General features: G+C 71.7%; 53 protein-coding genes and 5 tRNA genes (1 of these 58 cut by a window edge). 16 read left to right on the top strand and 42 right to left on the bottom strand.

Annotated elements, in window-relative coordinates; translation table 11 throughout:
- Window positions 1–154, bottom strand: the 5' portion of a protein-coding gene (locus ACZ45Z_RS14305; RefSeq protein WP_468361437.1) for an acylphosphatase. The gene continues 128 nt to the left of window position 1, outside the view; 154 of the gene's 282 nt are visible here — the first part of the coding sequence; the start codon lies at window positions 152–154; its stop codon lies off the left edge, out of view.
- 133 nt (window positions 155–287) lie between these two features.
- On the opposite strand from ACZ45Z_RS14305, the gene ACZ45Z_RS14300 reads away from it, so the two are divergent.
- Window positions 288–1,214, top strand: coding sequence for a CAP domain-containing protein (locus ACZ45Z_RS14300; protein WP_468361435.1), 927 nt, complete (start codon window positions 288–290; stop codon window positions 1,212–1,214).
- Between the two features lie 44 nt (window positions 1,215–1,258).
- Here the strand turns inward: ACZ45Z_RS14300 and ACZ45Z_RS14295 are convergent, their stop codons facing one another.
- The 10 genes from ACZ45Z_RS14295 to ACZ45Z_RS14250 all read right to left on the bottom strand — a co-directional run bounded on the left by ACZ45Z_RS14295 (window position 1,259) and on the right by ACZ45Z_RS14250 (window position 12,091).
- On the bottom strand, window positions 1,259–1,483 hold the full coding sequence (locus ACZ45Z_RS14295) for a hypothetical protein (RefSeq protein WP_468361432.1): 225 nt from the start codon (window positions 1,481–1,483) through the stop codon (window positions 1,259–1,261).
- A 215-nt stretch (window positions 1,484–1,698) separates the two neighbouring features.
- The gene (mutM, locus tag ACZ45Z_RS14290) at window positions 1,699–2,661 is read right to left on the bottom strand and encodes a bifunctional DNA-formamidopyrimidine glycosylase/DNA-(apurinic or apyrimidinic site) lyase (protein ID WP_468361429.1); all 963 of its coding nucleotides are present in this window, start codon (window positions 2,659–2,661) and stop codon (window positions 1,699–1,701) included.
- Window positions 2,662–2,742: 81 nt separating this feature from the next.
- Window positions 2,743–3,642 carry a ribonuclease III gene (rnc, locus tag ACZ45Z_RS14285; RefSeq protein WP_468361426.1) on the bottom strand — a complete coding sequence of 300 codons (900 nt, stop codon included), beginning with the start codon at window positions 3,640–3,642 and terminating at the stop codon, window positions 2,743–2,745.
- Between the two features lie 7 nt (window positions 3,643–3,649).
- Complete coding sequence (gene rpmF, locus ACZ45Z_RS14280) at window positions 3,650–3,823, bottom strand: 50S ribosomal protein L32 (RefSeq protein ID WP_007493396.1); 174 nt, start codon at window positions 3,821–3,823, stop codon at window positions 3,650–3,652.
- 2 nt (window positions 3,824–3,825) lie between these two features.
- A complete protein-coding gene (locus ACZ45Z_RS14275; protein ID WP_468361423.1) occupies window positions 3,826–4,419 on the bottom strand; it encodes a YceD family protein in 594 nt (197 codons plus the stop codon).
- A gap of 207 nt (window positions 4,420–4,626) precedes the next feature.
- Window positions 4,627–5,793, bottom strand: coding sequence for an ATP synthase F0 subunit B (locus ACZ45Z_RS14270; protein ID WP_468361420.1), 1,167 nt, complete (start codon window positions 5,791–5,793; stop codon window positions 4,627–4,629).
- Window positions 5,794–5,921: 128 nt separating this feature from the next.
- Window positions 5,922–6,404 carry a pantetheine-phosphate adenylyltransferase gene (coaD, locus tag ACZ45Z_RS14265; RefSeq protein WP_468361652.1) on the bottom strand — a complete coding sequence of 161 codons (483 nt, stop codon included), beginning with the start codon at window positions 6,402–6,404 and terminating at the stop codon, window positions 5,922–5,924.
- A gap of 26 nt (window positions 6,405–6,430) precedes the next feature.
- Window positions 6,431–7,030, bottom strand: a complete 600-nt coding sequence (rsmD, locus tag ACZ45Z_RS14260) for a 16S rRNA (guanine(966)-N(2))-methyltransferase RsmD (RefSeq protein ID WP_468361417.1) — start codon at window positions 7,028–7,030, stop codon at window positions 6,431–6,433.
- Between the two features lie 183 nt (window positions 7,031–7,213).
- Window positions 7,214–10,351, bottom strand: a complete 3,138-nt coding sequence (locus tag ACZ45Z_RS14255) for a helicase-related protein (RefSeq protein WP_468361414.1) — start codon at window positions 10,349–10,351, stop codon at window positions 7,214–7,216.
- A 75-nt stretch (window positions 10,352–10,426) separates the two neighbouring features.
- On the bottom strand, window positions 10,427–12,091 hold the full coding sequence (locus ACZ45Z_RS14250) for a DAK2 domain-containing protein (RefSeq protein WP_468361649.1): 1,665 nt from the start codon (window positions 12,089–12,091) through the stop codon (window positions 10,427–10,429).
- A gap of 229 nt (window positions 12,092–12,320) precedes the next feature.
- Here ACZ45Z_RS14250 and rpmB point away from each other — a divergent pair, with 229 nt between their 5' ends.
- Window positions 12,321–12,506, top strand: a complete 186-nt coding sequence (gene rpmB / locus ACZ45Z_RS14245; protein WP_018087178.1) for a 50S ribosomal protein L28 — start codon at window positions 12,321–12,323, stop codon at window positions 12,504–12,506.
- A gap of 134 nt (window positions 12,507–12,640) precedes the next feature.
- Here rpmB and thiD read toward each other — a convergent pair whose 3' ends face one another.
- On the bottom strand, window positions 12,641–13,459 hold the full coding sequence (thiD, locus tag ACZ45Z_RS14240) for a bifunctional hydroxymethylpyrimidine kinase/phosphomethylpyrimidine kinase (protein ID WP_468361409.1): 819 nt from the start codon (window positions 13,457–13,459) through the stop codon (window positions 12,641–12,643).
- A gap of 9 nt (window positions 13,460–13,468) precedes the next feature.
- Complete coding sequence (locus tag ACZ45Z_RS14235) at window positions 13,469–14,437, bottom strand: thiamine-phosphate kinase (RefSeq protein WP_468361407.1); 969 nt, start codon at window positions 14,435–14,437, stop codon at window positions 13,469–13,471.
- A 158-nt stretch (window positions 14,438–14,595) separates the two neighbouring features.
- Here ACZ45Z_RS14235 and ACZ45Z_RS14230 point away from each other — a divergent pair, with 158 nt between their 5' ends.
- The gene (locus tag ACZ45Z_RS14230) at window positions 14,596–14,829 is read left to right on the top strand and encodes an Lrp/AsnC ligand binding domain-containing protein (RefSeq protein WP_468361404.1); all 234 of its coding nucleotides are present in this window, start codon (window positions 14,596–14,598) and stop codon (window positions 14,827–14,829) included.
- 23 nt (window positions 14,830–14,852) lie between these two features.
- Window positions 14,853–15,329 carry a DUF3515 domain-containing protein gene (locus tag ACZ45Z_RS14225; RefSeq protein WP_468361647.1) on the top strand — a complete coding sequence of 159 codons (477 nt, stop codon included), beginning with the start codon at window positions 14,853–14,855 and terminating at the stop codon, window positions 15,327–15,329.
- Between the two features lie 48 nt (window positions 15,330–15,377).
- Here the strand turns inward: ACZ45Z_RS14225 and ACZ45Z_RS14220 are convergent, their stop codons facing one another.
- From ACZ45Z_RS14220 to ACZ45Z_RS14210, 3 genes are all read right to left on the bottom strand, one after another.
- Window positions 15,378–16,529 carry a D-alanine--D-alanine ligase family protein gene (locus ACZ45Z_RS14220; protein ID WP_468361401.1) on the bottom strand — a complete coding sequence of 384 codons (1,152 nt, stop codon included), beginning with the start codon at window positions 16,527–16,529 and terminating at the stop codon, window positions 15,378–15,380.
- Between the two features lie 105 nt (window positions 16,530–16,634).
- Window positions 16,635–17,636: an NAD(P)H-dependent glycerol-3-phosphate dehydrogenase gene (locus tag ACZ45Z_RS14215; RefSeq protein ID WP_468361398.1), complete on the bottom strand. Its 1,002-nt coding sequence runs from the start codon at window positions 17,634–17,636 to the stop codon at window positions 16,635–16,637.
- Window positions 17,633–18,505 carry a lysophospholipid acyltransferase family protein gene (locus tag ACZ45Z_RS14210; RefSeq protein ID WP_468361395.1) on the bottom strand — a complete coding sequence of 291 codons (873 nt, stop codon included), beginning with the start codon at window positions 18,503–18,505 and terminating at the stop codon, window positions 17,633–17,635. The genes ACZ45Z_RS14215 and ACZ45Z_RS14210 overlap by 4 nt, the downstream gene beginning before the upstream one ends.
- A 131-nt stretch (window positions 18,506–18,636) precedes the next feature.
- Between ACZ45Z_RS14210 and cofC the strand changes: the two genes are divergently transcribed.
- Window positions 18,637–19,371: a 2-phospho-L-lactate guanylyltransferase gene (gene cofC, locus ACZ45Z_RS14205; protein ID WP_468361392.1), complete on the top strand. Its 735-nt coding sequence runs from the start codon at window positions 18,637–18,639 to the stop codon at window positions 19,369–19,371.
- Here the strand turns inward: cofC and ACZ45Z_RS14200 are convergent.
- From ACZ45Z_RS14200 to leuC, 5 genes are all read right to left on the bottom strand, one after another.
- Window positions 19,352–19,555, bottom strand: coding sequence for a hypothetical protein (locus tag ACZ45Z_RS14200; protein ID WP_468361390.1), 204 nt, complete (start codon window positions 19,553–19,555; stop codon window positions 19,352–19,354). The two genes, cofC and ACZ45Z_RS14200, sit on opposite strands and share 20 nt — an antisense overlap.
- A 158-nt stretch (window positions 19,556–19,713) precedes the next feature.
- Window positions 19,714–20,379, bottom strand: coding sequence for an HU family DNA-binding protein (locus tag ACZ45Z_RS14195; protein ID WP_468361387.1), 666 nt, complete (start codon window positions 20,377–20,379; stop codon window positions 19,714–19,716).
- A 125-nt stretch (window positions 20,380–20,504) separates the two neighbouring features.
- Window positions 20,505–20,750, bottom strand: a complete 246-nt coding sequence (locus tag ACZ45Z_RS14190; protein WP_468361384.1) for an SCO5555 family protein — start codon at window positions 20,748–20,750, stop codon at window positions 20,505–20,507.
- 135 nt (window positions 20,751–20,885) lie between these two features.
- A complete protein-coding gene (gene leuD / locus ACZ45Z_RS14185) occupies window positions 20,886–21,479 on the bottom strand; it encodes a 3-isopropylmalate dehydratase small subunit (RefSeq protein ID WP_468361381.1) in 594 nt (197 codons plus the stop codon).
- A 5-nt stretch (window positions 21,480–21,484) separates the two neighbouring features.
- On the bottom strand, window positions 21,485–22,915 hold the full coding sequence (leuC, locus tag ACZ45Z_RS14180; RefSeq protein ID WP_468361377.1) for a 3-isopropylmalate dehydratase large subunit: 1,431 nt from the start codon (window positions 22,913–22,915) through the stop codon (window positions 21,485–21,487).
- A gap of 173 nt (window positions 22,916–23,088) precedes the next feature.
- Between leuC and ndgR the strand changes: the two genes are divergently transcribed.
- Window positions 23,089–23,805, top strand: a complete 717-nt coding sequence (gene ndgR, locus ACZ45Z_RS14175) for an IclR family transcriptional regulator NdgR (protein ID WP_468361374.1) — start codon at window positions 23,089–23,091, stop codon at window positions 23,803–23,805.
- Window positions 23,806–23,890: 85 nt separating this feature from the next.
- Here the strand turns inward: ndgR and ACZ45Z_RS14170 are convergent, their stop codons facing one another.
- Window positions 23,891–24,370 carry a DUF4188 domain-containing protein gene (locus tag ACZ45Z_RS14170; protein WP_468361371.1) on the bottom strand — a complete coding sequence of 160 codons (480 nt, stop codon included), beginning with the start codon at window positions 24,368–24,370 and terminating at the stop codon, window positions 23,891–23,893.
- Between the two features lie 76 nt (window positions 24,371–24,446).
- Here ACZ45Z_RS14170 and ACZ45Z_RS14165 point away from each other — a divergent pair, with 76 nt between their 5' ends.
- Window positions 24,447–25,088 (top strand): MerR family transcriptional regulator, encoded by a 642-nt coding sequence (locus ACZ45Z_RS14165; protein WP_468361368.1) that lies wholly within the window; start codon window positions 24,447–24,449, stop codon window positions 25,086–25,088.
- 71 nt (window positions 25,089–25,159) lie between these two features.
- Here the strand turns inward: ACZ45Z_RS14165 and ACZ45Z_RS14160 are convergent.
- From ACZ45Z_RS14160 to ACZ45Z_RS14115, 10 genes are all read right to left on the bottom strand, one after another.
- Window positions 25,160–25,232 (bottom strand) — tRNA-Glu (locus tag ACZ45Z_RS14160).
- A gap of 42 nt (window positions 25,233–25,274) precedes the next feature.
- Window positions 25,275–25,346: transfer RNA gene (locus ACZ45Z_RS14155), tRNA-Gln, on the bottom strand.
- 16 nt (window positions 25,347–25,362) lie between these two features.
- Window positions 25,363–25,435 (bottom strand) — tRNA-Glu (locus tag ACZ45Z_RS14150).
- Window positions 25,436–25,525: 90 nt separating this feature from the next.
- Window positions 25,526–25,598 (bottom strand) — tRNA-Glu (locus ACZ45Z_RS14145).
- A 65-nt stretch (window positions 25,599–25,663) separates the two neighbouring features.
- A tRNA-Gln gene (locus ACZ45Z_RS14140) sits at window positions 25,664–25,735 on the bottom strand.
- 88 nt (window positions 25,736–25,823) lie between these two features.
- Window positions 25,824–26,549: an HAD family hydrolase gene (locus ACZ45Z_RS14135; protein ID WP_468361365.1), complete on the bottom strand. Its 726-nt coding sequence runs from the start codon at window positions 26,547–26,549 to the stop codon at window positions 25,824–25,826.
- 6 nt (window positions 26,550–26,555) lie between these two features.
- Window positions 26,556–27,140: a Uma2 family endonuclease gene (locus ACZ45Z_RS14130; protein WP_468361361.1), complete on the bottom strand. Its 585-nt coding sequence runs from the start codon at window positions 27,138–27,140 to the stop codon at window positions 26,556–26,558.
- 120 nt (window positions 27,141–27,260) lie between these two features.
- Window positions 27,261–28,751, bottom strand: a complete 1,491-nt coding sequence (gene gltX, locus ACZ45Z_RS14125) for a glutamate--tRNA ligase (protein WP_468361358.1) — start codon at window positions 28,749–28,751, stop codon at window positions 27,261–27,263.
- Window positions 28,744–29,505 carry a fumarylacetoacetate hydrolase family protein gene (locus ACZ45Z_RS14120; RefSeq protein ID WP_468361355.1) on the bottom strand — a complete coding sequence of 254 codons (762 nt, stop codon included), beginning with the start codon at window positions 29,503–29,505 and terminating at the stop codon, window positions 28,744–28,746. The genes gltX and ACZ45Z_RS14120 overlap by 8 nt, the downstream gene beginning before the upstream one ends.
- An 82-nt stretch (window positions 29,506–29,587) precedes the next feature.
- Entirely contained in the window at window positions 29,588–29,794 is a 207-nt protein-coding gene (locus ACZ45Z_RS14115; protein WP_468361644.1) for a hypothetical protein, read from the bottom strand.
- Between the two features lie 633 nt (window positions 29,795–30,427).
- On the opposite strand from ACZ45Z_RS14115, the gene ACZ45Z_RS14110 reads away from it, so the two are divergent.
- From ACZ45Z_RS14110 to ACZ45Z_RS14075, 8 genes are all read left to right on the top strand, one after another.
- Complete coding sequence (locus ACZ45Z_RS14110; RefSeq protein ID WP_468361352.1) at window positions 30,428–34,063, top strand: sensor histidine kinase; 3,636 nt, start codon at window positions 30,428–30,430, stop codon at window positions 34,061–34,063.
- A gap of 9 nt (window positions 34,064–34,072) precedes the next feature.
- Window positions 34,073–34,486 carry a roadblock/LC7 domain-containing protein gene (locus ACZ45Z_RS14105; protein WP_468361641.1) on the top strand — a complete coding sequence of 138 codons (414 nt, stop codon included), beginning with the start codon at window positions 34,073–34,075 and terminating at the stop codon, window positions 34,484–34,486.
- A gap of 103 nt (window positions 34,487–34,589) precedes the next feature.
- Window positions 34,590–35,000, top strand: coding sequence for a DUF742 domain-containing protein (locus ACZ45Z_RS14100; protein ID WP_468361349.1), 411 nt, complete (start codon window positions 34,590–34,592; stop codon window positions 34,998–35,000).
- Window positions 34,981–35,571: a GTP-binding protein gene (locus ACZ45Z_RS14095; protein WP_468361346.1), complete on the top strand. Its 591-nt coding sequence runs from the start codon at window positions 34,981–34,983 to the stop codon at window positions 35,569–35,571. Before ACZ45Z_RS14100 ends, ACZ45Z_RS14095 begins: the two co-directional genes overlap by 20 nt.
- Before the next feature lie 400 nt (window positions 35,572–35,971).
- On the top strand, window positions 35,972–39,082 hold the full coding sequence (locus tag ACZ45Z_RS14090; protein ID WP_468361343.1) for a nitrate- and nitrite sensing domain-containing protein: 3,111 nt from the start codon (window positions 35,972–35,974) through the stop codon (window positions 39,080–39,082).
- A gap of 10 nt (window positions 39,083–39,092) precedes the next feature.
- Complete coding sequence (locus ACZ45Z_RS14085; RefSeq protein ID WP_136742879.1) at window positions 39,093–39,506, top strand: roadblock/LC7 domain-containing protein; 414 nt, start codon at window positions 39,093–39,095, stop codon at window positions 39,504–39,506.
- 82 nt (window positions 39,507–39,588) lie between these two features.
- Window positions 39,589–40,212, top strand: a complete 624-nt coding sequence (locus ACZ45Z_RS14080) for a DUF742 domain-containing protein (RefSeq protein WP_468361340.1) — start codon at window positions 39,589–39,591, stop codon at window positions 40,210–40,212.
- Entirely contained in the window at window positions 40,193–40,771 is a 579-nt protein-coding gene (locus tag ACZ45Z_RS14075; RefSeq protein WP_073447656.1) for a GTP-binding protein, read from the top strand. Before ACZ45Z_RS14080 ends, ACZ45Z_RS14075 begins: the two co-directional genes overlap by 20 nt.
- 109 nt (window positions 40,772–40,880) lie before the next feature.
- Here ACZ45Z_RS14075 and ACZ45Z_RS14070 read toward each other — a convergent pair whose 3' ends face one another.
- From ACZ45Z_RS14070 to ureA, 10 genes are all read right to left on the bottom strand, one after another.
- On the bottom strand, window positions 40,881–41,531 hold the full coding sequence (locus ACZ45Z_RS14070) for a DUF4360 domain-containing protein (RefSeq protein ID WP_468361336.1): 651 nt from the start codon (window positions 41,529–41,531) through the stop codon (window positions 40,881–40,883).
- A 210-nt stretch (window positions 41,532–41,741) separates the two neighbouring features.
- Window positions 41,742–41,963 (bottom strand): acyl-CoA carboxylase epsilon subunit, encoded by a 222-nt coding sequence (locus ACZ45Z_RS14065; protein ID WP_468361333.1) that lies wholly within the window; start codon window positions 41,961–41,963, stop codon window positions 41,742–41,744.
- Window positions 41,964–42,020: 57 nt separating this feature from the next.
- On the bottom strand, window positions 42,021–43,604 hold the full coding sequence (locus tag ACZ45Z_RS14060; protein WP_468361330.1) for an acyl-CoA carboxylase subunit beta: 1,584 nt from the start codon (window positions 43,602–43,604) through the stop codon (window positions 42,021–42,023).
- A 261-nt stretch (window positions 43,605–43,865) separates the two neighbouring features.
- Window positions 43,866–46,316 carry a polysaccharide lyase 8 family protein gene (locus ACZ45Z_RS14055; RefSeq protein WP_468361638.1) on the bottom strand — a complete coding sequence of 817 codons (2,451 nt, stop codon included), beginning with the start codon at window positions 46,314–46,316 and terminating at the stop codon, window positions 43,866–43,868.
- Window positions 46,317–46,473: 157 nt separating this feature from the next.
- Window positions 46,474–48,114 (bottom strand): citramalate synthase, encoded by a 1,641-nt coding sequence (gene cimA / locus ACZ45Z_RS14050; RefSeq protein WP_468361327.1) that lies wholly within the window; start codon window positions 48,112–48,114, stop codon window positions 46,474–46,476.
- A gap of 421 nt (window positions 48,115–48,535) precedes the next feature.
- Window positions 48,536–49,897, bottom strand: coding sequence for an MFS transporter (locus ACZ45Z_RS14045; RefSeq protein ID WP_468361324.1), 1,362 nt, complete (start codon window positions 49,895–49,897; stop codon window positions 48,536–48,538).
- 132 nt (window positions 49,898–50,029) lie between these two features.
- Entirely contained in the window at window positions 50,030–50,647 is a 618-nt protein-coding gene (locus ACZ45Z_RS14040; RefSeq protein ID WP_468361321.1) for a TetR/AcrR family transcriptional regulator, read from the bottom strand.
- A 33-nt stretch (window positions 50,648–50,680) separates the two neighbouring features.
- Complete coding sequence (locus ACZ45Z_RS14035) at window positions 50,681–51,721, bottom strand: agmatine deiminase family protein (RefSeq protein ID WP_468361318.1); 1,041 nt, start codon at window positions 51,719–51,721, stop codon at window positions 50,681–50,683.
- 142 nt (window positions 51,722–51,863) lie between these two features.
- A complete protein-coding gene (locus ACZ45Z_RS14030; RefSeq protein ID WP_468361315.1) occupies window positions 51,864–53,558 on the bottom strand; it encodes an urease subunit alpha in 1,695 nt (564 codons plus the stop codon).
- On the bottom strand, window positions 53,555–54,271 hold the full coding sequence (gene ureA / locus ACZ45Z_RS14025; RefSeq protein ID WP_468361312.1) for an urease subunit gamma: 717 nt from the start codon (window positions 54,269–54,271) through the stop codon (window positions 53,555–53,557). The genes ACZ45Z_RS14030 and ureA overlap by 4 nt, the downstream gene beginning before the upstream one ends.
- A gap of 243 nt (window positions 54,272–54,514) precedes the next feature.
- Between ureA and ACZ45Z_RS14020 the strand changes: the two genes are divergently transcribed.
- Complete coding sequence (locus ACZ45Z_RS14020; protein ID WP_468361309.1) at window positions 54,515–55,996, top strand: cytosine permease; 1,482 nt, start codon at window positions 54,515–54,517, stop codon at window positions 55,994–55,996.
- Window positions 55,997–56,176 lie beyond the last annotated feature (180 nt).

Raw genomic sequence — 56,176 nt, 5'->3', positions numbered from 1 at the left:
CCTCGGCGACCACCTGTACGCGGCCGTCGCCGAGATTGAGGGCGAATCCGGCGAGTTCACCGACGCGCAGGGCGTTGGCACGGGTGAACCAGCGGAACCCGACTCCTTGGACCTGGCCGCGCACCCACGCGGTCATCCGGACCTCTTCGCTCATGCGTGCACGTTAACCGGCCAATCATTCGGCGGGCACTTCGGCCCCTCACGGCATGGCGTACAGTCCCCCGTCAGCGAAACTTAACCCTTATGGGTGAGTCATGTTGTCGCTGTGGACGGAAGGAAGACAGCGGATGGGCCGCCATCGTCGCTCAGCTCCCCAAGCGCCCGCCTCGCCGGGTACGCCGCCCCTTGACGCGCCGGCCGGCTCCACGCTCGCGCAGGTCCCCGTACGGCACCGCGGTCACCGTGCGGCACGCGGCGGCCGGATGGCGCCGGTACGCACCGGTCTGCTCGGCGCCTCCGCGGCCATGGCGATGGGAGCGGTGGCGGTCGCGTCGGGGCTGATACCCGGCGGCGGCCAGTTCGAGGTGGACGCGAGCGGCGAGCGCGGCGAGCGGATACGCGCCGACTCACTTCCGGACACCGGGCCCCTGGGCGGGCGTTCCGCGACACCGGCCGACCGGGGCGCCGGCGCGGCCAGCCGCGGCGGCGAACGCTCCGCGGCCCCGGGCAGCAGCCGCCCCACGTCCGCGGCGTCCCCCTCCGCCTCCCCCACGCCCGAGCGTCCCGCCCCCTCCACCGCCCCGAAGACCTCCGCACGGCCCTCCAAGAGCCCCGCGCGCACGGCGCCCTCGGCCCCGGAGCGCTCCGCCACCCCGTCGACGGCCGCCCCGGCCACCGGGTCGTCCGCCGCGGCGCGGGTGCTGTCGCTGGTCAACCAGGAACGCGCGCAGGCCGGCTGCTCGCCGGTGACGGCGGACCGGGAACTGGACACGCTGGCCCAGCGGTTCAGCGAGGACATGGCCGCGCGCGACTTCTTCGACCACACCGATCCCGACGGCGACACCCCCTGGGACCGGGCCCGCCAGGCGGGCATCACCGACCTGGGCGGCGAGAACATCGCCCGCGGCCAGGCCGACGCCCAGGCCGTGATGGACACCTGGATGGACAGCCCCGGCCACCGCGCCAACATCCTCAACTGCGACTACAAGACCCTCGGCGTGGGCGTGCACTTCGGCGAGGGCGGCCCGTGGTGGACCCAGGACTTCGGCTTTTGAGCCTCCGGGCTTCGGCGCCCTCGGCTTCCGCGGGGCGTCATCGCTCAGGGCCGGTGCTGGTCGAGCGGCCAGCCGCGCTTCTCCGACAGGCGCGAGACCCGGCCCGCCAGGTCCTCGGGCACCTCCACGCCCATCCGCCGGGCGGCGCCCAGGCGGTGCCTGACGTGCCCGAGGATCCAGTCCAACTGCTCATCGCTGCGCGACCCGAAGTCCTGGAGCGCGTCCTCCATCAGCCGCTGCCGGTCGATTTTCTCGCCGCCGTCTGTCATGGGCGCTGAACTTACCCGGGTGCCGTCGGCCGCGTACATCCACTGAGCCCAGGAGTTATCGGACCGCTACCTGGCGTGGCGGCGCGCGGGCGGCTCGGCGTCCGGGAGGAGCCCTCGGGCCGCCGGATGTGTCACCGGCCCAGCACTCCGTCGTACTCGACCGCGCCCGTCAGCCCCGGACGGGCCGGGGTCGCCGGTCGGGGCGGGGAGCGCGCTCAGACGAGTCGGGTCGGCCGGGGCGGGCGCTGGCAGCGCGGGCAGAAGTAGCTGGAGCGGTTCATCCAGGGGCGGCGGCGGATAGGGGTGGCGCAGCGGCGGCAGGGTTCGTCCTCGCGGCCGTAGGCGTCCAGGGAGCGCTCGAAGTAGCCGGATTCGCCGTTGACGTTGACGTAGAGGCTGTCGAAGCTGGTGCCGCCGACGGCGAGGGCGGCGTTCATGACGTCCCGTATGTGGCCGAGCAGTTCGGCGGTGCGGGGGCGGGTGAAGGTGGCGGTCGGCCGGTCGTAGTGCAGCCGGGAGCGCCACAGCGCCTCGTCGGCGTAGATGTTGCCGACGCCGCTGATCAGCGACTGGTCGAGCAGGGCCCGCTTGATGGTGGTGCGGCGGCGGCGCAGCGCGTCGTGGAAGGCGGCGTCGTCGAAGGCCGGGTCGAGCGGGTCGCGGGCGATGTGCGCGATGACGTCGGGGAGGTGGTCGGGGTCGCCGGGCACGGTGTCGTGCAGGGAGAGGCCGCCGAAGGTCCGCTGGTCGACGAAGCGCAGTTCGGTGTCGACGGCCGCCGCGTCCGCGGGCGGGGGCTCGGCGGTGAAGCGGATCCGGATACGCAGGTGCTTCTCGTCGGGGGCGTCCTGGGGCTGGACCAGGAGCTGGCCGCTCATGCCGAGGTGGGCGAGGATCGCCAGGCCGTGGGTGACGGACGGCGTGATCATCGGGGGGATGCCCTCGGCCGCGGTCTGCGCGGCCGGGCCGCCGCCGGTCACCGGCAGCCAGAGGTACTTGCCGCGACGGCGGGCCGCACCGAGCCGCAGGCCCCCGAGCCGGGCGGCGAAGTCGGCCGCGCCGGCGGTGTGCCGGCGGATCGCGCGCGGGTGGAGGACCTCGACGGTGTCGATCGTGCGGCCGCTGACCCACCGCTGGAGTCCGCGGCGTACGACCTCGACCTCGGGCAGCTCGGGCAAGACGGCTCCTGGGGAGGACGGGGAAAGACTTCTGACCCTGTCCGGGCGGCGGGGCCGTCCGGACAGGGTCAGAAGAGGGATTCAGTGCGCCGACGGCGTGGTGTCGTCGGATGCCGGAGCCGGAGCGGCGACCTCGGTCCCGTCCACGGGGGGCGCGCCCTCGCCGGACGCCACCTCCGTGGCCGTGGCCGCGGCCTTGGCCGCTTCGTCCGCCGCGGCGCGAATCGCACGCCACGCGGACTCCGCCGCCTGCTGCTCGGCTTCCTTCTTGCTGCGGCCGGTGCCGGTGCCGTACGAGACACCACCGACGCGGGCAGCAGCAGTAAAGGTCTTCTCATGGTCGGGGCCGGTCTCGCTGACCAGGTACTCCGGGACGCCGAGACCTTCGGTCGCGGTGAGTTCCTGGAGGCTGGTCTTCCAGTCCAGGCCGGCGCCCAGGCTGGAGGACTTCTCGATGAGCGGGTCGAAGAGCCGGTGAACCAGCTCGCCGGCCGCGTCGAGGCCCTGGTCGAGGTAGACCGCGCCGATCACCGCTTCCAGGGTGTCGGCGAGGATCGATGCCTTGTCCCGGCCGCCCGTGCCCTCTTCGCCCCGGCCGAGGCGGATGAAGGCGCCGAGGTCGAGGCCGCGGCCCACCTCGGCAAGCGCACGCGAGTTGACCACCGCGGCCCGCAGTTTGGCCAGTTGGCCTTCCGGCAGGTCGGGGTGGATGCGATACAGCGTGTCGGTGACCACCAGGCCGAGCACCGAATCCCCGAGGAATTCGAGCCGCTCGTTGGTGGGCAGACCGCCGTTCTCGTACGCGTACGAACGGTGCGTCAGCGCACGCACCAGAAGGGCGGACTCGAGCTTGTACCCGAGCCGCCCTTCCAGAAGCGTGTGGGACGAGGCTGTGTCCGCCGGTGTCGGTTCATCCGCGCGCTTGCGGGGAGACGAGTTGGCGTCTTCGGCCTTCTTGAGGCTGGACACAGTGCCTGTCACCAGCCGCTCAGACCTCGAGGACCTGGCGCTTGTTGTAGGTGCCGCAGCTCGGGCACGCGATGTGCTGCAGCTTCGGCTCGTGGCAGCGCTCGCACGCCACCAGGGTGGGGACCGCAGCCTTCCACTGCGACCGGCGGTGGCGCGTGTTGCTGCGCGACATCTTCCGCTTCGGAACAGCCACGGCTACTTCTCCTGAGGTTCATCCCCGCTGACGCGGGGTGCGTTGTCCTTCTCGCCGTCCTGGTCGGAGCCGGCGAGTCCCTGCAGTGCCGCCCAACGGATGTCGACGGCGTCGTGATGGTGGTCCGGGTCGTCCGCGAGCCGCACTCCGCACTGGGAGCACAGACCGGGGCAGTCGTCCTGGCACACCGGCTGCAGCGGCAGTGCGAGCACCACCGCGTCCCGCAGCACGGGTTCGAGGTCGAACATGTCGTCCTCGAGGAAGAGGGTGTCCTCCTCGTCCTCGGCGTCGTCGCCGGATTCCGCGGGGCGGGTCCGGGCGTCGGCGTCGGGGTAGGAGAACATCTCCTGGAAGTCCGCGTCGAGCTCTCGCTCCAGCGGCTCCAGACACCTTACGCACTCCCCCTTCACGGTTGCACGGCCGGTGCCTGTGACAAGCACCCCGTCCATGACCGATTCCAGGCGGAGGTCGAGCGTGATCGGCGCGCCCTCGGGCACTCCGATGACCTCGTTGCCGAGATCCCGGGGGGCCTCGACAGTGCGGGAGAGCCGCTTGAGCGTGCCGGGACGACGACCCAGCTCGCGTGTATCGAACACGAGCGGGGAACGGTGGTCTAGGCGGGCGTTGATGGCTTCCTGCTTTCTCCTGCGGTACCGAGCCACCGCACGCCGTCGGACGGCGAGCGGGCAGCAATGATCGCGGACGTATACGAAGTCATGCCGAAGGCACACACGCGACCGAAGAGCCAGGATACTGGACGGGCCCCGTTAGGCCCAATCCGCCGCCGGGGCCGCCCGGGGTGCCTACTGACGGCCCTCTTCGTACTGCCGGAGCTGGTCCAGGTTGATCATGCTGGTGTCGAAGAGGCTGGTCTCGTCCAGCGCGCCGGGCTGGGCGGCGCCGGCCTGGGGCGCGTGCTGGGGCTGCTGGGGCACCTCCTGCTGGAGATAGCCCGTGTTCGGGTCGTAGCCCTGCTGCTGGGCCTGCTGCTGCCAGTCGTAGCCGTACGGATCGGGCTGGGCGTACTGCGCCTGCTGGGGCTGCTGGTAGCCGTAGACGTCCTGCTGCTGATAGCCCGGGTCCTGGTAGTAGCCCTGCTGGGGCTGGTACTCGGGCTGAAGCGGCTGCTGGTGGTCCTGCGGCTGCTGGTAGTGCTGATCGTCAGGCTGCTGGTGGTGCTGCTGGTGATCTTGGAACTGGGGTTGCGCCTGGGGCGGCTGCTGGGGCTGCTCGGTGCCGATGCCCGCCAGGCCGGCGAGATACTCGGCGTCGGCCTGCGGCGCTTGGGCCTGCGGGTCGTCCTGGGCCGCCAGGTGGGCGCCCAGCTCATCGATCGCCCGTGCGCCCTGGAGCTTGTCCCGGCCCCGGCCGACTGCTTCGAGGGTCTTGGTCAGCACGGCCTGGAACGCGCCGAACTTGGCGTCCACATAGGCGTCGGCGCGCTGCCGGAGGGTCTCGGGGTCGGCGCTGCGCTCGGGGACCTCGGTGCCGTCCTCTTCCGGGTACCCCTGTCCGCCCGGGCCCGGGTCGCGGCCGAGCAGCTTCTCGCGGCCCCGGTCGACGGATCCGATGGTCTTGGTGAGGACGACCTCGAAGTTGGCGAGCTTGCTGTCGACGTAGTCGTCGGCCTCGGCGCGGATCTCCTCGGCCTCCCGGCGGGCCTCCGCCAGGATCCGGTCCGCCTCCTCCTGGGACTGCCGGGCCACCTCGGTGTCGGAGATCAGCGAACCGCGCTGGGCGTGCGCGGACTCGATGATCCGCTCCGCCTCGGCGCGCGCCTCCTCGACCATCCGCTCCCGCCCGCCGATCAGCTCCTGCGCCTGCGCGAGGGAGCCGGGCAGTGCCGCGCGCACCTCTTCGAGCATGGCGAGCAGCTCTGCGCGGTTGACCACGCAGGAGGCCGACATGGGCATGGACCGGGCGCTGCCGACGGTCTCGACGATGTCGTCGAGCTTCTTCTGCACGTCCACCTTGGACTCGCCACTCTCTGAGGGGATGAAACGACGGAACGGGACGACTGTACGGCCACGAGCCCCCCTGCCGACACCTGCTGATGTCCCGTCAGGACAGCACCGGGCTCAGCGCCCCGCGTGGCGCGTCACCGCTTCTCCCGCAGCCGCTCGGTGAGCGCTTCGAGGACGAACGGCGGGACCAGGTGGGAGACGTCGCCGCCCCAGGCGGCGACCTCCTTGACGAGGCTGGAGGAGAGGAAGCTGTAGGTGGGGTTGGTGGGGACGAAGAGGGTCTCCACCCCGGAGAGCCCGTTGTTCATCTGGGCCATCTGGAGTTCGTAGTCGAAGTCGCTGACGGCGCGCAGTCCCTTGACGATGGCGGGGATGTCGCGCTGCTTGCAGAAGTCGACGAGCAGGCCGTGGAAGGACTCGACCTCGACGTTGCCGTACTCGGCGGTGGCCCGGCGGATGAGGTCGATGCGCTCCTCGACCGTGAACAGCCCCTGCTTGGACTGGTTGATCATCACGGCGACGTGAACGACGTCGTACAGCTTGGAGGCACGGGCGATGATGTCCAGGTGCCCGTTGGTGATGGGGTCGAATGACCCCGGACAGACGGCGCGGCGCAACTCGGTTTCCTCGCTCTCCGATCCGGTCATGACACGCTTGCTGACGTCGATTCGGCAGACGTCGAGGCGGCGCGACCGTACCAAAGCGTGGCCTCGCCGTAGCGGCGGGCCTTGATCGCCTCGAATCCGTCCGGCCATGGGAAAGCGCCGCCTCTGGTGCTGCGCTCCACGGTGACGAGTGCGCCGTCCGCAAGCCAGCCCTGACCACGGAGTGTGAGCAGGATCTCGCGGAGATCGGCGTCGGTGACGGCGTACGGCGGGTCGAGGAAGACGGTGTCGTACGGATCGCCCGGGGCCGGTGTCGCGGCGGTGTGTTCGGCCTTGCCGGTGCGTACCTCGGCGCCGGGCAGGCCGACCGCGCGGATGTTGTCGGCGATGGTGCGGGCGGCGCGGGCGTCGGCCTCGACGAGCAGGACGTGCGCGGCGCCACGGGAGAGGGCCTCCAGGCCGACCGCGCCCGAGCCGCCGTACAGGTCGAGCACGCGGGCGCCGGCCAGCGGCCCGTCGAGGGACTCCCAGGTGGAGAAGAGGCCCTCGCGCGCCCGGTCGGAGGTCGGGCGGGTGCCGGTGCCCGGTGGTACGGCCAGGCGGCGGCCGCCGGCGGTCCCGGCGATCACGCGGGTCATGGGCCCGTCCTTACGTGGTGCGTGGTCGGTGAGTGGTGCGGAGGCGGGCTCCGCACTCCCACGATATGGCGTCGGCCACCGGCCGGCGTCCGGGTGGGCCGTCCGACGCCCGCGCGGGGCGGTGAGCGATCTCACGCCGGGCCGGCGCCCGCTCCTCCCGTCCCGTCTCGCGCGGCGCCCCGCTCAGCCCTTGTCGAGGTACTGCTCGCGTTCTTCGTCCAGGAGGGCGGACAGCGCGGTCCGCAGTTCCGGGTAGCCGGCCAGCTCGGGATCGGCGGCGACGAGGGCGGTGGCCTCCTCGCGGGCGGCCGCGATCACCTCCTCGTCCTCGATGACCGTGAGCATCCGCAGCGAGGAGCGGACGCCGGACTGCGCCTGCCCCAGGACGTCGCCCTCGCGGCGCTGTTCGAGGTCGATGCGGGAGAGTTCGAAGCCGTCGAGGGTGCCGGCCACGGCGGCGAGCCGGGCGCGGGCCGGGCTCGCCTCGGGCATCTCGCTCACCAGCAGGCACAGGCCGGGCGCCGCGCCGCGGCCCACCCGGCCGCGCAGTTGGTGGAGCTGCGAGACGCCGAAGCGGTCCGCGTCCATGATCACCATCGCGGTGGCGTTGGGGACGTTGACGCCCACCTCGATCACGGTGGTGGCGACGAGCACGTCCAACGCGCCGGCGGCGAACCGGCGCATCACCTCGTCCTTGTCGTCGGGGGCCATCCGGCCGTGCAGCACGGCCACCCGCAGGCCGTCGAGGGGGCCCTCGGCGAGCTGGTCGGCGATGTCGAGGACCGCGAGCGGCGGCCGCTTCTCCTCGGCGTCCTCCGGCGAAACGGCCTTGTCCGGCGCGCCCTTGGCGCCCTTCCTGCCCGCCTTGGGCGCGTCCTCCTCGTCGCCGATCCGGGGGCAGACGACGTACGCCTGGTGGCCGGCCGCCACCTCTTCGCGGACCCGCTCCCAGGCCCGGGCGAGGAAGTGCGGCTTGTCCTTGGCGGGGACCACGTGGCTGGCGATCGGCGAGCGTCCGGCGGGGAGTTGGTCCAGGACGGAGGTCTCCAGATCGCCGAAGACGGTCATCGCGACCGTGCGCGGAATGGGTGTCGCCGTCATCACCAGCAGGTGCGGCGGCTGCTTGCCCTTGCCGCGCAGGGCGTCGCGCTGCTCGACGCCGAAGCGGTGCTGTTCGTCGACCACGACCAGGCCCAGGTCGTGGAAGCGCACCTTGTCCTCGATCAGGGCGTGGGTGCCGATGACGATGCCGGCCTCGCCGGTGACCAGGTCCAAGAGGGCCTGGCGGCGGGCCGCGGCGCCCATGGAGCCGGTCAGCAGCACCACCTTGGTGCCCTGATCGGCGCCGCCGAGCATCCCTCCCTGGGCCAATTCGCCCATCATCTCCGTGATCGAGCGGTGGTGTTGCTGGGCGAGGACCTCGGTCGGGGCGAGCATCGCGGCCTGGCCGCCGGAGTCCACCACGCCGAGCATCGCGCGCAGGGCGACCATGGTGTTGTGCGTGACGGTGAAGTGGTCGGTGACGTAGGCGTGGCCGGGGTGGGCGACGCTGATGCACTGGACGGGTTTGCGGCCGGCGTACTCCACGGCGCGCACCGCGCGCCGGAAGCGGGAGCGCGCGGCGGCTCGTACGTCCGGCGCGGTCGTCACGTCCGCGGCGGGTGCGGCGGGCTCCGTGCGGAAGGGCGAGCGGTCGTCCGGCAGCGCCAGGTGGACGTCCCACGTCCGCGGCGCGTGCGCGCCGGGCCGCAGTTGTGCGCATCCGCCCAGGGAGCGCACCAGCCAGGCGAGGTCGCCGGCCAGCGGGGCCGGCGCCGCGGGGAACACCGCGGCCTGCTCCGTCGCCACGCCGCCCGCGTCCATCAGTCCGCGCACCAGGGCCAGGCGGTCCTTGAGGGGCGCGTCGCGGTAGGCGTCCGGCACCCTTCCCTCGCGCAGCGCGCGGGCCGTGGCCTGGTCGAGTCCTTCGGGAGCGGGGCTCTGGGGGCCGGCGCCGGGCTGTGCGCCGGCCCCCAGGGAGCGTCCCAGCCGGTACGGGTCGAGCGGCCGGTGTCCGCCGCCGTCGAGGTCCACCGGGACGGCCGGGGCGATGAACCACCGCGGCCGGCCGTCGTCCAGGAGGCCGGCGCGCAGCTCGCGCGTCGTCAGCACCCGCGTGGTGTCCGGCGCTGCGTCGGCCGCCTCGACGATCCACAGGTGTTCGTCGTCGCACTCCACGGCGCTGCCGTCGGACAGGACGAGGCGCCAGACCTCCCGCTCGCCCTGCGGGAACACGCCGTCCACGACGGCGAGCTCGCCGGTGGGCACCACCACTTCCGTGCCGACGGTCATCTCCCCCATGGGCCGAAAGCCCCGCGGGGTGAGCACCAGCGCGTCCAGCGGCTGGGCCTTGCCGGAGCCGACCTCGCCCTGGAGGAGGCGGTGCATCGGGTGGTCGGTGGCCAGGTCGTCGAAGATTTCCCGGCTGACCTTGCGCTGGCCTTCGGTGAGGGTGAAGGGAAGCTTCGCGTCGAAGGCGTCGAGGATGCCGCCGTCCGTCAATTTCCTCGGTACGGCGGGGAGTTGGGTGTCGGCGAGGCGGCGGCGGGCGAGCGCCACCTGGAGGACGAACGCCTCGTCCCACTTCAGGCGGGCCCGCGCGTCGGCGATGTCGGCCTTGGTGCGCGGCCGGTGGATTTTCTGGAGCGCCTCGGGGAGCGGGACGAGGTCGCGCCCTTCGCGCAGGGCGTCGGGCAGCGGATCGAGGGCGTCCGGTGCGCTGGGCAGCACCGCGTCGACCGCCTTGGCGATCTTCCATGAGGCCATCTGCTGGCAGGCCGGATAGATCGGCATGAGCCGGTGGGCGAACGCGTCGACCGCTCCGGCGGCGCCGTCGGCCGCACCGCCGTCGCCCGCGCCGTCACCGTCGCGGTCGAGGAGTTCGTATTCGGGGTGGGCGAGCTGGAGTTTGCGGTTGAAGACCGAGACCTTTCCGGCGAACATCGCGCGCCGGCCCGGCAGGAGGTCCTTGTGCGGCTTGTGGATGCCCTTGCCGAAGAACACCAACTGCAGGCGGCCGCTGCCGTCGGTGAGCGTCACCTCCAGGCGCTGTCCCCGGCCGCCGTTGAATCTCAGCACCCGGGCGTCGGCGACCTGGGCGACGACGGTGACGTGTTCGTCCAGCGGCAGGTCGGCCAGGCGGGTCAGCTCACCGCGCTCGGCGTACCGCCGGGGGTAGTGGTGCAGCAGGTCGCCGACCGTGTGCAGACCGAGATGCTCGGCCAGCACCTTCGCGGTGGTGCCACCGAGGATCTTCTTCAGGGGTTCGTCGAGCGCTGCCACGCCCCTATTGCACACCACGGCTCTGACAACGGGCCACCAGCGGCGCCGGTGCGCGCCGGGGTGCGGGCGCCGGGCCTATTCGACGCCGATGAGCAGCGGCGCCGCGTGCTGCCCGCCTTCGTAGACCACGGTGTCCACGGCGAGATGCCGCTCGCGCACATGGCGCTCCAGCCGCTCGCCGAGCGCCTCGGGCACGTCCGCGCCGAGCACGAGGGTGACCATCTCCCCGCCTGCGGAGAGCATCCGGTCCAGGACCGTGATCGCGGTCGGGAGCAGCTCGGCGCCGATCACCGCGACATCGCCGTCGATCATGCCGAGGACGTCGCCGGCCTGGCAGACCCCGGCCATCGTCCAGGACTGCCGTTCCGCGACGGCCAGCTCGGCGTAGCGGGTGGCGCCGGCGGCCGAGGTCATGGCGACCACGTCCTCGTCGAAGCTGCGGCCCGGTTCGTGGACGGCGAGCGCCGCGATGCCCTGGACGGCGGAGCGGGTGGGGATGAGGGCGACGCGTACGCCCTCGGCGCGGGCCTCTTCGGCCGCGGCGGCGGCGGTGTGCCGCAGCGCGGGGTCGTTGGGCAGCAGCATCACCTCGCGGGCGCGGGCCTGCCGGATGGCCTGGACGAGTTCGCCGCTGGCGGGCGGCTCCCCGGGGCGTACGGACACCGCGGTCGCGCCCGCCTCGGCGCACAGTCCGGCCAGTCCCTCGCCCGGCACGACCGCGACGACGGCCCGCGCCGCGAGGACGGGCTCCTTGGCCCGGCCGGCGCCACCGAAGTGGGTGATGCGGAGGCGGTAGGGCCGGCCGGCCTCGATGCCCGCCTCCACGGCGGCCCCGGCGTCGTCGACGTGGACGTGGACGTTCCACAGGCCGTCCCCGCCGACCACGACGAGGGAGTCGCCGAGTGCGTCGAGCCGGGTCCGCAGGCGTGCGACTGCGGCGTCGCCGGCTTCGAGGAGGTAGATCACCTCGAAGGCGGGGCCCTCGCCGGCCGGCCGGCCGCTGTCGTCCTCGCCGGGGCCGGTGACGTCGCAGCCGGCCGCTTCGGGGAGCGGGGCGTCGGCGCGTACGGCGACGGGTGGCGCGGCCGCCTCCCCCGACAGGGCGTCGGCGAGGGCGCCCAGCACCGCGACCAGTCCGCAGCCGCCGGCGTCCACGACCCCGGCCCGGCCGAGGACGGCGAGCTGGCCGGGGGTGGCCTTGAGGGCGGTGCGGGCCCCTTCGTGGGCGGCGCGGGCGATCGCCGCGGTGTCGCCGCCGGCGTGTTCGGCGGCGTCGGCGGCGGCGGTCGCCACGGTCAGGACGGTGCCCTCCACGGGGTGCGCGACGGCCTCGTAGGTGGAGGCGGCGGCTCTGCGCAGCGCTTTGCGCAGGGCTTCGGGTGAGCTGCCGCTGTCCTGGTCGCCCGGCGCCTCCGGGGACGCGAGGACTTCGGTCATGCCGCGCAGGAGCTGGGCGAGGATGGTGCCGGAGTTGCCGCGGGCCCCGATCAGGGCGCCGTGCGCCATGGCGCCGATGGCGTCGGCGAGGCGCGGGGCGGTGCCGGTGGAGGCGTGTCCGTCGAAGGCGGCCTCGACCGCGCGGGCGGCGGATTCCAGCGTGAGGTAGAGGTTGGTGCCGGTGTCGCCGTCGGCCACGGGGTAGACGTTGATCGCGTCGATCCGCTCGCGGTCGCGGCCGAGGGCGTCCAGGGCCAGCCCGCACCAGGCGCGTACCGCGGCGGCGTCGAGCGGGTACGGCACGTCGTCCTCCTGGGTCACGGGATGCACCGCACAGTAGCCGCGGCCGGACGGTGCGGCCGGGGCGGGGGCCGGGGCCCGTGGTAGTTTCGTTCTACGGGAGCGGTCGTTGTATGCTGCTCCGGTTGCCCGATGGAAATCGGGCCATTCCTCTCCTGGCAAGCCGGTCGGTCAATGCACTCGGCTCGTCGGGATTTCACCGTAAGTGCATCTGAAGTCTTTGGAGTGACCCGTGGCTGCCAACTGCGACGTCTGTGGCAAGGGGCCGGGCTTCGGCAAGAGTGTCTCGCACTCGCATCGCCGTACCAACCGTCGTTGGAACCCCAACATCCAGACGGTGCGTGCAGTGATCGGGCGCACGCCGAAGCGGCTGAACGCCTGCACCTCGTGCATCAAGGCCGGCAAGGTCTCGCGCTGACGTCTTAGCCGTAGCGCAGCCCAGCCGGTTGCTTGGAAAGCCGGTCCACCGCGAGGTGGGCCGGCTTTCGCCATTCCCGGGGCAGCCGCGCCTTCCCGGTCAGCCGCCCCCCTGTCAGCCGCCTGCCCGCCCGGTCAGTCCCGGCCGCGCCAGCGCCAGCCGTGGTCGACGGGGCCGATGCCCGCGCCCAGCCGGAAACCGGCCGCGAGGGCGCCGGTGACGTAGTCCTTGGCGGCGGCCGCCGCGAGCGGGACGGTGTCGCCCTGGGCGAGCCGGGCGGCGAGGGCGCTGGCCAGGGTGCAGCCGGTGCCGTGCGTGTGCCGGTTGTCGTGGCGCGGGGCGCGCAGCCAGTGTTCCTCGGTGCCGTCGGTGAGCAGGTCGACGGCGCTGTCGCCGTCGGCGCTCGCGGCGGCCGGGAGGTGGCCGCCCTTGATGAGCGCCCAGCGCGGCCCGAATTCCAGGATCGCGGCGGCCGCCCGCCGCATATCGGCCTCTTCGGTGACGCGTACGCCGGTGAGCTGGACGACCTCGTCCAGGTTGGGCGTGGCGACCGTCGCCGTCGGCAGCAGCTTGGTGCGGACGGCGTCCAGGGCGGTGTCGGCGAGCAGCGCGTCGCCGTGCTTGGAGACGCCGACGGGGTCCACGACGACCGGTACGCGCAGCGCGGCGAGCAGTTCCGCGACGGTTTCGACCAGTTCGGCCGAGGCGAGCATCCCGGTCTTCACCGCCTGGACGCCGATGTCGTCCACGACGCTGCGGAACTGGGCCCGGACCGCTTCGGCCGGCAGCTCCCACGCTCCTTGCACACCGAGCGAGTTCTGCGCGGTGACGGCGGTCAGGACGCTCATGCCGTGGGTGCCCAGCGCCAGCATCGTCTTGAGATCGGCCTGGATGCCCGCGCCACCGCCGGAGTCGGAGCCGGCGACGGTCAGGACGCGTGGAGGTGTGCGCATGGGCCGAATCTACTCGGCGTCGCCGTTGTCCCCGAAGTGGTCCCAGCCGGCCTTCGCCCACGGGGCGCCGTCCACCGTCACCTGGGGCAGCGCCGAGGGGTTGAGCACCTCGCCGATGACCTTCCACCGGGCGGGCAGCTTCACGTCGGGCGGGAAGGTGGCCACGATCGCGTGGTCCTCGCCGCCGTTGAGCACCCACTGCATCGGGTCCACGCCGACGGCCGTGCCGATGTCGGACATCTGCGAGGGGATGTCGATCGCGGCGGACCGCAGGTCGATCCGGACCTTGCTGGCGTCGGCGATGTGGCCGAGGTCGGCGACCAGTCCGTCGCTGACGTCCGTCATGGCGGTGGCGCCGAGTCCGGCGGCCGCCGGGCCCGCGTGGTAGGGCGGTTCGGGGCGGCGGTGCGCCTCCACGAAGGCGCGCGGCGAGCGGAAGCCGCGGGAGAGGACGGCGTGGCCGGCGGCGGACCAGCCCAGCCAGCCGGTCACCGCGACGACGTCGCCGGGCTGGGCGCCGGAGCGGGTGACCGGCTCCTGGTTGCGCAGGTCGCCGAGTGCGGTGATGGCGACGGTGATGGTGTCGCCGCGCACGACGTCGCCGCCGACCACCGCGGCGCCGGCCACCTGGCACTCGTCGCGCAGTCCGTCCATCAGCTCGGTCGCCCAGGTGGCGGGGAGTTCCGCGGGGACGACCAGGCCGAGGAGGATGGCGGTGGGGACCGCGCCCATCGCCGCGATGTCGGCGAGGTTCTGCGCGGCGGCCTTGCGGCCGACGTCATAGGCGGTGGACCAGTCGCGTCGGAAGTGCCGGCCTTCGAGGAGGATGTCGGTGCTGGCGACGACCCTCCGGTCGGGCGCGGTGACCACCGCGGCGTCGTCGCCCGGCCCGATCCGTACGGCCGGGGTGGTGGTGAGCCGGGAGGTCAGTTCCCTGATCAGCCCGAATTCCCCCAACTCGCCCACGGTGCCCTTCATGCTGTTGCCCTTCCCCTGCGTACGGACGGTCCGTACTTGGCTGACGACTGCGCCGCACTTGCCGTGTTCACCGCGCGGGTCTCCCCGCTCCGCGCGGTGACGCGGTACCGTGGCGTCCCTTCTTCCCACATGATCCTCGTAGCCGCCGTGGAGGTCCCGTGGTACAGGCGTACATCCTGATCCAGACCGAGGTCGGCAAGGCATCCGCGGTAGCGGAAGTGATCTCGCAGATCCACGGTGTGCTGCAGGCCGAGGACGTCACCGGTCCCTATGACGTCATCGTGCGCGCACAGGCGGACACCGTCGACGAACTGGGTCGCATGGTGGTCGCCAAGGTGCAGCAGGTGGACGGGATCACCCGCACCCTTACCTGCCCGGTGGTCCATATCTAGCTCCCCGTATGCTCGGCCGCGTGATGATCTCCGTTCACCGCCGGCACCTGGCCCTGGCCGCGCTCACCGTGCTGTTCGGCGCGGTGAGCTGTTCTTCGCCGGACGTCGCGGTGCCCGCTCCCGAGGGGCGGGCGGCGCGGTTCTGCCGCGCTCTGCACAAGGAGTTGCCGCGGACGGTGGACGGGCTGGAGCGGGGTACCGCCGAGCCTGTCTCCGACTTCACTGCCATCTGGGGCGATCCTGCCGTGCGATTGCGGTGCGGTGTGCCGAAGCCCGACGTGCTGACGTACGGGAGTGAACATTACAACCCCCACACGGAAGCCGCGGAAGTCAACGGCGTCCGGTGGCTCTTCGAGAAGCAGGAGGACGGCTACCGTTTCACGACGGTCCTGCGGAAGACCTACGTCGAGGTGACCGTTCCGGCCGATTACGCCCCCGAGGTCGATGTGCTCACCGACCTGGCGGACGCCGTGAAGAAGACGATTCCGGCGGGGGTCTAGGCGCGGCCGGCACCGCTTTCGGATGCCGACCGCGTGCGGACCCGGGCCCTAGCGCAGGCCCGTCGGGCGGCGCAGCGCCGCCTGGATGAGCCGGTCGATCAGCTCCGGGTAGTTCACGCCGCTTTCCTGCCACATCCGCGGGTACATCGAGATGGGCGTGAAGCCGGGCAGGGTGTTGATCTCGTTGATCACGAACTCGCCGTTGTCCTGGAGGAAGAAGTCCGCGCGGACCAGGCCCTCGCAGGAGGCCGCGTCGAAGGCCGCGACGGCCAGTTCCCGGACCTTCGCGGTCTGCTCGGCGGTCAGCGGCGCCGGCACGATCCCGGCGGCGGAGTCGATGTACTTCGCCTCGAAGTCGTAGAAGTCGTGCGCGGTGACCGGCGGGATCTCGGCCGGGACGCTGGCGCGCGGGCCGTCCTCGAACTCCAGCACGCCGCACTCGATCTCGCGGCCGCGCAGCAGCGACTCCACCAGGATCTTGGGGTCGTGCCGGCGGGCCTCCTCGATGGCCTCGTCCAGGCCGGAGAGGTCGTCGACCTTGGTGATGCCCATGGAGGAGCCGGCGCGGGCGGGCTTGACGAAGAGCGGCCAGCCGTGTTCGGCGGCGAAGTCGACGATCTTCTTGCGGGCGGCGGCGCCCTTGGCCCCCTCCGGGCCGGCCTCCCACTCGCGGGGGCGGATGACCTCGTACGGGCCGACCGGCAGCCCGAAGGAGGTGAACACCCGCTTCATGTAGTCCTTGTCCTGGCCGACGGCGGAGGCGAGCACGCCCGAGCCGACGTAGGGCACTCCGGACAGCTCCAGCAGGCCCTGGAGGGTGCCGTCCTCGCCGTAGGGGCCGTGCAGCACGGGGAAGACGACGTCGACCTCGCCCAGCGCCTTGGGCACCGAGCCGGGCTCGCTGTAGACGACCTCGCGGTTGGTGGGGTCGACGGGGAGGACGACGCCGCCCTCGGTGGACTCCGCCAGGTCTTCGACGCAGGGCAGCCGGCGGTCCGCGATGGCCATCCGCCCGGGGTCGTCGGCGGTCAGTGCCCACCGTCCGTCGGTCGTGATGCCGATGGGCAGCACGTCGTACTTCTCGCGGTCGATGGCGGCCAGCACGGCTCCGGCGGTGACCACGGAGATGGCGTGCTCGGAGCTGCGCCCGCCGAACACGACGGCGACGCGGGGCTTGTGGGAGGAGGTCTCGCTGCTCATATCGCGTTGAGGGTACCTGCTGACCGGCCCGGAGTCAGTGCCCCGGCGGCCGTTGGGAGCGCCGCGTCGGCCACACTTGGGTGCCGCGGGCAACGGACCGGGCGCTCAGTGCCGCTCGGGCTTGGCGCTGCGCGCCATCAGGTCCTTCAGGGCCAGCATCGGCGGCTTGCCCTCGTGGACGATGTCGACGACCGTCTCGGTCAGCGGCATGTCGACGCCGTGGCGGCGGGCCAGATCCAGCACCGACTCGCAGGACTTGACGCCCTCGGCGGTCTGCTTGGTGACCGCGATGGTCTCCTGGAGGGTCATGCCGCGGCCGAGGTTGGTGCCGAAGGTGTTGTTGCGCGACAGGGGCGAGGAGCAGGTGGCGACGAGGTCGCCCATGCCGGCCAGGCCCGCGAAGGTGTGCGCGTCGGCGCCCATGGCCAGGCCGAGACGGGTGGTTTCGGCGAGTCCGCGGGTGATCAGGGACGCCTTGGCGTTGTCGCCCAGGCCCATGCCGGTGGCGATGCCGACGGCGAGCGCGATGACGTTCTTGACGGCGCCGCCCAGTTCGCAGCCCACCACGTCGGTGTTGGTGTACGGCCGGAAGTACGGGGTGTGGCAGGCGGCCTGGAGGCGGCGGGCGACCGCTTCGTCGGCGCAGGCGACGACCGCGGCGGCGGGCTGCCGGGCGGCGATCTCCTTGGCGAGGTTGGGGCCGGTCAGGACCGCGACGCGCTCCGCGGGGGCCTTGGCGACCTCCTCGATTACCTCGCTCATGCGCTTGGCGGTGCCCAGTTCGATGCCCTTCATCAGGGAGACCAGGACCGTGTCGGCGGGCAGCAGGGGCGCCCAGGCGGCGAGGTTGTCGCGCAGGGTCTGCGAGGGGATGGCGAGGACGGTGAACTCCGCGCCGCGCGCCGCTTCCTCCGGGTCGGTGGTGGCCCGTACGGAGGCGGGGAGCTCGACCCCCGGCAGGTAGTCGGGGTTGGTGCGGCCGTTGTTGATGGCGTCGGCGAGGGCGGGGCGGCGGCCCCACAGGGTCACCTCGCATCCCGCGTCGCCGAGGACCATCGCGAATGCGGTGCCCCAGGACCCCGTGCCGTAGACGGCGCAGCGCGTCACTTGCCTTCATCCTCCTGTGCCTGCTGGGTGCTTCGGGCGGGCCGGGTGCCGGTGGCCGTTCCGGTGCCGGTGGCCGGCTCGGTGGCGGCTCCGGCGGTGGCCTCGGCGGCCGCGGTGGCGGCGCGGGCGGCCTCCCGGGCGGCGCGGCGCTCGCGGGCGATGGCCTTGCGGTGGTCGTACGCCTCGGCCGGTGCGGGCTCGCCGCGGACCTCGGCGAGCTGTGCGGTGACGGCGGCCATGATGGTGTCGGTCACCGCGCGCAGCACCTCGGCGGTCGGCTCCTTGCCGTAGAAGGCGCTCAGGTCGACCGGCGGTCCGGCCTTCACGCGCAGTGTCTTGCGCGGGAAGAGCTGGAGCTTGTTCTCCTTGGCGTAGGGCGGCATCGCCTCGTTCGCGCCCCACTGCGCGACGGGGATGACGGGGGCCTTGGTCAGCAACGCCACCCGCGCGGCACCGGTCTTGCCCTGCATGGGCCACATGTCGGGGTCGCGGGTGAGGGTGCCTTCGGGGTAGAAGGCGACGCATTCGCCCTTGTCGATCGCGGCGACGGCGGCGCGGAACGCGGTGGCGGCGTCGGTGGTTTCCCGGTAGACGGGGATCTGGCCGGTGCCGCGCATCATCAGGCCGACAAAGCCGCTCTTGAAGAGTCCGGCCTTGGCGAGGAATCGCGGGACCCGTCCGGTGTTGTACTGATAGTGCGCATAGGAGAGCGGATCGAGATACGAGTTGTGGTTGACCGCGGTGATAAATCCGCCGTCGGCCGGAATGTGCTCCATTCCCTGCCAGTCCCGCTTGAACAGAACCAAGAGCGGCGGTTTGCAGATGACCGCGGCCAAGCGGTACCAGAAGCCGATTCTGCGGCGGGACACTCGGACACCCTCCTTGTGGGAACTGCTGAGCTGCTGCGAGCCGGCAGCCGCACAAGTGTCGCCCCAGGTACCCGCTATGTCGAGGACACCGTAACCCCGCGACTGCCCCGCGGCGGCGGCAGCGGGCGAGAATGGCGCCGATGCGAAGAGACGGAGCGGATGTGGGCTGGAGCCTGGTGGTACCGCTGAAACCGCTGGTGCGGGCCAAGAGCAGGCTCTCCCGCGCCACCGGGGAGGAGTTCCGGCCCCGGCTGGCGCTCGCGTTCGCCCTGGACACCGTGGCCGCGGCGCTGGCCTGCGCGGATGTCAGGGATGTGGCGGTTGTCACGGATGATCGCCTGGCCGGCGAGCGGTTGGCGGCGCTGGGGGCGCGCGTCGTCCCCGACACTCCGGCGGGCGGGCTCGACGCCGCGCTGGCCCATGGCGCGCGGGTGGTGCGGGCGCGGCGCCCCGGTGCGGCCGTCGCCGCGCTGAACGCCGACCTTCCGGCGTTGCGTCCGGCCGAGCTGGAACTGGTGCTCCATTCCGCGGCGCTATTTCCCCGGGCATTTCTCGCGGATGCCGCGGATATCGGGACAACACTTCTGACCGCGAGTTCCGGAGTGGAATTGGAACCGGCATTCGGAGGGCCATCCCGGGCACGTCACCTCGCGTCGGGGGCGCGGGAGATCGCCGGCGACCGGGTGCCGTCGGTGCGGCGGGACGTGGACACCGGCGAGGATCTGCGCGCCGCGCTGGAGCTCGGCGTCGGCCCGCACACCGCCCGGCAGGCGCTTCTGCTGGTGAGTGGAGGGGCTGCTGAGGCTGGTGGGGCGCTAGTGGCGGGAGAGGTGCTCCCGCCCGGCCTCAGAACGTCTGAAGCGTGAGGAGGGTGACGCGGCGGCCGTCGCCTTCGCCCGCGACCTCGATGCGTACCCGCTGACCGGGCCGCAGCAGGCGCAGGCCGCCCGCGTCGAAAGCCGCCGCGTCGAAGGGCAGCGGGGTGCCGTCGTCCAGCAGCACGCTGCCGGAGCGGGTCTGGGCGTCGTAGGTGTACGCGGTGGCCTGCATGGGCCAAAGCCTAGAGGAGGCGGCCGCGGGCGGTGCCGTCCGCCCTGGTGGGCGGGGTGATTGTGCCCTGCTGGGTGGGCTGATTGCGCCCGGAACGCACCGCGGGCCGGGCTCCCCGGAGGGAGACCGGCCCGACGCGTGGCGTCGCCGCTGCCGCATTACCGCTTGCGGGCGGTGGTCTTCTTGGCAGTGGTCTTGCGCGCCGTCGCCTTCTTGGCGGGGGCCTTCTTGGCCGTCGTCTTCTTGGCGGGGGCGGTCTTCGCCGTGGTCTTCTTCGCGGTGGTGGTGGCCTTCTTGGCCGGGGTCGCCTTCTTGGCGGCGGCCTTGGTGGCGGGGGCCTTCTTCGCCGTGGCCTTCGTGGCGGGGGCCTTCTTCGCCGTCGTCTTCTTCGCGGTGGTGGTCTTCTTCGCCGGCGCCGCCTTCTTCGCGGCGGCCTTCTTGGCGGTGGCCTTCTTGGCGGCGGCCTTCTTGACCGTGGGGCCGGCAACTCCGCCCGAGAGGCTGCCCTTGGGGGCCTTCTTGACGGCCACATCGTGCTTGGGGAGCTTCTTCGATCCGCTCACCAGGTCCTTGAAGCCCTGACCGGCACGGAAACGCGGCACCGAGGTCTTCTTGACCCGGACCCGCTCACCCGTCTGCGGGTTGCGGGCGTAGCGGGCGGGGCGGTCGACCTTTTCGAACGAGCCGAATCCGGTGACCGAAACGCGGTCGCCGGTGACAACTGCACGGACGATTGCGTCCAGTACCGCGTCAACCGCGTCGGCGGCGTTCTGACGGCCGCCGAGCTTGTCGGCAATGGCTTCTACGAGCTGCGCCTTGTTCACGTCTTCCCCTTCGGAGACATTGCTGGAACGAAAGTGTCCAAGCTTTTTCGCACGTTAGGCAGATATATACCGCAAATCAAACACGAAACGGGCTAATCACCCTTGTGCCGCAACGGACTCGACCTTCACGGACTTCCGCCGGGGCGCACATCTTCGGGATAACGACCTTCGTCGAGGTCATCCATGAACCACTCCAGACGCCTTGCCGCGTCCGCAAGATCGTGTTTAGCCGCGGCCGTGATGACGAGCAGCTTCCGGGTCAGCGCCATCCGTACGCCCTCCGGGACTTGCAGTGTCCGCACTCTTGCGTGTGCGACCTTGAGCCGGTCGGCGACGAAACCGTAGAGCTCGAGTTGGCCGTCGCGTTCCATGCGCTAATTGTGCCATCTGCGGCGAGTTGTCGCTTCACGGGGCCTCAACAGCCGCCCCGACAAGCCGATGCGCCCCCTGCCAACTGCACAGGGGGCGCATCGTACGCAATAAGGCTTTGAGCCAAAAACCCGAGGTCAGACCTCTACCGTACGCGGTTTGAACGACGGCCTGTTCGCCTCGTAGGTCACAATGGCCGACTCCTCCCGCAGAGTGAGGCTGATGTCGTCCAGCCCTTCCAGCAGGCGCCAACGGGCGTTTTCGTCCAGCTCGAAGCCGGCGGTGATGCCCTCGGCGCGCACCTGCCGGGCCACGAGGTCGACGGTCACCTCGGCGGTCGGGTCGCTCTCGGCCAGCCGCTGGAGGGCGTCGACGGTCTCCTGCGGCAGGACCACCGTCAGCAGGCCGTTCTTGAGGGAGTTGCCCCGGAAGATGTCCGCGAAGCGGGAGGAGATGACGGCCTTGAAGCCGTAGTTCTGCAGCGCCCAGACGGCGTGCTCACGCGAGGATCCGGTACCGAAATCGGGGCCGGCGACCAGCACCGTGGCGCCGTTGTACCGCTCCTGGTTGAGGACGAACTCGGGGTCCTTGCGCCAGGCCTCGAACAGCCCGTCCTCGAAGCCGTCGCGGGTGACCTTCTTCAGCCAGTGCGCCGGGATGATCTGGTCGGTGTCGACGTTGCTGCGGCGCAGCGGGACGGCCCGGCCGGTGTGGGTGGTGAAAGCTTCCATGGTTCTCAGACTCCCGCGGGCGTAGCGACGTCGGCGTCGGACAGGTCGGCCGGTGAGGCCAGATGGCCGAGAACCGCTGTCGCGGCGGCGACCTGCGGCGAGACCAGGTGCGTACGCCCGCCCTTGCCCTGCCGGCCCTCGAAGTTGCGGTTGGAGGTGGACGCGGCGCGCTCACCGGGAGCGAGCTGGTCGGGGTTCATACCCAGGCACATCGAGCAACCCGCGTGCCGCCATTCGGCCCCCGCCGCGGTGAAGACCTTGTCCAGGCCCTCGGCGACGGCCTGGAGGGAGACCCGCACCGAGCCGGGCACGACCAGCATCCGCATGCCCTCGGCGACCGAACGGCCTTCCAGGATCGCGGCCGCGGCACGCAGGTCCTCGATGCGGCCGTTGGTGCACGAACCTACGAAGACGGTGTCCACCTTGATGTCGCGCAGCGCCTGACCCGCCGTCAACCCCATGTATTCCAGGGCCTTTTCGGCGGCGTAGCGCTCCGAGGCGTCTTCGTACGAAGCCGGGTCGGGGACGCGCGCCGAAAGCGGTGCGCCCTGGCCGGGGTTGGTGCCCCAGGTAACGAACGGCGCCAGCGAGGAGGCGTCGATGACGACCTCGGCGTCGAAGACCGCGTCGTCGTCGGTGCGCAGCGTCTGCCAGTACGCGACGGCCGCGTCCCAGTCCTCGCCCGTGGGGGCGTGGTCGCGTCCCTGGAGGTAGTCGAAGGTGGTCTTGTCGGGGGCGATCATGCCGGCCCGGGCGCCCGCCTCGATCGACATGTTGCAGATGGTCATCCGGGCTTCCATCGACAGCTTCTCGATGGCGGAGCCGCGGTATTCCAGGACGTAGCCCTGACCGCCGCCGGTGCCGATCTTGGCGATGATCGCCAGGATCAGGTCCTTGGCCGTGACGTCCTCGGGCAGCTCGCCGTCGACGGTGATCGCCATGGTCTTGAAGGGGGCCAGGGGCAGCGTCTGGGTGGCCAGGACGTGCTCGACCTGGCTGGTGCCGATGCCGAACGCCAGCGCGCCGAACGCGCCGTGGGTGGAGGTGTGGCTGTCACCGCAGACCACGGTGGTGCCGGGCTGGGTCAGACCCAACTGCGGCCCCACGACGTGGACGACGCCCTGCTCGACGTCGCCGAGCGGGTGCAGCCGGACGCCGAACTCCGCGCAGTTCTTGCGCAGCGTCTCGAGCTGGGTGCGCGAGACCGGGTCGGCGATCGGCTTGTCGATGTCGAGGGTGGGGGTGTTGTGGTCCTCGGTGGCGATGGTCAGGTCCGTGCGGCGCACCCGGCGGCCGGCCTTGCGCAGGCCGTCGAACGCCTGCGGGCTGGTGACCTCGTGCAGCAGGTGCAGATCGATGAAGAGGAGGTCGGGCTCGCCTTCCGCGCGCCGGACGACATGGTCGTCCCAGACCTTCTCCGCGAGTGTCCGTCCCATCGCTTTCCCTCCGGCCGGCCGCTGTGCCGGCCTAACTCGACTGTGCGCGCGGTGCCCGCGATCCCCGTGCCGGACCCTGCGCCGGGCCCTGGTCGAGGGCCACACCTAAAGATTGACGACTTCCCTGGAAAATTGAACTTGCGTTTCACAGTGTGAGACGCGAGTATCGTTGCATGGACAACTCTAGCGGCGTCGGCGTTCTCGACAAGGCGGCTCTGGTACTGAGCGCTCTGGAGTCCGGTCCGGCCACCCTCGCCGGGCTGGTCGCGGCGACAGGGCTCGCACGACCCACGGCCCACCGGCTGGCCGTGGCTCTGGAACACCACCGGATGGTGGCGAGGGACATGCAGGGCCGGTTCATCCTGGGCCCGCGGCTCTCCGAGCTCGCGGCGGCGGCCGGCGAGGACCGCCTCCTGGCCACGGCCGGACCGGTGCTCACGCATCTGCGCGATGTGACGGGCGAAAGCGCCCAGCTCTATCGCCGGCAGGGCGACATGCGGATCTGTGTGGCCGCGGCGGAGCGGCTGTCCGGATTGCGGGACACCGTGCCGGTCGGCTCCACGCTCCCCATGAAGGCGGGCTCGGCCGCGCAGATCCTGATGGCCTGGGAGGAGCCGGAGCGGCTGCACCGCGGGCTCCAGGGCGCGCGCTTCACGGCCACCGCCCTGTCCGGCGTACGCCGCCGCGGCTGGGCCCAGTCGGTCGGCGAGCGCGAGCCGGGCGTGGCGTCCGTCTCCGCGCCCGTACGCGGCCCCTCCAACCGCGTGGTGGCCTCCGTCTCGGTCTCCGGACCGATCGAGCGGCTGACCCGCCACCCGGGCCGCATGCACGCCCAGGCGGTCATCGACGCGGCGGCCCGCCTCTCCGAGGGCCTGCGCCGCAGCGGCTGAGCGGGCGGCCCCCCCCCCCGTCCGCCCGCGGCTCCCGCCCGTCCGGTCCTCAGGTCCGGACGGGCGGACGGGGCCGCCTACGGCCTCATACCGCCAGCCGGTCGGCCGCCTGGACGCCCGCGCCGAGCGGAACGACGCCGTGGGCCTCGCCCAGGCCCTGGGCCGGCATGTCGCCGTAGATCGACTCGTACGAGCCGGCCGGCACGACATAGGTCTCGTGCCAGATCCCCACATGCCCCTTACTGGCCCGGGCGTAGCGGTTGACCGCCGCCCAGGCGGGCCGGTGCAGTCGGTCCGGTGCCGCGGCGTACGCCAGCAGCTTCTCCTTGGACTCCCAGTACTGCACGACGTAGTAGGTCCTGGGCGACCCGGCCAGCAGTTGGTGGGCCAGCAGCCCCGCGTCCGGATCGCGGGTCAACTCCCTGAGCATGCGGGGCATCGCGAGGAAGACGGGCAGCCAACGGCGCACCGCCCAGAAGTGGTTGATCCGCATTCCGATGAGGAAGACCACGACGTCACCGGACGCGGCCGCCGTGGTGCGGCCGGGGTGGATCCTGCTGCGCATGACGGCTCCCGGGTCGTTGGATACTTGAACTATCCCGCCCTGGGATAGTGGCACTCTCCTCCAGGAGGCACAAGGGATGCGACTGTCCGAACTCAGCGAGCGCAGCGGCCTGTCCACGGCCACGATCAAGTACTACCTGCGCGAACACCTCCTGCCGCAGGGACGCCGGGTCACCGCCACGCAGGCCGAGTACGACGAGTCCCATCTGCGCCGGCTGCGGCTCGTGCGCGCCCTGACCCAGGTGGGCAAGGTCCCGGTGGCGGCCGTACGCGAGGTGCTGGCGGCCGTCGACGACGAGAGCCTGAGCCGCACCATCCGGCTCGGCGCGGCGCTCTGGGCGCTCCCGCAGCCGCCGGAGGCCGACCCCGAGGCCCCGGCGACCGCCGAGGCGCGGGAGCGGGCCGAGCGCCTGCTGACGGAGCTGGGCTGGCACCACGCGCGGGAGATCGGCGCCCTCTCCCCCGCCTTCCGCACCCTGGTCACGACGATGGCGACGCTGGACCAGCTCGGATACCGCGCGGACGTCGCCGAACTCGCGCCGTACGCGCGGAAGATGGAGGAGGTGGCCGCGCACGACCTGGACACCCTCGAAGCGCTTCCGGAGGAGACCGAACAGGTCGAGACGGCGGTCGCCGCCGCGGTGCTGCACGAGCCGGTACTGCTCAGCCTGCGCCGGCTGGCCCAGGAGGAGCTCGCCACCCGCCGCTACGGCCTGTGAGAGGGGCCCGGAAGCCCGCCGCGCGCACGACAAAGGCCCCTGCCGAAGCAGGAGCCTTTGTCTTTGACTTGTACCCCCGACCGGATTCGAACCGGCGCTACCGCCTTGAGAGGGCGGCGTGCTAGGCCGCTACACAACGGGGGCCTGTTTTCTTGCAGTTGAGCCGTGCCACCAGGACACTCTGCGCTGGGCTACCAGGACTCGAACCTAGACTAACGGAACCAGAAACCGTCGTGCTGCCAATTACACCATAGCCCATGGTGGTTTAGACCAGTACCCCCGACCGGATTCGAACCGGCGCTACCGCCTTGAGAGGGCGGCGTGCTAGGCCGCTACACAACGGGGGCCCTAGCGATCCTTCCACACGACGGGAGCCGCGTGTTTTCTTCAGCGTCACGTCCGGGAGCGACCCGGAGGTGACGGACAGAAAGGATCTGTACCCCCGACCGGATTCGAACCGGCGCTACCGCCTTGAGAGGGCGGCGTGCTAGGCCGCTACACAACGGGGGCCTGGTACTGCGATCAAGAAACCTTCAGAACGTCCGACCGCCGAAACCGCCGGCGAAGATCTCTTGCTGGGCTACCAGGACTCGAACCTAGACTAACGGAACCAGAAACCGTCGTGCTGCCAATTACACCATAGCCCACCAAAACACAACCCCCGGTGGGGGGTTTTGTTTGGTTCGCGTCTCCCGGCCGGACCTCTCGGCCCTCTCGGGCGGCGCAGGAAGAACATTACCTGATGGGGGACGGGGCACCAAAACCGATAAGCCCGCGCAGAAGGCCGGGCAGTTCCGCCAGGCCGGTGATCCTCCGGACGCCGGGCGGCAGGGCCTCGCCGGCGCCCGTCCGGTCCAGCCATACGGCGGTCAGGCCCGCGTCCCGGGCGCCGAGCGCGTCGATGTCGAGCTTGTCGCCGACGTAGACGATCTCGCCGGGCGGCAGCGCCAGCGCGTCGCAGGCGGCGAGGAACGCCTCGGTGGCCGGCTTGGCGTGTCCCAGCGCGTCGGCGCACAGGACCGCCTCGAAGTGGGCGCGGATCCCCAGGGCGGCCAGCTTGCGCTCCTGGTTGGCGGTGGAGGAGTTCGACAGGACGGCCTGGCGGACCAGCGGGGCCAGCGTCCGGAGCGCGGGGCCGGCGTCCGGGAAGAGGGTCCAGGCCGCTTCGTAGTGCGCGATGTAGCGGCCGAACCAGGCGTCCGCGTCGTCGTCGGAGAGCGCGGCGCCCAAAAACGTCCGGGCGCGTCCCCGGCGGTGGTCGAGGAACCCCACCTCACCGGCGAGGAAGTGGGCGAATTCGCTCTCCATGGCCAGCCGCCATCGCTCCAGGGCCGCCTCCGCGCCGCCGTACGAGGCGAGCAGCCCCTCGGCCTCGAAGTGGCGCAGCGCGCCGGTGCGGTCGGAGCCGGTGTAGTCGAAGAGGGTGTCGTCGATGTCCCACAGGACGGCGCGCGGCGGCATGGGACTTCAGCTCACCCAGTCCTTCAGGGGCTCGGTGTCCAGGGTGATGCCGACCGGGTCCGGAAGCTCGGCCTGCTTGCCGAACGTGACCGTGACGGCCTTGTCGTAGCGGTCACCGTCGGGCTCGGAGAAGACGGTGACCTCGCAACTGTCGCGGTCGACCAGCAGATACACCGGGATTCCGGTCTCCGCGTAGGCTCGGGGCTTCTCCTGGCGGTCACGGCGGTCGGTGTCGCGGTCGTACGAGGTGACCTCGACGGCCATCAGGACGGGCTCGGGGTCGGCCCACTCGCCCTGTCCCGCGAAAGAGCCGCGCCGCGCGAGCGTCGCGTCGGGGCGAGCACGCCCCTCGCGGTATGCCTGGATCTTGAGGCCCCTCTCGGCGTAGAGACCGAGCTCGGGCCGGTGCTGCATACACACGTGCTGAAGCCACATGACGATCTCGTCGTGGTCCCCGTCCGGCACTGCCTTGGCCCCCAGCCTTCCGTTGATGAACTCCAGGCGCAGGCCCTCAGTCGTGCGGGTGACGAAGCGAGCCACCTCCTCGAATTCGGTCAGCAGCATGTGCGGCCGGTCAGCGAGCGCGGTCATGATCAACCCTCCTTGTGCCTGTGCGGCCATTGTGACCGCGATTCGAGTTCCTGTCCGGCCTGAATGCACCAAGGGCCCGGAAGCCGTCGCGACTTCCGGGCCCGGGGCACTCCGACGGGATCAGCCGGCGAGCTTCGCCAGGGCCGCGTCGATGCGCTTCAGGGTGCGGTCCTTGCCGAGGATTTCCAGGGACTCGAAGAGCGGCAGGCCGACCGTGCGGCCGGTGACGGCGACGCGGACGGGGGCCTGGGCCTTGCCGAGCTTGAGGCCGTGCTCCTCGCCGGCGGCCAGGACGGCCTCCTTGAGGGACTCCGGGCTCGACCAGTCGGCGTCGGCGAGCTTGGCGCGGGCCGTGGTCAGCAGGGCCGCCGGGTCGCCCTTCATCGCCTTCGCCCAGGACGCCTCGTCCTCGACGGGCTCGTCGCGGAAGAGGAAGTCGACGTTGGCGGTGATGTCCGACAGGACGGTGAGGCGGGTCTGCGCGTGCGGGGCGATGGCCTGCCACGCGGCCTCGTCGAACTGCTCGGGGGCCCAGTTGGCGAACGGGGCCTTGAGCCAGGGCTCGCAGGCGGCGATGAAGGACTTCGAGTCCAGCCGCCGGATGTGGTCGGCGTTGATCGCCTCGGCCTTCTTGAGGTCGAAGCGGGCCGGGTTGGCGTTGACGTCCGCGATCTCGAACTTCTCGATCAGGTCGGACATCGAGAAGATGTCCTGGTCGGCGGAGAAGGACCAGCCGAGCAGCGCGAGGTAGTTGAGCAGGCCCTCGGGCAGGAAGCCGCGCCTGCGGTAGAGGTTGAGGGACGCCTGCGGGTCGCGCTTGGAGAGCTTCTTGTTGCCCTCGCCCATGACGTACGGAAGGTGGCCGAAGGCCGGGACGGTGCCGTTGCCGACGCCGATCTCGGCGAGCGCCCGGTAGAGGGCGACCTGGCGCGGGGTGGAGGAGAGCAGGTCCTCGCCGCGCAGGACGTGGGTGATCTCCATCAGGGCGTCGTCGACGGGGTTGACGAGCGTGTAGAGGGGCGCGCCGTTGGCCCGGACGATGCCGAAGTCCGGGACGTTCTCCGGGGTGAAGGTCAGCTCGCCGCGCACCAGGTCGGTGAAGGTGATCGGCTCGTCGGGCATGCGGAAGCGGACGATGGCGGGGCGGCCCTCGGCCTTGTACGCCTCGGCCTGCTCGGGGGTCAGCACCCGGCACTGGCCGTCGTAGCCGGAGGGCTTGCCGGCCTTGCGGGCGGCGTCGCGGCGGGCGTCGAGCTCCTCGGTGGTGCAGTAGCAGTGGTACGCGTGGCCGGCGGCGAGGAGCTTTTCGGCGACGTCCTTGTAGAGGTCCATCCGCTGCGACTGGCGGTAGGGGGCGTGCGGGCCGCCGACCTCGGGGCCCTCGTCCCAGTCGAAGCCCAGCCAGCGCATGGAGTCCAGAAGCTGCTGGTAGGACTCCTCGGAGTCGCGGGCCGCGTCGGTGTCTTCGATGCGGAAGACCAGGGTGCCCTGGTGGTGCCGGGCGAAAGCCCAGTTGAACAGGGCGGTGCGGACCAGGCCCACGTGGGGATTGCCGGTCGGGGAGGGACAGAAACGTACGCGGACGGGGGTGCCGGGGGTCGCGTTAGCCACGCTTGATCACCTTGTTGGTGAGAGTGCCGATGCCTTCGATGGTGACGGCGACCTCGTCGCCGACGTTGAGCGGGCCTACTCCGGCCGGGGTGCCCGTGAGGACGACGTCGCCGGGGAGGAGCGTCATCGCCTCGGTGATGTGGACGATGAGGTCCTCGATCGGGCGGACCATCTCGCTGGTGCGGCCGAGCTGGCGCTGTTCGCCGTTGACCGTGCACTGGATGGTCAGGTCGCCCGGGTCCAGCTCGGTCTCGATCCAGGGGCCGAGCGGGCAGGAGCTGTCGAAGCCCTTGGCCCGCGCCCACTGCTGCTCGCGCCGCTGGACATCGCGCGCGGTGACGTCGTTGGCGCAGGTGTAGCCGAGGATGACGTCCTTGACGCGCTCGCGGGGCACCTCACGGCACATCCGGCCGATGACGACGGCGAGTTCCGCTTCGTGGTGCACCTCCTGGGAGAAGGAGGGGTACGCGATGGGGTCGCCGGGGCCGACCACGGAGGTGGAGGGCTTGAAGAAGGTGACCGGCGCGTCGGGGACGTCGTTGCCCAGCTCGGCGGCGTGTGCGGCGTAGTTCCGTCCGATCGCCACGACCTTGTTGGGCAGCACCGGCGGCAGCAGGCGGACCTTGTCGAGGGGGACCTTCTGGCCCGAGCGCTCGAATTCCGCGAAGGGATGACCCTTGATGACGTCGAGTTCGTCGCCTTCGACGACGCCGAAGCCGACGTTGCCGTCGATGGAGAATCTGGCGATGCGCACGGGTTGCCGCTGCCCCTCATTGATCATTGGCCGGAGTTGACACTCCAGGCTATCGCGGGGGCGCGGCCCGGACCTTACGGCTTTACGCGGGGACGTCCTCTTCGGCGGCTTCGCGCTCGGGGGCGTCCATCAGGATCGTGCGCCGGGGGTTGGCGGTCTGGGCGGGCAGGTCGAGGGTGTGCTCGGGTGCCTCGGGCGCCGTGGTGCCGAGCTCGTCGGCGTCCTTGAGGTGGGCCAGGGTGGTGCGCCGCGGGTTGGCTATGTTGCGGAACATCATCGTGGTCTTCAACTGCTTCACGCCTCGCGTCTGTCTTCGGGAAGAGGACGGGCCGGGGACTTCTCCGCCGGCCGCCTTGTCATTGTGGGCAACTGTGTAAAGCGACAGGCTATGCGCGCCATTCCCCGTGATGTTGTGGGTAACTCAATGATCTTCCTGTGAGTTTCCTCACGAACCGGGCGACAAATGCCGCAATACGCTTGATCAACATCCGGGGGCGAAAGCGACATTGCCGGACCGAACCGCACGTTCCGCTCCCGATCACCGCACCTGGGACAGCACCACTGGGCAGTCGACTCGCGGGCAAAAGTCCGTTATTTGTAGCGCTTTCCTCTACGTGTCGTCACGCGCTCCCTACATTGCGTCACCCATGTCACAGCCGATGGCTCCGCTCTTGTTGGAGATCCGGCACTGTGCTGGAATTCCACGGACCGCCGCACGTTTCAGCCGGCGCGCAGGGCGCAAAGTAGCGCCGCGCGGTGGTGCCGCTCTCTCGGCCAGAGAGGGCAGCCCGCCGGTCACTCACGACCGCCATGGGGGATTCAAGCGGTCCCCCAAGACTCGACACCGTCCCGCCGTTGACGCGGAGGGACGCCTGGTCCAGAGGTTGCGACGCTAGTGCAGGGACGTTTCAAGAGGGATGGCATGGGGTCGCCCCAGGCCCGCCAGGGCCGCGGGGAAGCTGCGGCGGACCCGGAGCTGCGCGGCGGAACCGACCGCGCCTCCTCGCCCCAGCGTGCCCAGGGCAACGGCCCGGCGGGCGGCAGTGCCGTGCCGTCCGACCGCGGTGGCCAGGCGCCGGGCGGTGACGCCACGCCGGAGGGCAAGGCCAAGGCATCGAAGGGTCCGTCCGGGCCCGGCTCGCGCATGGCGCTGCGCAACTGGCGCATCAGCACCCGTCTGGTCTCCCTGCTCGCGCTCCCCGTCGTCGCGGCCACCACGCTGGGCGGGCTGCGTATCACCAACTCGCTGGACAACATCGACCAGCTCGACAAGATGCAGCTCCTCACCGAGATGACGCGGCAGGCGACCGAGCTCGCCGACGCGCTCCAGGTGGAGCGGGACAAGTCCGCCGGTCCCATCTCCGGCAGCGGCAACACCAAGGACGACGCGAACGTCGTCGCGCCCCGCGAGGCGACGGACCGCGCCCGGCTCTCGTTCAACCAGGCCACCGGCGACATCCAGGGCGAAGACGCCACGATGACCGGTGTGCGGGCGACCATCCTGGAGATCGGACGCCAGCTCAACGCGCTCAACGAGATCCGCGCCAACGCCTACAAGGACGACGGCAACGCCGCGCGGACGGTCACCAGCTACAACCAGCTCATCGACTCCCTGCTGTCGCTCTCCCAGGACATGGCGCAGGCGACCAGCAACCCGGAGATGATCCGCAGCACCCGTGCGCTGGCCGCGTTCTCCTCCGCCAAGGAGTACGCCTCCATCCAGCGCGCCCTGGTCAGCGCCGGCCTCGCCCACAAGGGCGGCCCCGAGCTGTCCGCCAACGACCGGCTCGCCGGCCGTACCGCCGAGGACAACGAGAAGGCCGCCCGGGACCGCTTCTCGCAGATCTACAGCGACCACACCGGCTCGCTGACCCGCGGTCTGGACGGCAACAACGACGAGATCAAGGCCGCGGTCGCCTTCGCGCACCGCGCCTTCGCCAGCGGCAGCGGCATCCGCAGCCAGGAGTACCAGTACCTCGACTGGTACGACGCCGACACCGTCAAGATCGACGAGATGTCGCGTATCGAGACGACGCTGCTGTCGGAGATGGAGCAGAAGTCCCGCGAGCTGCGCAACGACGCCACGCAGGACGCGATCATCAACGGTGCGCTGATCCTGCTCGTCCTCGGTGTCTCGCTCGTCGGCGCGTTCGTCGTGGCGCGCTCCATGGTCCGCTCGCTGCGCCGCCTCCAGGACACCGCCCAGAAGGTCGCCCAGGACCGGCTGCCCGAGCTGGTCAAGCAGCTCTCGGAGGCCGACCCGCAGGACGTGGACACCTCCGTGGAGTCCGTCGGTGTGCACAGCCGCGACGAGATCGGCAAGGTGGCCGCGGCCTTCGACGACGTCCACCGCGAGGCCGTCCGGCTGGCGTCCGAGCAGGCGCTGCTGCGAGGCAACGTCAACGCGATGTTCACCAACCTCTCGCGCCGCAGCCAGGGCCTCATCCAGCGCCAGTTGTCGCTGATCTCCGAACTGGAGTCCCGCGAGGCCGACCCGGACCAGCTCTCCTCCCTGTTCAAGCTCGACCACCTCGCCACGCGTATGCGCCGTAACGGCGAGAACCTCCTCGTCCTCGCCGGTGAGGAGCCCGGGCGCCGCTGGACGCGGCCGGTCCCGCTCGTCGACGTGCTGCGCGCCGCGGCCTCCGAGGTGGAGCAGTACGAGCGCATCGAGCTCAACGCCGTGCCGCAGACCGAGGTCGCCGGCCGGGTCGTCAACGACCTCGTGCACCTCCTCGCCGAGCTGCTGGAGAACGCCACGTCGTTCTCCTCCCCGCAGACCAAGGTCAAGGTCACCGGTCACGCGCTGCCCGACGGGCGGGTGCTGGTCGAGATCCACGACACCGGTATCGGCCTGTCGCCGGAGGACCTCTCCGCCATCAACGAGCGGCTCGCCAGCCCGCCGACCGTGGACGTCTCCGTCTCGCGGCGGATGGGTCTGTTCGTGGTCGGCCGGCTGTCGCTGCGCCACGGCATCCGTATCCAGCTCCGGCCCTCCGACTCCGGCGGCACCACCGCGCTGGTCATGCTGCCGGTCGACGTCGCCCAGGGCGGCAAGAAGCCGGCGCCCGGCAACGCCAAGAGCGGTGCCGGTGACGTGGGCGGTTCGGCCTCCAGCCGGCTCGCCGGTCTCCAGCCGCGCGGCCAGGTCGGCTCCGGTCCCGCGGCCGGCGGACGCCCGGCGCTGCCCGGTCGCGGCGGCGCCCCGGGCGCGTTCGGCGCCCCGGCCGGCCGGCAGCAGGGCCCCGGCTCGCCCGGCGACGCCCGCCCGGCGGCCGGACGCCCGGGTGCCGCACGTGCCTCGCTGCCCGCCCGTGCCGCCGAGAACGACCGGACCCCCACCGTGGCGCCGCCCACCGGCGCGCCGCGCCGTGAGGAGCGTCCCCAGCTCCCGCCGCGCAACGCGGCGGCTGAGCTGACGGGCGGCTCCGCCCCGGCCGGCCGGCCCCCGGTGGACAGCCAGAGCGATCGGACCGACCAGCAGCCCGGTACGACGAGTTGGGGCGCGCGCCGCGAGCGCGGCTCCTCCGACGACTGGCCGCTGGCGCCCCGCGAGGCGCAGGACCGGCCGCGCGGCCACGAGGAGCCGGAGTCCACCGGCACCTTCGAGCGGCCCCTGCCCGGCGGTGGCGCCGGTGACACGACGGCGTTCGCCCGTCCCGAAGCGGGCGGTACGCCGCCCGCCGGCGACGGCGCGCAGGGCTCCGGTCGCGGTGACCGCGGCGGGTACGCCCGGCCGGTCAGCGACCCGGGCCGCTACGACACCGGCCAGTACGAGACCGGCCAGTTCCAGCGCCCCGGTGGCGAGGCCGACCCGTACGAGACCGGCCAGTACGAGGCGGGTCAGTTCCAGCGCCCCGGCGGCGGGAGCGACCCCTACGAGACCGGCCAGCTCGACACCGGACGGCTCCAGGGCCAGGACGGCCGCGCCGGGTACGGCGGCGACGCGCAGGGCACCGGGCAGTTCCCGGTCCGCCCGCCGCGCGAGAGCGAGGCGTCCGCCGATGTGCTCGGCGGCGCGGACGCCGGTCCCGGGGACGGCCGTACGCCGATCTTCGACACCATCGAGTCCAACTGGTTCAACACCCCGGCGGCCGCCGCGGCCGGCGTGCCGCAGCAGGGCCAGGAGACCGACACGCCGGCGCCGCGCCGCGGGTCGGCTCCGGAGGGTGCCCCGCGCGGCGAGGCCCCGGCGAACGCGCCGGCGGCCGGCTCGCGGGGCGGCGCCCCGGCGCCGGGTTCCGCCGAGGGCGCCGCGCAGTGGCGCCCCTCGCCCAACGACGAGCGCTGGCGGCAGGCGGAGCAGATCCGCCAGCCGGCCGCGGGCGGAATCACCACCTCCGGACTGCCCCGCCGCGTCCCGCGCGCGAATCTCGTCGCGGGCACCGCGCAGCAGCAGTCCACCCAGACCGGTCCGCAGGTCTCGCGCGCTCCCAGTGACGTGCGCGGGCGGCTGACCAATCTTCGTCGGGGTATCCAGCAGGGCCGACAGGCCGGCGGGGCTTCCTCCACCGGCAACCACGGCGTTGTCGACCCCACTCACCAGCAGGAGCGTTAGTTGAGTCCGATGAGCCAGGCGGCGCAGAATCTGAACTGGTTGATCACCAACTTCGTGGAGAACACCCCCGGGGTGTCCCACACGGTGGTGGTCTCCGCGGACGGGCTGCTCCTCGCGATGTCCGAGGGCTTCCCGCGCGACCGTGCCGACCAGTTGGCGGCGGTGGCCTCCGGCCTGACCTCGCTGACCTCCGGTGCGTCCCGCATCTTCGAAGGCGGTAGCGTCAACCAGACCGTGGTCGAGATGGAACGCGGTTTTCTCTTCCTCATGTCCGTCTCCGACGGATCGTCGCTGGCCGTTCTCGCGCACCCCGAGTGCGACATCGGCCTCGTCGGTTACGAGATGGCGCTGCTGGTCGACCGCGCGGGCACCGTCCTGACGCCCGACCTGCGCGCCGAACTGCAGGGCAGCCTGCTGCACTGAGGCGCCCGCAGCGCCTCGCCGCACCATCCCGCCCACCGACCACCGCGCCGCACCCCCCACCGGCCCAACCCGACGACAGTCAGTTGTCCCGCCCGGAGGACCCATGACCCCGCCACCTGCCACTTCCGGCCCGTACGGCGCCTACAGCCAGGCGTCGTACGGGAGCGAAGGTGACCAGCCGCTGGTGCGCCCGTACGCCATGACCGGAGGCCGGACCCGGCCGCGCTACCAGCTCGCCATCGAGGCGCTGGTCAGCACGACCGCCGACCCCTCCCAGTTGCCCGGACTGCTGCCCGAGCACCAGCGCATCTGCCACCTGTGCCGGGAGGTCAAGTCGGTGGCCGAGGTCTCGGCGCTGCTGCACATCCCGCTGGGTGTGGCGCGGATCCTGGTCGCCGACCTGGCGGAGGCCGGGATGGTGGCGATCCACCAGCCGGGCGGCAGCGGCGAGGCCGGCGGCACGCCGGACGTGACCTTGCTGGAGAGGGTGCTCAGTGGCCTTCGCAACCTCTGATCCGGGCTCCGAGGGGAGCGCCCGGTCGACGACCTCCGCCAAGATCGTGGTGGCGGGGGGCTTCGGCGTGGGCAAGACCACGTTCGTCGGGGCCGTCTCGGAGATCAACCCGCTGCGCACGGAGGCCGTGATGACCTCCGCCTCGGCCGGGATCGACGACCTCAGCCACGTGCAGGACAAGACCACGACGACCGTGGCGATGGACTTCGGCCGCATCACCCTGGACCAGGACCTGATCCTGTACCTCTTCGGTACGCCGGGTCAGGACCGGTTCTGGTTCATGTGGGACGACCTCGTACGCGGCGCCATCGGCGCGGTCGTACTCGTCGACACCCGGCGGTTGGCCGACTGCTTCCCCGCGGTCGACTACTTCGAGAACAGCGGCCTGCCGTTCGTCATCGCCCTCAACGGCTTCGAGGGACACCAGCCGTACACGCCCGACGAGGTGCGCGAGGCGCTCCAGATCGGGCCGGACGCGCCCATCATCACCACCGACGCGCGCCACCGCGGCGAGGCCAAGAGCGCGCTGATCACGCTCGTCGAGCACGCCCTGATGGCCCGCCTGAAGTAGCCCGGGGCGACGGCCCGCGCGCCCGGACGCGGGCCGGGCCGCCGGCTCGCCCGGCGGCCGGTTCCCCGGACCCGCCGGCGGGTTCCCTTTCGCGGGCAATTGGATCTGTGTCCTTCGACACGCCCACGCCGGGCCTTCATAACGTTTCGACAGTGAATCGGCCCGGCTTCGACACCCCTCGCGTACGAGTGGCTTCGCTGTGCTCACAACCTCCCGGCCTTTTGACGCCGCTCGCCCTTAACGCCCCTTTTATCTCCGCCTCTTCGGCGCCCGCTCCAGCTTTGCCCAGTGTTTGGAAGGCACCGCCCTGACGTGCTGAAATTCGCTGAACTCCGGAGTAGTAACGCCCAGAAGAAACGGCACAGCAGGTCAGTGCCGGCGCCGAGAGGTTGTTGGTCGAGTGAGGCGAAGCACGTCGAGCCCAGAGCCGCAGGAATCGCGGCGGGGCAACTTCACCCCGCCGCCGCGAGGTGGCGCACCGGCTTCCGACGCGCCCGAGAACCCGGTCGCCAAGCCTCCGGTGAGCGGCAGTAAATACGCCCCGCGCAACTGGCGGGTCGCCACCCGCCTGAACGCGATCCTGTTGATCCCCGTACTGCTCGCCCTCGTTTTCGGCGGCCTGCGGGTGAACAGCTCGTTCGCCACCTGGCAGGAAGCGCAGGACGCGGAGAAGACCGCGAAGCTGGTCCGTGCCGCCCTCACCTACGGCAACGCCCTCATCGACGAGCGGGACCGCACCGCGGCGCCGCTGCTGAAGGGCAAGAAGGACGACCCGGTCGTCGAGGAGACGCGCACCGCGACCGACGAGGCCGCGGACGCCTTCCGCGACGCGGTCACCTCGATGCCGCGGACGGAGGGCCTCAAGCGCCGTCTGGCGGCGTTCGAGAAGGCCGAGCCCAAGCTGAAGCCGCTGCGCGAGGCCGCCTACACGGCGAAGCTGCGCGGCGCGCGGACCGAAGAGGGCTACGTCGCGATCCAGCACCCGCTGATGGAGTTCGCCAACGAACTCGGTCTGGGCACCGGCAACATCACCTCCTACGGCCGTACCGTCTACGCCGTCTCGCTGGCCAAGGCCGCCGAGTCGCTGCAGCGCTCCATCGGCACCCACCTCCTGATCGACCCCGCGTCGCCGCAGGGCGGCCGGGAACACAAGCTCCAGCTCACCGCGTTCGCCTCCTACCGCTACCTGGAGGGCATCGCGATCGGCGAGTACACCTCCGGTGGCACGCCCGAGGACGTCGAGCGGCTCAACAAGGACGCCGCCGCGCTCAAGGAGGCGGCGAAGCAGAAGATCGACCGGGCCAGGGCCCAGGCGCAGGCCGCGGGCCAGCGCTTCCGCCCCCCGCCGTCCATCGACGACATCGCCGCCGGAATCGCCACCGGCGCCGCACCCGAGGCGCTGAGCCTGCGGGGCATCACCTCCGAGACGTGGTTCGCGGCTTCGACGGCCAAGTTCGACATGTACCGCGCCATCGAGAGTGACCTGGCGGACAAGGCGGTCAGCGAGGCCGCGCAGATCTCCGCCGACGCCAAGCGCTCGACCTTCTCCGACTCCGCCATCGCGGTGGCGGCGCTGATCATCGCGTTCGTCGTGGCCGGTCTGATGGCCCGCCGGATGAGCCGCAACATGCGCCAGCTCCGGACCGCCGCCTTCTCGATCGCCGAGCAGCGGCTGCCGATGCTGGTCGACCAGCTCTCGCGGACCGACCCGGGTCGGGTCGACACCCGTGTGGAGCCGATCCCGATCTCCACCACCGACGAGATCGGCGAGGTCGCCCGGGCCTTCGACCAGGTCCACCGCGAGGCCGTCCGGCTCGCCGCCGAGCAGGCGCTGCTGCGGGGCAACGTCAACGCGATCTTCACCAACCTCTCGCGCCGTAACCAGGGCCTGATCGAGCGGCAGCTCACGCTGATCACGGAGCTGGAGAACAACGAGGCGGACCCGGACCAACTGGAGAACCTCTTCCGGATGGACCACCTCGCCACGCGTATGCGGCGCAACGGCGAGAACCTCCTGATCCTCGCGGGCGAGGAGCCCGGCCGCCGCTGGAACCAGCCGGTGCCGCTGATCGACGTCCTGCGGGCGGCGACCTCCGAGGTGGAGTCCTACGAGCGAATAGAGCTCTCCGGGGTGCCCGAGAGCGAGATCCACGGCACCGCCGTGACCGACCTCGTGCACCTGCTGTCCGAGCTGCTGGAGAACGCCACCACGTTCTCCTCGCCCCAGACCAAGGTGCGGGTCGCCGCGACCCGGCTGCCCGACGGCCGCGTGATGGTCGAGATCCACGACAAGGGCATCGGGCTCACCCCCGAGGACTTCGCGGACATCAACCACAAGCTGGCCAACCCGCCGAGCGTGGACGCCGCGATCTCCCAGCGCATGGGCCTGTTCGTGGTCGGCCGGCTGGCCGACCGGCACGGGATCCGCGTACAGCTCCGCCCCTCCGGCGAGCAGGCCGGCACCACCTCGCTGGTCATGCTGCCCGAGGCGATCACCCACGGTGGTGGCGGCGAGGACCAGTACGACGACAACTTCACCGTCTCGCGGATCGTGCCGGAGCATCAGCACACGACGTACCAGAGCGAGCACCGCACCGCCGCCGAGCTGGGCTTCGACGACCACAGCTACGGCCACGCGGTCGACTCGCCCGAGCTGGACCCGGTGGGCCGCTCGCTGCTCCGCGAGGAGCGCCGCGCGGCGCTGGAGGCGCAGGCAGTCGGCGAGCAGCAGGACGACCGCCCGCTCTTCCGGGACGAGGTGCCGTCCGGTGGCTACCAGGACTACCCCGACCAGGCATATGCGGAAGCCGATCAACCGCTCTACGACGACCGGTCCTACGGCGGCCAGGCGTTCGGCGACCCGGGCTTCTCCGAGACCACGGGCCAGCAGCCGTACGTCTCCCAGGATTCCGCGCAGCAGGACGACTGGTCCGAACGACCCGCGTACAACGGCTACTTCGGGACCGAAGCGGAATCTGACCGGAATGCAACTGCCGCTCCCGCTGACGCGTCCGAGCGCGTAACATTCGAGCGTCCGGGCCCCTCCCCGAGCGACGCCCACTCCCTGACCAACGCCGGCCTTCCGCGCCGCGGAGGCCGCGAGGCACACCCGCCGCAGGCTCAGCAGGAGTGGCAGCAGCACGAGGAGCCGGTGGCGCCCCCGCAGCAGCGGAACGCTCCGGAGAACGGCCGGGACGGCTCCGAATGGCGCACGTCCAACGACGAGCGCTGGGAGCGGGCGGAGCAGCTTCGTGAGCCGAAGGCGGGCGGAATCACCTCTTCCGGCCTCCCCCGGCGGGTGCCCAAGGCCAATTTGGTCGAGGGCACGGCGGAGCAGACCCCGCAGGGCGGCCCCCAGGTCTCCCGCGCCCCCGAGGACATCCGCGGCAGGCTGAGCAATCTGCGCCGCGGCGTCCAGCAGGGGCGCACCGCCGGCACGGACCGCTCGGAGGTCCCCCAGAATGACCAACAGGGCTTCGGCCCCGGCAGCACCTACGATCAGGAGCGTTAGTGTGAGCCCGATGAGCCAGGCGGCGCAGAATCTGAACTGGTTGATCACCAACTTCGTGGACAACACCCCTGGGGTGTCCCACACGGTCGTGGTCTCCGCGGACGGTCTCCTCCTCGCCATGTCCGAGGGATTCCCTCGCGACAGAGCCGATCAGTTGGCGGCGGTGGCCTCCGGGCTGACCTCGCTGACCGCCGGCGCGTCCCGCATCTTCGAAGGCGGTAGCGTCAACCAGACCGTGGTCGAGATGGAGCGTGGCTTCCTCTTCATCATGTCCGTCTCCGACGGATCGTCGCTGGCCGTTCTCGCGCACCCCGAGTGCGACATCGGCCTCGTCGGTTACGAGATGGCCCTGCTGGTCGACCGCGCGGGCACCGTCCTGACGCCCGACCTGCGTGCCGAACTGCAGGGCAGCCTTCTCAACTAACAGACAGGCAGTGCGTTTCCCGCCACCGGGCCATAGTGTTCGGTGGCGACCGGCGTCAGACAGGCAAGTTGGAGGAGGAGACGTGGCAACGCCCCCGAGCGGATACCCGTACGGTTCCGGACAGCAGTCCGAGCCTCAGGGCGAGACCCATAACAACCGCTTCAACTTCCCGTCCGCGCCGAGCCGCCGGCCGCAGCAGCCCCAGCCGCAGCGGCCCCAGCGTCCGCAGCAGCACCAGCAGCCCCGGCCGTACGACTCCCAGCCGTACGAGCCGTCGGTGTACGACCAGCCGCAGGCGCCCCGCATCCAGCCGGTGCAGCCACAGCGGCGCGCGCCCGAGCCGGCCGCCCCCACCGGGGGCGTGCACAACCCGCTCGTGCGTCCGTACGCCATGACCGGAGGCCGGACCAGGCCGCGCTACCAGCTCGCCATCGAGGCGCTGGTCAGCACGACCGCCGACCCCTCCAAAATGCAGGGGCAGCTACCGGAGCACCAGCGCATCTGCCACCTCTGCCGCGAGATCAAATCAGTTGCCGAGATCTCCGCGCTCCTTTCCATCCCCCTCGGCGTCGCCCGGATCCTCGTCGCCGACCTGGCGGAAGCCGGACTCGTCGCCATCCATCAGCCCGGCGGGGACGAGACCGCCGGCGGACAGCCAGATGTGACACTGCTCGAAAGGGTGCTCAGTGGACTTCGCAAGCTCTAGCGGTGCAGCCCGCTCCACCACCTCCGCGAAAATCGTGGTGGCGGGCGGCTTCGGCGTGGGCAAGACCACGTTCGTCGGGGCCGTCTCAGAGATCAACCCGCTGCGCACCGAAGCCGTGATGACGTCCGCGTCAGCGGGCATCGACGATCTCACGCACGCGCCGGACAAGACGACCACCACCGTGGCGATGGACTTCGGCCGCATCACCCTGGACCAGGACCTGATCCTGTACCTCTTCGGTACGCCGGGTCAGGACCGGTTCTGGTTCATGTGGGACGACCTCGTACGCGGCGCCATCGGCGCGGTCGTACTCGTCGACACCCGGCGGTTGGCCGACTGCTTCCCCGCGGTCGACTACTTCGAGAACAGCGGCCTGCCCTTCGTCATCGCCCTCAACGGCTTCGACGGGCACCAGCCGTACACGCCCGACGAGGTGCGCGAGGCGCTCCAGATCGGGCCGGACGCGCCCATCATCACCACCGACGCGCGCCACCGCAGCGAGGCCAAGAGCGCGCTGATCACGCTCGTCGAGCACGCCCTGATGGCCCGCCTGCGCTGAACCCGCGTCCGGGCCCCCGTGCCCGCACGCGCCGCCCCCCGAAAGGCCCCCGCACACCTGTCAGGTGCGGGGGCCTTCGGGTTGGGGCGGGCTTTGGTCGGGGCCCCGCCTACTTAGCCGGGCACTGCTTCCACGCGAAGTGGTACAGGGTGTTGATGTTGCCGTCGGTGGAGTCCATCGCCATGTAGCTGGTGCTCTGGGGGTCCGCCGACTTCGCGTCCACGCGGAGTTCGGTGTTGATGTTGAAGTAGCGCTCCTCGCCGCACGGCGCGTACACCAGCGACGAGATGTCGGTTTCGTCGGATGCCTGCCAGTTGGCATCGGAAGGACCCGCGAAGGTGTGGCTCCTGCGGGCCGTCTCCTGCTGTCCCTGGAAGTAGTAGCTCGCCTGCTCCAGGCCCTTGGCGCCGGGGGCCAGTTGCGCGTAGCCGCGGTAGTCGGCGCGGGCGACCGCGTACGTGAAGCCGTGCGGGACATGGACGTTCAGGGCGATCTGGCAGTTCTTGCGGGAGTCGGTCGGCTTGCTCCCCTTGCCCGCCTGGGCGAGGTATTCGCTGTAGGTGACGGTGAACGCGGTGTTGTCGGGCGCGACCGCCACCGCGGCGCTGCCGGGTCTGCATCCCGAACCGTTGACGGTCGCGACGGTGATGGTGATCTTGCCGGACGGCGGTTCGGCGCCGATCCGCGCGGGGGTGGGGGATGCCGATCCGGCGAGGAGTAACGATGCCACGGCGGCACCGGCGCTCAGGGTACTGAGCATGGGCTCTTCCTTCCGGTCGTCCTAGGGCCCGTGGCTCGGGACCTCAGGAGGGAACGAGCGCATGCCAGCACGGGAATCCTCGATTGAACAGCAGTTCGCCCAAGGGTTGGGGTGAACCTACGCCTTGATTCGGCCGCCGGGCCGGCCCGGGCGGCGAACGCGGCGGCCCCGCCCCCCGTTGGACAGGGGGCGGGGCCGTCGTGAGGTGCGTCAGCGCTGCCAGCTCGTGGCGCCGTGGAAGCCGTACTGGCGCTCCAGCCGGCGCCAGCGGGCGGCGGTGGCCCGCGGGTGGGCCGGGGCGGCGTCGGCCGGGCGGTGGGCGGCGCGGGCCAGGAGGACGGCGGTCAGGGCGGCCAGTTCTTCCTCGCTGGCCTGGCCCTTCTCCACGCGGATGGGGGCGGTGGCGGTGCTGAGTGCGTTCGAGGTACTCACGGTGTCGGGTCTCCGTCGTCGCGGTGGGCGCAGTGCCGGGTGCGGTTGCGGGTGGGGTTACTGGGGCGGGTTGCCGTGCTTGCGGGCCGGCAGATCCGCGTGCTTGGTGCGGAGCATGTCCAGGGAGCGGATCAGCGTGTGGCGGGTCTCGGTGGGGTCGATGACGTCGTCGACCAGGCCGCGCTCGGCGGCGTAGTACGGGTGCATCAGCTCGGACTTGTACTCCTTGACCATGCGCACCCGCATGGCCTCGGGGTCGTCCGCCTCGGCGATCTGCTTGCGGAAGATGACGTTGGCCGCGCCCTCGGCGCCCATGACGGCGATCTCGTTGGTGGGCCAGGCGTACGTCAGGTCGGCGCCGATGGACTGCGAGTCCATGACGATGTACGCGCCGCCGTACGCCTTGCGCAGCACGATGGAGATGCGCGGGACGGTGGCGTTGCAGTACGCGTACAGCAGCTTGGCGCCGTGGCGGATGATGCCGCCGTGCTCCTGGTCGACGCCGGGCAGGAAGCCGGGGACGTCCAGGAGGGTGATGATCGGGATGTTGAAGGCGTCGCAGAGCTGGACGAAGCGGGCGGCCTTCTCGGACGCCTCGATGTCCAGCACGCCGGCCAGCGACTGCGGCTGGTTGGCGACGATGCCCACCACGCGGCCGTCGAGCCGGGACAGCGCGCAGATGATGTTGGTGGCCCAGCGCTCGTGGACTTCGAGGTATTCGCCGTCGTCGACGATCTCCTCGATGACCTTGCGCATGTCGTAGGGGCGGTTGCCGTCGGCCGGCACGATGTCCAGGAGGGCCTCGCCGCTGCGGTCGGCCGGGTCCTCGCTCGCCACGGTCGGCGGGTTCTCGCGGTTGTTGGCGGGCAGCAGGGAGAGGAGGTAGCGGACCTCTTCCAGGCAGGTCGCCTCGTCGTCGTAGGCGAAGTGCGCGACGCCGGAGGTCTCGGCGTGCACGTCCGCGCCGCCCAGGCCGTTCTGGGTGATCTCCTCGCCGGTGACGGCGCGGACGACGTCCGGGCCGGTGATGAACATCTGCGAGGTCTCGCGGACCATGAAGACGAAGTCGGTCAGCGCCGGGGAGTACGCGGCGCCGCCGGCGCAGGGGCCGAGCATGACGGAGATCTGCGGGATGACGCCCGACGCCTTGGTGTTGCGCTGGAAGATGCCGCCGTAGCCGGCGAGCGCGGAGACGCCTTCCTGGATGCGGGCACCGGCTCCGTCGTTGAGGGAGACCAGCGGGGCACCGGCCTGGATGGCCATGTCCATGATCTTGTGGATCTTCGTGGCGTGGGCCTCGCCCAGCGCGCCGCCGAAGATCCGGAAGTCGTGGGCGTAGACGAACACCGTCCGGCCGTGGACGGTGCCCCAGCCGGTGATCACGCCGTCGGTGTAGGGCTTCTTCGACTCCAGGCCGAAGCCGGTCGCCCGGTGCCGCCGCAGCGGCTCGACCTCGTTGAACGAACCCTCGTCCAGCAGCAGCTCGATCCGCTCGCGGGCCGTCAGCTTGCCCTTCGCACGCTGAGCTTCGGTGGCACGCTCGCTGGGGCCTCGCCGAGCCTGCTCACGGATGGCGTGCAGTTCGGCGACGCGCCCGCGGGCGTCTTGGGCGCCGGCGGGCACATCTTCGACAGTGGTCATGCGTCGACGGTACGTGGCGGGGGCCCTCGGGACCGATGTCGGTTTCTGACAACGTCGGATGCGATTTCGTGGGCAGGCAGCACAGAATCGTCCTGTACCGCACCTGCGTCCGGGGCCCCGCAGGGGTGGCGAGGCCGGTCGGCGTCTGTATGGGCCCCACAAACGGCGGCGGTGTGATGTTGTGCCGGTCCGCTGATCGGCCGGTCCGCGCGCGGGCACGCCACCCGATCGGCGCAGCCGCCGTACGGCCGAACGGGCCGGTCAGCCCAGTGCGACGGTGCAGGTGTGGGTGGCGCAGGCGGTGCCGGGGGTCAGGCGCAGCCGTAGGCGGTCGCCGGTGGCGAGGACCTCGACGGCCGGGTCGTGGGCGAGGACCGCGCGGACGGGCCGGGACCAGGTGATCTCCAGGGGTTCGCCGGTGCGTTCGGGGGCGGCGGCGCACACCCGCGCCGTGCGGACGCGGCCGCCGGCCGCTGAGGTGCGCCCGCTCTCGCGGACGAGCACGCTCGCGGGGGCGCTCGCGGCCAGCGGTCCGGCCCGGCCCGCGCGCCAGAAGTTGGCGGCCCGCACTCCGAGGGAGGGGACGGCGACGGCCTGCCGGCCGGCGTCGTTGGCGAGGACGGTCAGCCAGCGCCGGTCGGCGGCGCGCGCGGCGACGGCGGGCGGGGCGGCGCCGGGCATCAGGAGGTAGGCGTAGCGGGCGCCGGCCGGGTCGGTGCCGTGGTCGCGCAGGAGGGTGAGGTAGCGGCGGGTGTGGGGGCGGCGGGAGGAGCCGGTGTTGATGTCGTGCCAGGAGCCGGTGCGGGCCTCGCGCCGGGCCGTCAGCGGCGCGCCGCCGGGGAAGACGTATCCGCCGTGGCCGGCGAGGTGGGCCCAGTGGGCGCGCCGGAAGGCGGTGGTCCACCCGAGGACGGCGGGTTGGCGTACACCGTCGACGGTGAGGGCGGCGGTGCCGTACTCGCCCAGGCAGCGGTTGTCGACGACGGTTTCGACGGGCACGCCGTCGTGGGCGGTGATGCCGGCGCCCAGGCACAGGACGGTGTCGGCGAGGAAGAACCAGGACTTCTTGGCGGTCAGGGTGGCGGCCAGGCCGCGCAGGTCCTGGCCGACGGCGGCGTATTCGCCGTCGGTGGTGCCGCCGACCCAGCGGGCGGCGGGTTTCGGTTCGCCCCAGCCTCCGCCTTCGTTGTCGGCGAGGCGTTTGGTGGACACCGTGGTGCCGGGGAGGCGGTAGGGGTCGACGGTGGGCCAGAAGGCGTCGGAGTACTGGTCGCCCCCGAAGTCGGCGCCCCACCAATAGAGCATGCCGGCGCCGGTGTGCCAGCCGCGCGGGTTCTCGCCGTTGCCGTTCTCGTAGTACGTGATGCGGTCCGAGGCCATGGCCAGGGCGGCGGCCCAGCCGGGGCGGCGGTGCACGGCGCGGTCCATGGCGGGGAAGAGGCGGTGGCCGACGGGTTCGGGCGCGGCGGGCACCGGGCTGTCGTCGATGGCGGCCAGGCGCGCGTGGTCGGCGACGGTGTACTGGCGGTCGGTGCGGACGGGCAGGGTCGTGTCGCGGGCGATCCAGCCCTTGATCATGGCGTGCCACCGGGACCGTTCGGTCGCGCTCGCGGCCTGGGCGAGGAGGGCGAGGGCGGCGATCAGGGCGTGGCCGTGGAAGTGGTCGCTGCGCGGTATCCGCCGTTCGTCGCCGAGGAGGTCGCCGCGGCTGATGGCGCGTCCGTTGACGCTGTCCATCATCAGGCCGTTGTGCAGGAGCGGCGCGAAGGCGTGTTCGACGCTGTCGAAGACGATCTGGCGGGCGGGGTCGGTGATCTCCCAGGCGGAGCCGCGCAGCAGGGTGAACAGCCGGGCCAGGCCGTCGAGCAGGACGTAGCCGTAGGTGCCGGAGTAGGCGACCCAGGTGTGCTGGATGAAGGAGCCGTCGGCGTAGAGGCCGTCGCCCTTGGTGACGTGGGGGAAGACGGGTGAGAGGGCGTCGCGGGCCAGCGCGAGGCGGTCGGGGTCGCGGCCGAGGATGCCGCGCAGGGCGACGACGCGGCAGAGGTCGACGCGGTTGGCGCCGGTGCTGGTGCCGGTGTACTCGCCGAGCATGCTGTCGGGGACGAAGTGGTCGACGGCGGCGAGGTAGCGGGCGAGGCGGCCGTCGGCGGGCAGGCCGCCGGGCAGGTGCTCGTCGAGGACGGCGAGCGTGTCGAGCAGGAGGCGGGGGCTGCCGATCTGCCACTCCCACCAGTTGCCGTAGCGGGTGGTGGCGGTGTTGTAGACGGTGGCGTCGAGGTGGTCGAGGCCGGTGAGGATGTCGGTGGCGAGGGCGGGGTCGCCGGTGTGGCCGGTGCCGGGCTGGGCGTGGGCCTGGGCCATGGTGTGCAGCCGGCCGTAGCCGCGGGTGATGCCGGACGGCGGGTCGTAGGGGCAGTCGGGCCACAGGGAGCCGGCGGTCGGCCGCATGCGGGCGCGGAAGTCGGCGGCCAGTCGGCCGGTTTCCTCCAGGGCGGCGGCGTACGGCGCGGCGGCGGGGTCGTAGCCGGTGCCGAGGTGGATCTCGGTCCAGCGGGTCCGCAGGGCGTCGAACGGGTCCGCGGCGGCGGCCGGTGCGGGGGCGGCACGGGCCGGGGCGGCGCCCGCGCCGAGGCCGAGCGCGGCGGCGGTCGAGGCGCCGAGGAATCCTCTGCGGGTCCAGGCGGGCACGGGCGGCACGGGCGGCTCGATCGGCACGGGTGGTCCTCTCGGCGGCGTCAACCGGGGGGTGGCGCGGTTCACTTGAGAGCGTGCCGATGGTGTAGCACGGGCGTCGCCGACCGGCAATGACCGGCGCCGGGGCGGTGCGCGCGGCCCACCCGGCCGCGGCCCGCCCCGCCCGGACCGGTCAGTCCTGCGGCTGCACCCCGGCCCGCAGCAGCCCGTACACGTAGGCGTCGTCCAGCGCCTGCCAGGACGCGGCGATGACGTTCTCCGCGACGCCGACGGTGGACCACTCGCCGCGGCCGTCGCTGGTGGAGACCAGGACCCGGGTGATCGAGCCGGTGCCCAGGGCGCCCTCCAGGATGCGGACCTTGTAGTCCACCAGCTCCATGTGCGCCAACTGCGGGTAGATCCGCTCCAGGCCGACCCGCAGCGCCCGGTCCAGCGCGTTGACCGGGCCGTTGCCCTCGGCGGTGGTGACGATCCGCTCGCCCTTCGCCCACAACTTCACGGTCGCCTCGTTGGCGTGCGTACCGTCGGGACGGTCCTCGACGATCGCCCGCCAGGACTCGACCTCGAAGTAGCTGCGCGGGCGTCCCTCGACCTCCGCGCGCAGCAGCAGCTCGAACGACGCGTCGGCGGCCTCGTAGGTGTAGCCGGCCAGCTCGCGCTCCTTGACCCGCTCGACGACCCGGCCGACCAGTTCGCGGTCGTCCCCCAGGTCGATGCCGAGTTCCTTGCCCTTCAGCTCGATCGACGCCCGGCCGGCCATGTCGGAGACGAGCATCCGCATGCTGTTGCCGACCAGTGCCGGGTCGATGTGCTGGTAGAGATCGGGGTCGACCTTGATGGCGGAGGCGTGCAGCCCGGCCTTGTGCGCGAAGGCGGAGACCCCGACGTAGGGCTGGTGGGTGGAGGGGGTGAGGTTGACGACCTCGGCGATGGCGTGCGAAATGCGGGTGGTCTCGGCGAGCTTCCCCTCGGGCAGGACCTGGCGCCCGTACTTGAGCTCCAGGGCGGCGACGACGGGGAAGAGGTTGGAGTTGCCGACCCGCTCGCCGTAGCCGTTGGCGGTGCACTGCACGTGGGTGGCGCCCGCGTCGACGGCGGCGAGGGTGTTGGCGACGGCGCAGCCGGTGTCGTCCTGGGCGTGGATGCCCAGGCGGGCCCCGGTGTCCGCGAGGACGGTCCGCACGACGGCGGTGACCTGGGCGGGGAGCATGCCGCCGTTGGTGTCGCAGAGCACCACGACATCGGCGCCGGCCTCGCTCGCGGTGCGCACGACCTGCTTGGCGTAGGCCGGGTCCAGCACGTAGCCGTCGAAGAAGTGCTCGCAGTCCAGGAAGACGCGGCGGCCCTGGGCGCGGAGGTGGGCGACGGTGTCGCCGACCATCGCGAGGTTCTCCTCGGGGGTCGTGCGCAGCGCCAGTTCCACGTGCCGCACGTGCGACTTGGCGACGAGGGTGATGACCGGCGCCCCGGATTCCAGGAGGGCGGCGACCTGCGGGTCGTCCTCGACGCGTACGCCGGCCTTGCGGGTGGCGCCGAAGGCGACGAGCTGGGCGTGCCGGAAGTCGATCTCGGCGCGGGCGCGCTGGAAGAACTCGGTGTCCCGGGGGTTGGCGCCGGGCCAGCCGCCCTCGATGAAGCCCACGCCGTAGTCGTCCAGGTGCCGGGCGATGGTCAGCTTGTCGGCGACGGTCAGGTTGATGCCCTCGCGCTGGGCGCCGTCGCGCAGCGTGGTGTCGAAGACGTGGAAGTCGTCGGACACCTGGCCGCCGGGCCGGGGCTGCGGGGACGGTGCGGGTTCGGGTGCGTCCGTCATGCTGGTGGGGCTCCTGTCGGGATCTCGGTCTACCGGAATAACCGGCTCCACCGTCCCTCCATGATCCCTCGCGCTCCGCTTCCGGTGAACGGGTGGGCCGGAAACGAAAAAACCTCTCGCGGGTGCGAGAGGTCTGCGCGCGGGTCTGGGACGACGATGGCCGCGCCGTACTCGGTTCGTACGGGGCGGTCACTGCGGACCGGCGCGCCTGCTGCCAATAATCATGGCGAACGAGAGCACGGGGGCAGTCTGGCACGGCGGCGCGCCGCGCCGGTAACCGGTCTCACGATGCGGGCGGGGTGTCCGGGGGGTGGCGTGCCCCGGGGCGCGTCCGTCGGGTTGTGCGTCCGGCCCTGGGCTCGTCCGACCGGCGGCGGCCCCTCGCGCGGGGGCCGCCGCCATACGGCGCTCGGGCGGTGGCTCAGCTCGGCGACGCCCCCGCCCCGGCCTCCCGCACGCCGCCCGTCTCGGCCGCCCCTCCCGTGCCGCCCGTCCCGCCGGCCTCCCCCTTGCCCACCCGGTGCAGATCGATGCTCCGGGTCTCGCGCATCGTGACGTAGACGATCAGGGAGACGGCGGCGCAGCCGGCGACGTACCAGTAGTAGCCGGACTCGGCGCCGCCCTTCTTGAACCACAGGGCGACGTATTCCGCCGTACCGCCGAACAGCGCGTTGGCGATGGCGTACGGCAGGGCCACGCCCAGCGCCCGGATGCCGGTCGGGAACAGCTCGGCCTTCACGCACGCGTTGATCGAGGTGTAGCCGGTGACGATGACCAGGGCCAGCAGCGACAGCCCCAGGGCCGGCCAGAAGCTGCCGGCCTCCTGGAGCAGCGTCATGATCGGCACGGTCAGGAACGTCGAGCCGACCGCGAAGGTGATCAGCAGCGGCCGCCGCCCGATCCGGTCCGAGAGCTTGCCGGCCAGCGGCTGCAGGCACATGAAGACGAACAGCGCGCAGAAGCTGACCAGCGAGGCGGTCGGCTTGTCCATGCCGGCGCTGTTGGACAGGTACTTGGTGAGGTAGGTCGTGTACGTGTAATACGCGACGGTGCCGCCCATGGTCAGCGCGATGACCAGGAACGCCTCGCGCCTGTGGGCCAGCAGCGCCTTGAGGGTGCCGCGGTCGGGGTCGTTCCGGGCGCTGTCGTCCTCGGCGTAGACCTCGGTCTCCAGCATGTTGCGGCGCAGGTAGAAGACGACGCCGGCGCCCAGCGCGCCGACGACGAACGGGATGCGCCACGCCCAACCGTGCAGCGCGTCCTCGGACAGCGTGCGCTGGAGCGCGATCTGCAGCCCGAGGCCGATGAGCTGGCCCGCGGTCATCGACACGTACTGGAAGCTGGACGCGAAGCCGCGCTGCCCGGGCGCGGACGCCTCCGTCAGATACGTCGCGCTGGCCGCGTACTCCCCGCCGACCGACAGCCCCTGGAGCATCCGGGCGACCAGCAGGACCGCCACACCGCCGTAGCCGGCCACCGCGTAGGTGGGCGCGACGGCGATCAGCACCGCCGAAGCGGACATCAGCGTGACGGTCAGCGTGAGCGCCGCCTTGCGCCCCTTGCGATCCCCGACCCGCCCGAGCACCCAGCCGCCGACCGGCCGCATGAAGAAGCCGACGGCGAAGATGCCCATGGTGTTCATGAGGTTGGCGGTGTCATTCCCCTTGGGAAAGAACGAATCCGCGAAGTACACCGCGAAGCTGGCATAAACGAACCAGTCGAACCACTCGACCATGTTGCCGGCCGACCCGACCCAGATCTTCTTCCACTGCTCTCGTCCCATAGCCGATCACGCTCTCGGACGACAGGGCCTTCGGCAAGAGCCACCGCGGCAACGATCGCGCCTACTTACGTGCGTTGCGGTCATGGGCGGTGCCCGCGCCGGCGCGGACCCGCCGCCGGTGGCCCGGGTCCCTCACGCCTCGGGTATGGACAGCGACTCGTCCAGGAACTCCCGTACGTGGCGGCGTACTTGGTCGCGGTCGGTGCCGGGGAGGCCGACGACGAGGTGGGTGCCGAAGCCGTCGAGGAGGGCGCGGGTGCGGGTGGCGAAGCGTTCGGCGTCGACGGGTTGGAACTCGCCCTTGGAGGTGCCTTCGACGAGGAGGGCGACCAGGTCGCGGTGCCAGGCCAGCTCCAGTTCGAGCTGGCGTTCGCGGGTCTCGTCGTCGGCGTTCTGGGAGCGGTTCCAGACCTCCAGCCACAGGGTCCAGCGCGGGTCGCGGTGGCCTTCGGGGAGGTAGAGGTCGACCAGGGCGTCCAGGCGTTCGCGAGCCGGGACGAGGCGGGAGAGGGCGGCCCGGCGCTCGGCGCCGAGCTGCTCCTCGCTCCACTGGAGGGTCTGGAGGAGCAGCTCGTCCTTGGTGCCGAAGTAGTACAGGATGTGGCCGCTGCTCATGCCGACCTCGCGGCCCAGTCCGGCCATGGTCAGGCGGTCCAGGCCCTCGGCGGCGATGGTGTTCATCGCCGCGGCGAGGACCTGCTCACGGGGCTGGGTGAGCCGCCGCCGGGGACGGCGCACGGGACCGGGCACGGGGGACCTCCGGGGTCGGCTGGGCCTGCGGAATCAGACCTTCGGCTGCTGCTGGGTGATGCAGTGGATACCGCCACCCGCTGCGAAGATCGTACGGGCGTCCACCAGGGTCACCGTGCGCTCGGGGAAGAGCCGGCGGAAGATCCCGGCCGCGTGCTCGTCGCGCGGGTCGTTGAAGCCGCACAGGACCACGCCGTCGTTGCAGAGGTAGTGGTTGATGTACGAGTAGTCGACGAGCTCGCCGTCCTCCTCGATGACAGTGGGCGCGGGGACCTCCACGACCTCTAGCTGCCGTCCGCGGGCGTCGGTGGAGGACCGCAGGAGCTTGGCGATCTCGGCGCAGATCGTGTGGTCGGGGTGGTCGGGGTCCGGCTGGGTGTGGACGAGGACGACGCCGGGGCGGGCGAACGCGGCGACGATGTCGACATGGCCGCGGGTGCCGAACTGGCCGTAGTCGGCGGCGAGGCCGCGCGGCAGCCAGATCGCCTTGGTGGTGCCGAGGTGCGCGTGGATCTCGGCCTCGACCTCCTCGGCGGTGCGGTCGGGGTTGCGGCCCGGGTCGAGTTGCACGGTCTCGGTGAGCAGCACCGTGCCCTCGCCGTCGATGTGGATGCCGCCGCCCTCGTTGACGAGGGGGGTGGCGTAGCGGCGGGCACCGGCGAGGGTGGTGACGTGCTCGGCTATCTCGGCGTCGTGCTCCCAGCGGGCCCACTCCTGGGCGCCCCAGCCGTTGAAGACCCAGTCGGTGGCGGCGAGGCCGCCGTTGCCGTCGGTGAGGAAGGTGGGGCCGATGTCGCGCATCCAGGCGTCGTTCAGCGGCCGTTCGACGAGGTCGATGTCCGGGCCGAGGAGGGCGCGGGCGCCCTCGGACTGGCCGGGTCCGGTGACGACGGTGACCGGTTCGAAGCGGCGGACCGCGCGGGCGACCGCGCCCCAGGCGTCACGGGCCCGGGCCAGCGTCTCGCCGCCCTCCTCGCCGAACGTGAAGTTGGGGCCGGGCCAGGCCATCCAGGTCCGCTCGTGCCGTGCCCACTCCGGGGGCATCCGGAAGCCGTCGGCGACAGGGGTGTTCATACGGGATCCTCACGGTTTCGCGGTGACAGGAGTGGAGGGAGGGAAGAGGAAGGCGGAGGGGAAGGGGAGAGGAACGGGAAGCGGGGACGGCTGGACGGCTGGAGGGGGCGGGGAGCACGCACGAGGTGGCTCCCCGCGGCCCCTACAGGAAATACAGCCGTGACAGCGACACCGTGTCGGCCGGTTCCGAGCGCATCGGGTCGCCGTCGAGGGTGACCAGCCCGGTGCGGCCGTCGACCTGGACCTGTCCGATGCGGGAGTTGTGGACGAGGTCGGCGGGGCCGATGCCGCGGGTGCCGCGGACGGCGACCCGGCGGCGGCGGGTGGGCATGCCGTCGCCGCCCTGTTCGGCCGCGGCGCGTGCGACGAAGGCGACGGAGATCTCGGCGGGGGTCGCGCCGTGCGCCCCGAACTGCGGTCCCAGGACCAGGGGTTCGCAGGTGTCGGTGGCGGCGTTCGGGTCTCCGGTGACGCCGTAGGCGGGGAAGCCGGACTTCAGCACCAACTGCGGTTTGGCGCCGAAGAACTGCGGCAGCCACAGCACGATGTCGGCCATCTTGCCGACCTCGATCGAACCGATCTCGTGGGCGAGGCCGTGGGCGAGGGCGGGGTTGAGGGTGAGCTTGGCGACGTAGCGCAGCACGCGCGCGTTGTCGTCGTGCGGGCCGTCGCCCTCCAGGGGGCCCAGTTCGGCCTTCATCTTGCCGGCCATCGCGAAGGTGCGCCGTACGGTCTCGCCGGCGCGGCCCATGCCCTGGGCGTCGGAGGAGGTGATGCCGATCGCCCCGAGGTCGTGCAGCACGTCCTCGGCGCCCATCGTCCCGGCGCGGATGCGGTCGCGGGCCATGGCGGCGTCGCCGGGCAGGTCGGTCTTGAGGTCGTGGACCGAGACGATCATGCCGTAGTGCTCGGCTACCGCGTCCCGCCCGAAGGGGAGGGTGGGGTTGGTGGAGGAGCCGATGACGTTGGGGACGCCGGCCATCTTCAGGACGTTGGGGACGTGTCCGCCGCCGCAGCCCTCGATGTGGAAGGCGTGGATGGTGCGGCCGTCGAGCACCCGCAGGGTGTCCTCGACGGAGAGGCATTCGTTCAGCCCGTCGCTGTGCAGGGCGACCTGGACGTCGTGGTCCTCGGCGACGCGCAGCGCGGTGTCCAGGGCGCGGGCGTGCGCGCCCATGTCCTCGTGGACCTTGAAGCCGCAGGCGCCGCCCTCGGCCAGCGCCTCGACCAGCGGCGCGTCCCCCGAGGAGGAACCGCGGCCGAGGAAGCCGATGTTGACCGGCCAGGCGTCGAAGGCACTGAAGGCGTGGCCGAGCGCCCAGGGGGAGTTGACGCCGACGCCCCACACCGGCCCGAATTCCTGGCCGATGATGGTGGTCACACCCGACGCCAGCGAGGCTTCCATGACGCGCGGCGAGAGCAGGTGGACGTGGGTGTCGACGGCGCCCGCGGTGGCGATCATGCCCTCGCCGGAGACGATCGAGGTGCCGGTGCCGACGACGACGTCGACGCCGTCGAGGGTGTCGGGGTTGCCGGCCCGCCCGATGGCGTGGATGCGTCCCTCGCGGATGCCGATGGAGACCTTGCGGATGCCCTGGACGGCGTCGATGACCAGGACGTTGCTGATCACGACGTCGCAGGTCTCGCGGACCGAGGCGGCCTTGAGGTGCAGTCCGTCGCGTGCGGTCTTGCCGAAGCCGGCCAGGAACTCCTCGCCGGGCTTCTGGGAGTCGGACTCGACGCGGACGACGAGTCCGGAGTCGCCGAGGACGACGCGGTCCCCGGCCCGCGGGCCGTGGACCGAGGCGTACTCCCGCGGGTCGATGCTGCCGGTCATGCCTGCTCCTCCGCTCCCAGGTAGCCGCAGGCGGCCGCCCGCCGCAGCGCTTCCGTCTTGGCGCCCGGCGCGTCCAGCGGGCCGTCGACCAGACCGGCGAAGCCGATCGCGATCCGGTCGCCGCCGATCGGCACCAGACCGACCTCCGAGGAACCGTCGGGGTCGAACCGCACCGACGAGCCGGCCGGTACGCACAGGCGCATGCCGTACGCCGCGGCGCGGTCGAAGCGCAGCCGGGGGTTGGCCTCGAAGAAGTGGAAGTGGGAGGTGACGCTGACCGGCACGGTCGCGGTGTTGTGCACCGTGACGCGGGCGGCGGGCTCGGGCTCGGGGTCGGCGGGGCCGGGCAGCACCTCGCCGGGCGCGTACGCGGCCGACGCGCCGCCGGCGGGGGCGGGGGCCGCCGCGCCGCCGTGGATCGGGTCGCTGACCACCGCGAGGCGGGAGCCGTCGTCGAAGACGGCCTCCACATGCACCTCGGTGACGACCTCGGCCACGCCCGGCAGCACATCGTCCGGGCCGAGCACGGCGCGTGCGGCCTCGATGGCTTGAGCGAGGCGGCGCCCGTCCCGCGCCGCCTCGCAGACTGTGTCCGCGATGAGCGCGGTCGCCTCGGGCACGTTCAGCTTCAGTCCGCGGGCCCGGCGCGTGCGCGCCAGCTCGGCCGCGCCGAACAGCAGCAGCCGGTCGCGTTCCGTCGGGGTCAGCCGCATCCCGTCACACCTCCAGCTCGATTAGAGCATCACTCTAACTCGTAAATCGTCAAGCGCGAAAGCATTGACCTACGCCAGAAGTATGAGTCACATTGAGCGCTGCTCTAAGTTTCAGTCGCTCTCGCGACGACTAGAGCGACGCTCTAAGAAGCGTCATCTCGTACATCACCCACAGAACAGGCGCGAACCACGCGCAGCGAGCACCGCTCACACACTGTTGTCCGGCCTCTCAGGGGAGCCCTCATGCCGATAGAACAACGCGGAGTCGACACCATCCCGGACGAGGAACGCACCAGCGGGCCCCGCGACCTCGTCTCCATCCTGCTCGGCTCGAACCTCGCCCTCGGCGTAGTGATCTTCGGATGGCTCCCGGTCTCCTTCGGCCTGGGTTTCTGGCCGTCGGTGAGTTCACTCGTCCTGGGCACCGTCGTGGGCACCGTCCTCACCGCGCCCCTGGCGCTGGTGTCGCTGCGCACCGGCACCAACCTCTCCACCAGCAGCGGAGCCCACTTCGGCGTACGCGGCCGGCTCATCGGCTCGGTGATCGGCCTGCTGCTCTCGCTCGGCTACACCGCGCTGACCCTGTGGGTCGGCGGCGACGCGGTGGTCGGCACGCTCGCCCGGCTGTTCGGGCTGCCCAGCGGCGGCGTGACGTACGCGCTGGTCTACGCCGTCCTGGCCGCCTGTACGGCGCTGGGCGCGGTCTACGGCTACCGCCTGCTGCTGCGGCTGAGCCGGGTCCTGGCCATCGGCATGAGCGCGCTGCTCGCCATCGGCCTGTTCGCCTACGCCCCCGACTTCACCACCGCCGCCCCCGCGGGCTCGGAGTACCTGCTGGGCGGCTTCTGGCCGACCTGGCTGCTCGCGGTCGTCTCGGCCGGGCTCAGCGGCCCGATCGCCTTCATCACCCTGCTCGGCGACTACACCCGCTACATCTCGCCCCGCCGGCACACCTCCCGCAAGGTCTTCTGGGCCACCTGCCTGGGCCTGGTCGCCGGTCTTCTGGTGCCCCAGCTCTTCGGCACGTTCACCGCGGTCGCGGTGGGCGCGGGAGAGGACTACGCCGGTCCCCTGGTCGCCGGCGCCCCCTTCTGGTTCCTCGCCCCGCTCTTCCTGGCCGCCTCAGCCGGATCGGTGGGCAACGCCGGTCTGATGCTGTACTCCATGGGCCTGGACCTGGACGCCATCCTGCCGCGCGCCAGCCGCACCCAGGCCACGTACGTCGTCGCCGCCCTGGCCACGGGCTTCGTCTTCCTGGGCCACTTCGCGTGGGCCGCGCAGGACGCCATGACGTCCTTCGTGCTGCTGCTGACGGCGATCGGTACGCCCTGGGCGGTGATCACCGTCATCGGCTTCCTGCGCTGCCGCGGCGAGTACGACTCCGATGCCCTCCAGGTCTTCAACCGCCGCTCGCGGGGCGGCCGCTACTGGTTCCGGGCCGGCTGGAACCCGCGCGCCACGATCGCCTGGGCCGCGGGCTCGGTGATCGGCGTGGCCGCCGTCGACACTCCGCTCTACACCGGGCCGCTGGTTCCCCTCACCGGCGGGATCGACTTCAGCTTCCTGCTGTCCGCGGGCGTGGCCGGCGCCCTGTGCCTGGCGCTGTGCGCCCGGGACCACACCGCGACGGGTACGGCTACGGCTACGGACGCGTCGGCGGTGGACGGCGCGGCGCCGGGCGAGCCGGACAGCGAGCCGGACCCGGCGGTGGCGCCCGCCGGCTAGGTCCGTCCGCGCAACCATCCGGAAACACCGAAGGGGGGGGGGGGGGGGGGGGGGGGGGGGGGGGGGTGGGGGGGGGTTGGGGGGGGGGGGGGGGGGGGGGGGGGGGGGGGTGGGGGGGGGGGGGGGGGGGGGGGGGGGGGGATGGGGGGGGGGGGGGGGGGGGAGGGGGATGGGGGGGAG

The sequence above is a fragment of the Streptomyces sp. NPDC031210 genome, from assembly GCF_055570395.1.
This window is presented reverse-complemented; position numbering and strand designations above follow the sequence as displayed.

Excerpts from the sequence above, each read along its gene's own strand:
- ACZ45Z_RS14030 (WP_468361315.1), bottom strand. The coding sequence starts at position 53,558 with ATGACCGGCAGCATCGACCCGCGGGAGTACGCCTCGGTCCACGGCCCG.
- ACZ45Z_RS14170 (WP_468361371.1), bottom strand. The coding sequence starts at position 24,370 with ATGCGCAGCAGGATCCACCCCGGCCGCACCACGGCGGCCGCGTCCGGT.
- ACZ45Z_RS14225 (WP_468361647.1), top strand. The coding sequence starts at position 14,853 with ATGATCTCCGTTCACCGCCGGCACCTGGCCCTGGCCGCGCTCACCGTG.
- ACZ45Z_RS14035 (WP_468361318.1), bottom strand. The coding sequence starts at position 51,721 with ATGAACACCCCTGTCGCCGACGGCTTCCGGATGCCCCCGGAGTGGGCA.
- ndgR (WP_468361374.1), top strand. The coding sequence starts at position 23,089 with ATGGACAACTCTAGCGGCGTCGGCGTTCTCGACAAGGCGGCTCTGGTA.
- ACZ45Z_RS14045 (WP_468361324.1), bottom strand. The coding sequence starts at position 49,897 with ATGGGACGAGAGCAGTGGAAGAAGATCTGGGTCGGGTCGGCCGGCAAC.
- rsmD (WP_468361417.1), bottom strand. The coding sequence starts at position 7,030 with ATGACCCGCGTGATCGCCGGGACCGCCGGCGGCCGCCGCCTGGCCGTA.
- leuD (WP_468361381.1), bottom strand. The coding sequence starts at position 21,479 with ATGGAAGCTTTCACCACCCACACCGGCCGGGCCGTCCCGCTGCGCCGC.
- ACZ45Z_RS14235 (WP_468361407.1), bottom strand. The coding sequence starts at position 14,437 with ATGAAGGGCACCGTGGGCGAGTTGGGGGAATTCGGGCTGATCAGGGAA.
- ACZ45Z_RS14060 (WP_468361330.1), bottom strand. The coding sequence starts at position 43,604 with ATGACCACTGTCGAAGATGTGCCCGCCGGCGCCCAAGACGCCCGCGGG.
- ACZ45Z_RS14165 (WP_468361368.1), top strand. The coding sequence starts at position 24,447 with ATGCGACTGTCCGAACTCAGCGAGCGCAGCGGCCTGTCCACGGCCACG.
- ACZ45Z_RS14070 (WP_468361336.1), bottom strand. The coding sequence starts at position 41,531 with ATGCTCAGTACCCTGAGCGCCGGTGCCGCCGTGGCATCGTTACTCCTC.
- thiD (WP_468361409.1), bottom strand. The coding sequence starts at position 13,459 with ATGCGCACACCTCCACGCGTCCTGACCGTCGCCGGCTCCGACTCCGGC.
- ACZ45Z_RS14220 (WP_468361401.1), bottom strand. The coding sequence starts at position 16,529 with ATGAGCAGCGAGACCTCCTCCCACAAGCCCCGCGTCGCCGTCGTGTTC.
- ACZ45Z_RS14130 (WP_468361361.1), bottom strand. The coding sequence starts at position 27,140 with ATGACCGCGCTCGCTGACCGGCCGCACATGCTGCTGACCGAATTCGAG.
- ACZ45Z_RS14110 (WP_468361352.1), top strand. The coding sequence starts at position 30,428 with ATGGGGTCGCCCCAGGCCCGCCAGGGCCGCGGGGAAGCTGCGGCGGAC.
- ACZ45Z_RS14300 (WP_468361435.1), top strand. The coding sequence starts at position 288 with ATGGGCCGCCATCGTCGCTCAGCTCCCCAAGCGCCCGCCTCGCCGGGT.
- ACZ45Z_RS14135 (WP_468361365.1), bottom strand. The coding sequence starts at position 26,549 with ATGCCGCCGCGCGCCGTCCTGTGGGACATCGACGACACCCTCTTCGAC.
- ACZ45Z_RS14105 (WP_468361641.1), top strand. The coding sequence starts at position 34,073 with ATGAGCCAGGCGGCGCAGAATCTGAACTGGTTGATCACCAACTTCGTG.
- ACZ45Z_RS14085 (WP_136742879.1), top strand. The coding sequence starts at position 39,093 with ATGAGCCAGGCGGCGCAGAATCTGAACTGGTTGATCACCAACTTCGTG.
- ACZ45Z_RS14100 (WP_468361349.1), top strand. The coding sequence starts at position 34,590 with ATGACCCCGCCACCTGCCACTTCCGGCCCGTACGGCGCCTACAGCCAG.
- ACZ45Z_RS14200 (WP_468361390.1), bottom strand. The coding sequence starts at position 19,555 with ATGCAGGCCACCGCGTACACCTACGACGCCCAGACCCGCTCCGGCAGC.
- cofC (WP_468361392.1), top strand. The coding sequence starts at position 18,637 with ATGGCGCCGATGCGAAGAGACGGAGCGGATGTGGGCTGGAGCCTGGTG.
- ACZ45Z_RS14295 (WP_468361432.1), bottom strand. The coding sequence starts at position 1,483 with ATGACAGACGGCGGCGAGAAAATCGACCGGCAGCGGCTGATGGAGGAC.
- ACZ45Z_RS14020 (WP_468361309.1), top strand. The coding sequence starts at position 54,515 with ATGCCGATAGAACAACGCGGAGTCGACACCATCCCGGACGAGGAACGC.
- ACZ45Z_RS14190 (WP_468361384.1), bottom strand. The coding sequence starts at position 20,750 with ATGGAACGCGACGGCCAACTCGAGCTCTACGGTTTCGTCGCCGACCGG.
- cimA (WP_468361327.1), bottom strand. The coding sequence starts at position 48,114 with ATGACGGACGCACCCGAACCCGCACCGTCCCCGCAGCCCCGGCCCGGC.
- leuC (WP_468361377.1), bottom strand. The coding sequence starts at position 22,915 with ATGGGACGGACACTCGCGGAGAAGGTCTGGGACGACCATGTCGTCCGG.
- ureA (WP_468361312.1), bottom strand. The coding sequence starts at position 54,271 with ATGCGGCTGACCCCGACGGAACGCGACCGGCTGCTGCTGTTCGGCGCG.